Below are 57,671 nucleotides of genomic sequence, written 5' to 3' on the forward strand. Positions count from 1 at the left end.
GGGTCGAAATGGCATGTCTGGCTGACTGTTTAACCAGCGGCTTGGCACGGAATGCGACACCCAGCCCGGCAATTGCCAGCATTGGCAAGTCGTTGGCGCCATCACCGACCGCAATGGTCTGCTCCAGTACCAACCCTTCCTTTATTGTCAGCTCTCGCAGCAAATCGGCTTTGCGCTGTGCATCGACAATCGGCTCAACCGCCACCCCGGTGACTTTTCCATCCACTACTTGCAGCTCGTTGGCGAACACGTAGTCGATACCCAGCTTTTCCTGCAATTGCTTGGCGAAGTAGGTAAAGCCGCCGGACAGAATGGCGGTTTTGTAGCCCAGGCGCTTGAGCTCTGCGAACAGCACTTCGGTGCCCTCGGTCAACCGCAGCGAGGCGCCGATGGAGTCCAGCACGCTGACGTCCAAACCTTTAAGCAGCGCCATGCGCTCCTTGAAACTGGCCTTGAAATCCAGCTCACCGGCCATGGCCCGCTCGGTAATGGCCGATACCTGCTCGCCCACACCCGCAGCCTTTGCCAGCTCGTCGATGACTTCGGCCTGGATCAGGGTCGAGTCCATATCAAATACGGCAAGGCGGCGATGGCGACGGAACAGGGTGTCCTCCTGCAAGGCAATGTCGACATTGAGTTCTTGCGCCAGGTTAAAGAATGCTTCACGCAACGCCTGGAGGTCGGTCGGCTCACCGCAGACGCGCAACTCGATGCAGCTCTTGCTCAACTGCGTCGGCGCATCCAGCGGCACACGACCGGACAGACGATCCGTCTGCTCGATGTTCAGCCCGTGCTGGCTGATTACCGATGTCACCTGTTGCAGTTCATGGGCCGTGACCTGGCGGCTCATCAATGTCACCACATGACGCTGGCGGCTCTGCTCGTTGACCCAGCGCTGGTAGTGCTCCTCGGAGATCGGGTCGAAGCGCAGTTGCAGGCCTTCTTTGGCGATCAGGGGCTGCAGGTCTTTAAGTACCGCCGACACCTGCTCCGCTTGCGGAATTTCAACCAGAAAACCCAACGACAAAACGCCATGAATGACGGCCTGACCGATGTCGAGAATGTTCACCCCATTGCTGGCCAGTACGCCGGTAATGGCCGCAGTGAGACCCGGACGGTCCTCACCCGTGATGTTTATCAGGACGATTTCGCGCAAGGCACACCCCCATTCACTAAAAAAACCGCATTCTACCTACTTTCAGTGACCATCGGGCATCGCCAAGGCTTTGCCGCCTCGAGGCCGCTCGTTATACTGCGCTCCAACTTAACGGACTAAGAGCCGCGCTCAGTGAACCGGCCATTGCCTGTCAAAAACGATAATTTCTTCCTGCTGATCTTCCGGGCCTTGCGCGATCGTCGCGTGCCGATTGCTCTGCGTATCGCCACCCACAACGTGATTCTGGTCGCGCTGGCGCTGGTCATATATGCCGTGGTGATGGGCCTGCAATTCAAACAGGCCATGCACGAACAAGCCGATGCACTGGGTCAGAGCCTGACCACCCAAACAGCCACCTCGGCCACCGAGTTGCTGGTGTCCAACGACATTCTCAGCCTCAACGTGCTGCTCAATAACCTGACCAAAAACCCCCTGGTTGCGCACGCCGCTATTTATAGCGTCGATAACCGCATCCTCGCCGAAGCCGGGCAACGTCCAAAAAACAGCCTGCTGGGCGAAACCGAGGGCGTGTACCAGACCAAAATCACCTTTCAGGATGTAACGGCCGGGCATCTGCGCATTAGCCTGGACATGAACCAGTTCGAGCAGCCGATGACCATCAGCCTGCAGAGCATGGGCATCTTGAGTGCAATTCTGCTCGCACTGGCGCTGGCTTTGAGCCTGCGTCTGGGCCGCCATATCACCACCCCCCTGTTGCAGCTGCGGGTCTGGCTGCGCGAACCGGACCCTTACACCCCGGCAACGACCCGCCAGGATGAAATCGGTGATCTGGCGCGCCAGCTTCACAGCCGACTGGCCCCCCCGGCTCCAGAGCCGGAACCAGAGCCAGAACCGGAAGACGACTACGACGACAGCGATTACGAAGCCGCCGAAGACAACGAGCCGACCTTCGAAGTACGCAACCTGAGCGATCCGGCTTTCGATGAAGCACCGGCTGCGCCTGCCCCTAAAGCGGCACCCCGGCAAGTGATCAGCACCGAAGAAGACGAGGGTGAAGAAGACCCGTTCGCGGACCTGCGCGACACCGGTACAACCGCGGTTGCTCCCAAAGCCGTGGCCAAAGCCGTGCCGACCTCACCGCAACCAAGCGCGGTACTGGCAGTCCAGCTGGGGGCGCAAGAACAGCTGCGGCGCCTGCCCCGTGCCCGCCTGATGGAATTGCTTGAACGCTATCGCGACTGCCTGAACCAGGCGGCGTCGCTGTACCAGAGCGAGCTGCACACGTTGAACGATGGCAGCACCCTGATGCTGTTCCATAGCGAAGACAGCGGCGACGACTACCTGACCAACGCCATCTGCTGTGGCGAATTGCTGCGGGCCCTGGGCCACGCTCTGCAGATCGAAGTTGCCGACAGCGGCATCACCCTGCAATTGCAGCTGGGTCTGGTGCTGGGCGAAGGGCTGAACGGCCTGAGCCAGATTGATCTGCTGCTGACCGAAACCGCCCAGGACGCCCTGGCATTGTCGCAACACAGCCGCAACCTGCTGCTGGTGGAGCGCAAAATCAGCGATGACCCGCTGATTCGTCAACGCGCCCGCATCCGCCCTATCGCCAGCCCCGAAGGCGCCTGCTGCGTTGAGCGGCTGATGGAGCCCTACCCGTCCATGCTCGAACGCCAGCTGGCCCGGATGCATGAGAACCGCGGCTAAAGGCCATACCCTGCAGGAGCGAGCCGGGCGCTGAAACAGCTCGCTAGCAAGCCGGCTCCTGCAAAGGCCGGGCAATAAAAAACGCCGCTTTCCCAGTGCTGGGCAAGCGGCGTTTTTTATTGTGTGAACTGACTCAGAAGCGGAACACTTCCATGTCCGTGCGTATCGGTGAAGCCATCGGAATTCTCGGCTTCTCCGTTTGCTTGGGGGCCGGCCTGGCTTCGGGCTTGCGCAACTCAACCAGCGGCGGCTGGTTGGCCAGCGGTTCCAGGGCCGCCGCCAATTGTTTGCTCAACTGTTGCAACAACTCGCCCTGAGCCTTGACCTGAGCGGCCGTGCTGCCGTCGTGCTGCTGTTCCAGATGAACCATGCGGTTATCCCGTACCTGGCCGCGCCGGTCGATCAAGCGCCATTGCGCGTCGAGAATTGCCGGCTGGCTCTCTCCGGAATCCAGGCGGGTGATCGACAGCAGCACTTGCACGTCCGGACTGAAGCCCGAAGGGGCCGGTGCCAGCACTACTCGCTGACTGTCCAGACGCCAGGCCACCTGACGCAGCAGCAACTGATCGATGTCTGACGACAGGCTGCCGGCCCAACGACCATCGGTGGCCGCACTCAGGCTGCCATCCGGCTGACGTTGCAGCAACGTTTCGCGTTGCAGGTAATCGGCCACAGTCACCGGGCCAAGTACCACAGCCATGCCCGCACTTTGCTTGGGCTGGCCGGGGGTGCCACTGTCCAGTTGGTACAAAGCCGCTGGCTGGTGCGTGCTGCACCCCGCCAGGCCGAGCACACCGGTCAGTAGCGCAATTAAAGGAAGACGTAGAACGTTCATCATTCCATCCAGGTGGCCGCCGTTTGGCGCGCCGCAGTGTGATTCTGAAGATTTCCAGGAAAAATCATACGCGCTATGTCGTAAGAGGCGCATATCATCCGCGAATATACGGCGTGACTCCAGCGCCGTTGCGCCGATCTACGCGATAAATCGCAGATCGGACGCACTAAACGGGCTTAATTGGGCACTTCTACCAGCAAAGCATCCACACGCTGGAAGCCTCGCGGCAATTTGTTCCCGCGCCGACCCCGTTCGCCTTTGTAATGTTCCAGGTCATCAGCCTTGAGCGACAGGGTGCGTTTGCCGGCCTGCAGCACCAATGTGGCGTTGTCCGGCAGCACGGCGATGTCCGTCACGTACTCTTCGCGATTGGCCACGCGATCACCGGGAATGCCGATAATCTTGTTGCCCTTGCCTTTACCCAGTTGCGGCAGGTCGCTGACTTTGAATATCAGCAGCCGGCCTTCGGTGGTAACGGCCGCCAGCCAATTGTGCTCGCGATCCGCCACAGGTCGCGGCAGCATCACTTGCGCGCCTTTGGGCAGACTGAGCAACGCCTTGCCGGCCTTGTTCTTGGCCTGCAGGTCTTCACCCTTGACCACAAACCCGTAACCGGCATCGGAGGCAATCACGTACAGCGAGTCGTCTTCGGGCAACAACACGCACTCGAAAGTCGCGCCCGGTGGCGGCGTGAGGCGGCCGGTCAACGGTTCGCCCTGGCCACGGGCCGACGGCAACGTGTGGGCGGGCACCGAGTAACTGCGCCCGGTGGAGTCAATAAATACCGCGAACTGGTTGGAGCGTCCGGCAGCAGCGGTTTTATAGCCGTCCCCTGCTTTATAGGACAGCCCGGTCGCATCCAGGTCGTGACCTTTACCGCAACGTACCCAGCCTTTTTCGGACAGAACCACCGTGACCGCTTCAGTGGGCACCAGCTCGTTTTCCGACAAGGCTTTGGCTTCAGCGCGGGACACAATCGGCGAGCGACGGTCATCGCCATAGGTTTCGGCGTCAGCCAGCAATTCGCTGCGTACCAGTTTTTTCAGCTTGGCTTCGCTGCCCAGCAAGGTTTGCAGCTTGGCCTGCTCTTTGCGCAACGCATCTTGCTCGGTGCGCAGCTTCATCTCTTCGAGGCGGGCCAATTGGCGCAGGCGCGTGTCGAGGATGTAGTCGGCCTGGGTTTCGCTCAGGGCAAAACGCGCAATCAGCTCGGCTTTGGGATGTTCCTCGGTACGAATGATATGAATCACTTCGTCGAGGTTCAGATAAGCAGTGAGCAAACCATCCAACAGGTGCAGGCGGCGCTCGACTTTATCAAGGCGGAACTGCAAGCGGCGGCGCACCGTGTGAACCCGGAACTCCAGCCACTCCACCAGCAGGGCCCGCAGATTTTTCAGCTGCGGCTTGCCGTCCAGGCCGATGATGTTGATGTTGACGCGAAAAGTGGACTCAAGATCGGTCACAGCAAACAGATGCTGCATCAATTCGTCGAGATCGACCTTGTTGTTGCGCGGAATGATCACGATGCGGCACGGGTTTTCGTGGTCCGATTCGTCGCGCAAGTCAGTAACCATCGCCAGCTTGGTCGGCTTGGCCTGCATCAGCGCAGCGATCTGCTCCAGCACCTTGGCGCCCGATACCTGGTGCGGCAATGCCGTGACCACGATGTCGCCATCTTCGATGTGGTACACCGCCCGCATGCGCACCGAACCACGACCGGTCTGGTAGATCTTCAGCAGATCGGCACGGGGGGTGATGATTTCGGCTTCGGTCGGGTAGTCCGGGCCCTGAATGTGTTCGCACAGTTGCTCTATCGTGGCCTTGGGCTCGTCGAGCAGCCGCACGCAGGCGGTCGCGACCTCACGCAGGTTGTGCGGCGGCACGTCAGTGGCCATGCCCACGGCAATGCCGGTGGTGCCATTGAGCAGGATGTTCGGCAAACGGGCCGGTAACACCGCAGGTTCGTCGAGGGTGCCGTCAAAGTTCGGGACCCAGTCCGCCGTGCCCTGGCCCAGTTCGCTGAGCAGCACTTCGGAGTAACGCGACAGGCGGGCTTCGGTGTAACGCATGGCGGCGAATGACTTGGGATCATCCGGCGCACCCCAGTTACCTTGCCCGTCGACCAGGGTGTAGCGATAGCTGAATGGCTGCGCCATCAGCACCATGGCTTCGTAGCACGCCGAATCACCGTGGGGGTGAAACTTGCCGAGTACGTCACCGACGGTACGCGCCGATTTCTTGTGCTTGGAATCTGCGTCCAGCCCCAACTCGCTCATGGCGTAGATAATGCGCCGCTGTACAGGCTTGAGGCCGTCGCCGATATGCGGCAGGGCCCGGTCCATGATTACGTACATGGAGTAGTTGAGGTAGGCCTGTTCGGTGAAGTCGGCCAGTGACCGGCGTTCTACGCCGTCCAGGCTGAGATCAAGGGAATCGCTCATGCGGACCTCATTCAGTTCGTTGTCTGGCGCAGCAGCATGGTGCCGCCGCGCTGGGTAAATTCAAGTTTTTTCAGCGCACTCATGCCCAATAGCACTTGTTCGCCTTCAAGCCCGGGAGCCGCCACCGCGCGTACGTCGCGCAGCACAATGGCGCCCAGTTGCAGGCGGTCGATGCGGGTCTGATAGCCCTGGGTACGGCCATTGGCGGTATTCAGGGTCACGGCCATGCCCCTGGGCAATGCCAACTGCCTGGCCAGCTCCAGCGGGACCGCGACATCGGTGGCCCCGGTATCCAGTAAAAATTCCACCGGCACGTTGTTGATACGGCCGCTGGCGACGAAGTGGCCCTGGGAATTGGCGAGCAGTTTGACTTCGATGTAGCCCGCGCCCTGCAGCGAGGCGACCTCAGTATTGGGGTTTTCCTGACGCTGTTCCCAGCGCCCGAAAAATTGCGTCGCCAGATACAGCCCAGCGCACCAGGCCACAATCATGAAGACCCGGCCCACACCCTTGCCCGGCGGTTGCTGGCTCATGATGCGGCACTCCAGCCACCTTGCGGTGCCGCGAAGCGCCAGACCACGGGACGCTTCTCGCCATCGGCGCGCACGTGATTGCCGTTGTCCACACCGATCCAGGCGCCTTCGGCATCCACACTCAGGGCCTCGGCATTGCCATAGGCGCTGTTGTAACGCCGGGGAGCGATCAACCCATCATCGGCAAATGACCAGCAGCGCTCAACGTCGCCCGTGCCCGGGGTGCGACGACAAATGCGATAGGCCATGCGCTCGAGGGTGAACAGCTTGCCCTCGAACAGCGCCAGGTCGGCGAAGTCCTTTTGTTGTGCCTTGACCTTGAGTTGAGGTGGGGCCGACTCGAGGCCACCCTCACTCATCAACACGCAACCGCCTTCGCAGTCCCACACGCTCTGTTTTTTGCCGATGGTCAGCAAACCGCGGCGCTCGCGCTCGGCCGCCAGCCAGATCTGGTTGCCCTGCGGGTTGACGGCGATACCTTCAAACAGCGCATTGAAATGCAGCAGCATGCCGCTGGCGCGCGCCTGGCGGACCAGTGACGGATCGATTTTCAACCATGCCGGCGCGCCCGTCTGCGGAATTTGCAGCACCGCGGCGTGGGTCTCGCTGACCACGAAGCGGTTGCCCGCCTCGTCGCAACTGATGCCTTCGAAATCCAGCTCACCACCACGCAACGGGCTAACGGCCTTGCTCATCATGCGCACGCCCCACGGCAAGCCGCTTTCAGGGGGCGGCGGGACATCAATATGCAGTGCCTCGGCGTGCCATTCGGGAGAGTGCTGATCCAGGCGGTAAATCTGATCATCATCGCGATCAGACACCGCCCACAGCTCACCCAGACACAGCGCCAGCCCGGACAGGTTGGCGCCGCGCATGCCTTCTACGGGATGCTCGGACTGCAGCACCAGCTCCGGCCAGGTATCGGCCATTACCGGTGCTGCAGTCACACAAAGCAACGCCATCAAGGCACTGCGCATCAGGCCAGCACCTGCGCCAGGTTGCCTTTGGATTCGAGCCAGGACTTGCGGTCACCGGCGCGTTTTTTCGCCAGCAACATGTCCATCATTTCCGACGTGGCGGCGTAATCTTCAAGCGTCAGCTGCACCAGACGCCGGGTGTTCGGGTCCATGGTGGTTTCACGCAGCTGCGGCGGGTTCATTTCACCCAGACCTTTGAATCGCGTGACCTGTGGTTTGCCGCGCTTCTTCTCGGCCACCAGACGGTCGATGATGCCATCACGCTCGGCTTCGTCCAGGGCGTAGAAAATCTCTTTGCCCAGGTCGATCCGGTACAGCGGCGGCATGGCCACATACACGTGACCGGCATCCACCAGCGGGCGGAAGTGCTGCACGAACAATGCACAGAGCAAGGTGGCAATGTGCAGGCCGTCCGAGTCGGCGTCGGCGAGGATGCAGATCTTGCCGTAGCGCAGCTGGCTGATGTCGGCCGCGCCCGGATCAACCCCGATGGCTACCGCGATGTTGTGCACTTCCTGGCTGGCCAGCACTTCGCTGCCGTCGACTTCCCAGGTGTTAAGGATCTTGCCGCGCAACGGCAGGATGGCCTGGAACTCTTTGTCCCGGGCCTGCTTGGCTGAACCGCCGGCGGAGTCACCCTCCACCAAAAACAGCTCGGAGCGCATCGGGTCCTGCCCGGCACAGTCCGCAAGCTTGCCCGGCAGGGCCGGCCCCTGGGTGATGCGTTTGCGCTCGACCTTTTTACTGGCCTTGAGCCTGCGCCCGGCGTTGTTGATTGCCAGCTCTGCCAGCTGCATGCCCAACTCGGGGTTGGCATTGAGCCACAGACTGAAGGAGTCCTTGATCACACCCGAGACGAAAGCGGCCGCCTCACGGGACGACAGACGCTCTTTGGTCTGGCCCGAGAATTGCGGTTCCTGCATTTTCATCGACAGCACGAACGCAATGCGTTCCCACACATCTTCGGGGGCCAGCTTGACGCCACGGGGCAGCAGGCTGCGGAATTCACAGAACTCGCGCATGGCATCGAGCAAGCCCTGGCGCAGTCCGTTGACGTGGGTCCCGCCCTGGGCCGTCGGGATCAGGTTGACGTAGCTTTCCTGAACACTGTCGCCGCCTTCGGGCAGCCACAACAGCGCCCAGTCGATGGCTTCTTTATTGCCCGCCAGGCTGCCACAGAACGGCTCGTCAGGCAGGCGCTCGAATTCGCTGACCGCATCCACCAGATAGGAGCGCAGGCCGTCTTCGTAGTGCCACTCGATCTTTTCGCCGGTGCCCTTGTCCTCGAAACTGACCAGCAGCCCCGGGCACAATACGGCCTTGGCCTTGAGCACGTGCTTGAGACGGCTGACCGAAAACTTGGGTGAATCGAAGTATTTAGGGTCCGGCGCAAAGAACACGCTGGTACCGGTATTGCGCTTGCCGACAGTGCCGACAACTTCCAGGTCGGTGGCTTTGTAGCCATCGGCAAAGGTCATCTGGTACTCGTTGCCGTCACGCTTGACCTTGACCCGCACCAGGGTCGACAGCGCGTTGACCACCGAAATCCCCACGCCGTGCAGGCCGCCGGAGAACTGGTAGTTCTTGTTGGAAAACTTGCCGCCGGCATGGAGCTTGGTGAGGATCAGTTCGACCCCTGACACACCTTCTTCGGGGTGAATGTCCACCGGCATGCCGCGCCCGTCATCACTGACTTCCAGCGAGTGATCGGCGTGCAGAATGACCTGCACCGATTTGGCGTGACCGGCCAGGGCTTCGTCGACACTGTTATCGATGACTTCCTGGGCCAGGTGGTTGGGCCGGCTGGTGTCGGTGTACATGCCGGGACGTTTGCGCACCGGGTCGAGGCCCGAGAGGACTTCGATGGCGTCGGCGTTATAAGAGCTAGCGCTGGGAGTGGCCATAGGGTCTCGTCGTTAGTCGTAAATGAAAAATAAGGGCCATTCGACGGGCGCCTTAAAGGGCCGCAAAATCGATGGTTTGATACTGTTGGGCGCCAATCCCGGCAAAATTCAGCAGCGCGGGCAGTTGCTGCGCGAACCCCTGGTAACTGTGATCGCCACCGGCCTCAATCCGCAAGACACACGCCTTGTAGTACTTTTCAGCATTACGGTAGTCCAGGGTTTCATCGCCTGTTTGCAGCCACACCTGATACCGCTGCGGGTCCTGGGGTGCCGCCACTTCAAGCTCGGCCAGGGCCTGCACATGATCCAGGGTCAGCTCCCAGGTTTCGCCACTGTAAAGATTGGTTTGGGTGCCCAGATAACCGTCGAACATCCGATGCGGGCTGACGGCCGGGTTGACCAGTAGTGCCTTGAGGCCATGCTGTTCGGCCAACCAGGTCGCATAGTAGCCGCCGAGTGAGCTGCCGACCAGCAACGGACGGTCCATCTCGCTGATTGCCGCAGTCAACTGCGCCATCGCTTCACGGGGGTGATGATGCAAGGCCGGCACCCGGAGCTGATCGCCAAGGCCCATGCCTTGCATTACCGAGATCAACTGCGTGGCCTTTTTGGACTCAGGGGCACTGTTGAAGCCATGGATATACAAGATGGAACCGGACATGCAATCACTCCCGAGTACAGATAAGGCTGAACACAACATCAATAAAGACGCGCAGTTTAGCCTGACTCAGGGGCAACTCAGTAATTGTTGGCGCTGTAATCGGGTTCAAAGACGAAGTCAGTGACGCGTGACACCCCGGTTTGCAAAGTGCCATCAGGCTGCAGGCGCAACCAGCGATAACCCGGCGCCTCACTGCTGACCTTGAAATCCGCGCTGCCGGGGGCGAACTGGATGCAGGTCGAGGGTGAGGCCAGCAACCTGACGCCGTTGCGCTGCTGATCGAAAGCCTGATGCACGTGCCCCCAAAGTACGCCACGGACCTGTGGATAACGATCGATGACCTTCCAGAACTCACCGGCGTTGCACAGCCCGATCGGTTCAATCCATTCACAGCCCACCGGCACCGGATGGTGGTGCAGGCAGATCAGATGATGACGGTCCGGCGCTTCGCTCAAGGATTGCGCCAGCAACTGCAGCTGACTGTCTTGCAGATAACCCTGGCTCTTTTGCTCCACGTTCGAATGCAGCAATGTGATGCGCCAATTGCCCAGATCAACCACCGGGTCCAGCAAACGGCTTTGCACGGCCGCTTCGCGCATATGGGGCAGATTGTCATGATTGCCGGGAATCCAGCGCGCTTTGGCGCACAGCGACCCGGTCAATTGCCGAAAACGCTGGTAAGCCGCAATGCTGCCGTCCTGGGCCAGATCACCGGTGCCCAGCAGTAAATCGACCTGCGGCTGTTCGCCGCGAACCAGATCGATGACCTGCTGCAGGCTGTCTGCGGTCCTGAGCCCCAGCAGTGAACCCTCGGCATCGGCAAACAAATGGCTGTCGGTCAACTGCACCAGCAGCACCGGGTCTTCGGTGGTCAGCGTGGATACACTCGGCAAGGTGAATCTCCCGGGAGAAAGGGTTGTGTGGCAGGAGCGCGCTTGCTCGCCAGCTGTCGTGGGGCAAAGATCGCGAGCCAGCCCGCTTCTACAAATTAGTACGTCTAACGGACTTCCGCGTATTCATGCCCGCATGCCAGACAATGGCTCAGCCACTCACCCAAAAATATATTGAGCTGGGCTTTCTCGTCGGGCTGGTGCATGGCCACGTTGGGGTACGGGTAAATACTGCGAAAACGCCGCGCATGCTCGGCCGCAATCACCTCAGCCATGCGCGCATCGTGGTACACCTGAACCTGCAGTTCGGGTACCGGCAGCCACGGCAGGCTGTGTTCCTGCCGTACCCGCAACGTGCTGGTGTAGGGGCAGTCCTGAATCACCTCAAGGGTCAGCACCCCGAGCATCTGGTCACCCTGGGTCACGGCGATCCGCCGTGCAACCGGTTGCTCACGCATATCGGGCAGCAACCGCATCAAACGTGCGTAGTTGGCTTCGCAGGCAGCCTGCAAGCCAATCAGGTCGACCCGGTATCGTTCACGACGCGCAATTACAACCATAACCCCCTCACTTCAGCGCGGTTAAGCGCCAGCCATTGCAGGGCAATAATGCTCGCTGCATTGGAAATACGGCCATCGCGTACGGCTTGCAAGGCATCTTCATAGGCCCAGACCGTTACTCGAATATCTTCAGCTTCTTCTTCCAGCCCGTGCAATCCGCCAACCCCTTCGGAGCTGCAACGGCCCAGATACAAATGCACAAACTCGGTACTGCCGCCCGGGGACGGAAAGTAACGGGTGATCGGCCACAAAGACGAGAACTTCAGCCCCGCTTCTTCTTCACCTTCGCGATGGGCGACTTCTTCAGGCACTTCGGCCTTGTCGATGAGCCCGGCGACCAGTTCTATCAGCCAGGGAGTCTCGGCCTTGCCCATGGCCCCGACCCGGAACTGCTCGATCAGCACCACTTCATCGCGCTGCGGATCATAGGGCAGCACACACACGGCATCGTGCCGGACAAATACTTCGCGACTGATCTCAGGGCTCATGCCGCCAGCAAACAATTCATGGCGCAGGTGTACGCGGTCAAGCTGGTAGAAACCCTTAAAACACTCTTCGCGTTTTATGATCTCTGTGGCGCTTGGCGTAGCCTTGGTGATATCAGTCATGGAAAACCTCTGCTGGCGAATTTCTCCGGGGTTGCCCCACGGCATCGGGCATCCTAACGCGCCTGCGGCCAAGGATGCAGCCCCTTTTATGACGCGGGGATAGACGGATCGCCTGCAAACCCTCTCTAATTGACACTGTTGAGCTTAGTGGCGAACCGACTCCCTTGTTGGCAGTCGAACCACCATAATTCCACCTTTCTTTCGTTGATGAAGGACGACCATGTCGCTTTTGAAATTTGCCTCCATGACTTGTATCGCCCTGACCCTGGGTGCCTGCCAGAGCGTATTCCAGCCGTCCGCACCAAAACCGCTGGCCTTTACTGTGGACGCTTCCGAGCAAGTCAAGGCCGGATGCAGCGGCGATGAGTGCCCACTGGTAAACATCGAGACCGCGCACTTTGCAGACGCCCCGAAACTCGATGCCCTGATCGAAAACCGCTTGTTGAAAATGACTGTGGATTCGCCCGATGCAAAACTGGCGCCTTCGCTCAATGCCTACCGCGAGCAGTTCTTGCGCACCGCGGACAGCCGCAACAGCACCTACTTGCAGGCAAAAGTACGCGAGCAGCATGACGGTCTGGTGATAGTTGAACTGTCCAGTTATCTGGACACCGGCGGCGCCCATGGCATGCCGGGACGCGGCTTTATCAACTACTCCACCAAACAGCAGAAGGAAGTCACCCTGCAGGACATGCTGCTGCCGGGACAGGAGCAAGCCTTTTGGGGCGCCGCCAAAGTGGCGCACAACAACTGGCTGATCAGCAGCCATTTCGGCAACGACCCGGAATACGTGAAGAACTGGCCGTTCCAGACAACGCCGAACGTGGCACTGCTCAAGGACAACGTCGTCCTCAAGTACGACGTGTACAGCATTGCGCCGTACTCCGAAGGGCATGTCGAGTTGAAGATCCCCTACTCGCGCCTGAACGGCATTCTGAAGCCTGAGTGGTTCCCGGCTCGCGGCTAAACCCCGTCCACTGCAGGAGCTAGCTTGCTCGCAAGCTGCAAGCTTATGGCTTGCAGCTTGCTGCTTCAGACTCTGTTACGTCCCAGCACCCACTGCAGCAGCCCGGCCAGCAACAAGGCCGGCAAGGTCGCCCCCACATCCGCAAACAGATTCGCCAGCAGATGATAGGTCAGCACCCCGCCGCCCCAGGCCAGCAATGTCGACCAGCGGAATAATGAGAGCGAAACCCGGGCACTGCGTTTGCGCAAAATGAAGTGATCCACCAGTACCACGCCAAACAGCGGCGCGAACACCGAGCCGATCAGCAGCAAGAAGTTCTGGTACTGCGCCAACGGCGCGAAACAGGCGATCAGGGTGCAGATCACACCAATGGTCAGCGCCAGATGCTCAACTTTGACCTGCGACAAAATCCCGCCGGAGACTGCCGCCGAATGAATATCGGCAAAGGCGTTTTCGGACTCGTCGAGCAAGATCAGCAACAACGGAATCCCCAGCCCCGCACCCGCCAGCGCCAATAGCAACGCATTGACTTCGCCACTCGGAGCGAACGCCAGCGTGTAGGCCACCCCCAGACTCATCAACCAGAAGTTGCCAATAAAAAAGCCCAGCGCGGTGCCGCCGAACACATTTCTGGCGCGCTTGCCAAAGCGCGAATAGTCGGCGATCAACGGCAGCCACGACAGCGGCATGGCGATGGCAATGTCAAAGCCCAGTGCGAACGGCAGCGACCCGTCACCCTTTTGCGCCCACAGGGCAGGCAGATCAGCTTTGGCGAACAGGTTCCAGGTCAGCCACAGACACGCCGCCAGCAGCAGCCAGATGCCCCATTTACGCAGCACCTTGCGCACAAAAGTCAGCGGTCCGCTAACCGCGAGCAAGGTGGCCAGGGCACCAAATAACAGGGTCCACAGCATCGGGCTGGTCAACAGGCTGCCTTCGCCGAAAGCGCGGGCGCCCAGCAAGCTTGCGGCATCGCGCATCACGATGATTTCAAACGAGCCCCAGCCGATCAGTTGCAACACGTTGAGCATGGCCGGGAGCATGGCACCCCGGGTGCCGAGGCTGAGTTTGAGGGCAGCCATGGAGGACAGTCCGGTATCGCTGCCGATCACCCCGACCGAAGCCAGCAGGGCCACGCCCACCAGGGTGCCGAGGAAAATCGCCAGCAATGACCCTGAAAGACCCAGGCCCGGCGCCAGTAACGCGCCGGTCTGCAACACCATCAGGCCAATGCCGAGGGAGAACCACAGGGAGAACAGATCACGGGCGCCGAACACGCGCTTGTCACCGGGTACCGCAATGTCAGGGGAATAGGTGCTGGGTGTGTTCAAGGAATGAATCTCGAAGGGACGTTGGTTTTTTACGCTCGCAATCGCCGGCAAACCGGCTCGCACAATATCGGCGCAATCATTGTGGGAGCCGGCTTGCCGGCGACTCGGGGTTTAGATCAGACTTTTTTGTACAGCTGGCTGCCTTCCTGCTTGAAGCGCTCGGCCTGCTCCGCCAGGCCCTGGGCGACTTCTGCATCCACCGTTTCAATGCGCTGATTGGCGGCGTAGATGCGCACTTCCTGGGTGATTTTCATCGAGCAGAATTTTGGCCCGCACATGGAACAGAAGTGCGCGACCTTGGCCGAATCCTTGGGCAGGGTTTCGTCGTGGTAAGAACGGGCCGTGTCCGGGTCCAGACCAAGGTTGAACTGATCCTCCCAACGGAATTCAAAGCGCGCCTTGCTCAAGGCGTTGTCGCGGATTTGCGCCCCCGGATGACCCTTGGCCAGGTCGGCAGCGTGGGCCGCGATCTTATAAGTGATGATCCCGGTCTTCACGTCATCCTTGTTCGGCAACCCCAGGTGTTCCTTGGGTGTGACGTAACAAAGCATGGCGCAACCGAACCAGCCGATCATGGCTGCGCCGATGCCCGAAGTGATGTGGTCGTAACCCGGCGCAATATCGGTGGTCAGCGGGCCCAGAGTGTAGAACGGCGCCTCGTCACAGCACTCCAGCTGCTTGTCCATGTTCTCCTTGATCAGTTGCATCGGCACGTGGCCCGGCCCTTCGATCATGCACTGCACGTCGTGTTTCCAGGCGATTTTGGTCAGTTCACCGAGGGTTTCCAGCTCACCGAACTGTGCTGCATCGTTGGCGTCGGCGATCGAGCCCGGACGCAGGCCATCGCCCAGCGAGAAGCTGACGTCGTAGGCCTTCATGATTTCGCAGATTTCGTCGAAATGGGTATAGAGGAAGTTTTCTTTGTGGTGCGCCAGGCACCACTTGGCCATGATCGAACCACCGCGCGAGACAATCCCGGTCACGCGCTTGGCGGTCAACGGCACATAGCGCAACAATACGCCGGCGTGAATGGTGAAGTAGTCGACACCCTGCTCGGCCTGTTCGATCAGGGTGTCGCGGAACAACTCCCAGGTCAGGTCTTCGGCCGCGCCGTTGACCTTCTCCAGCGCCTGATAAATCGGCACGGTACCGATCGGCACCGGCGAGTTGCGGATGATCCACTCGCGGGTTTCGTGAATATGTTTGCCGGTGGACAGGTCCATGACCGTGTCCGAACCCCAGCGAATGCCCCAGGTCAGCTTGGCCACTTCTTCTTCAATGGAGGAGCCCAGCGCACTGTTGCCGATGTTGCCGTTGATTTTCACCAGGAAATTACGCCCGATAATCATCGGTTCCAGCTCAACGTGGTTAATGTTGGCCGGGATGATGGCGCGCCCGCGGGCGATCTCTTCGCGCACGAACTCGGCAGTGATTTCTTTCGGGATGCTGGCGCCAAAACTGTGGCCCGGGTGCTGCTGATCCAGCAGACCGGCAGCCCGGGCTTCTTGCAACTTCATGTTTTCGCGGATGGCGACGTATTCCATCTCGGCGGTAATGATGCCCTGACGCGCATAGTGCATCTGGCTGACGTTGGCCCCGGCCCTGGCCCGACGCGGATTTTTCACGTGGGCGAAACGCAGCTTGGTCAGTTCTGCATCGTCGAGACGCATCTGCCCGAAATTGGAGCTCAGGCCCGCCAGGCGTTCAGTGTCGCCACGATCATCGATCCACGCCGAGCGCACGTCGCCCAGGCCTTTGCGCACGTCGATTTGCACAGACGGATCGGTATACGGGCCCGAGGTGTCGTAGATCAATACCGGCGCGTTGATTTCGCCGCCAAAATCAGTGGGCGTGACATCCAGGCTGACTTCACGCATCGGCACCAGAATGTCCGGGCGCGAGCCCTGTACGTAGACTTTTTGTGATCGGGTAAACGGCTTGACCGATTGTTCATCGACCTTGGCCGAATCACTGAGATTGATCGCGTTTTTTGGTTTTGTACTCATCACGGCTCTCCAGACTGCATCCAGGCGGATTGTCGGAGGTAGAACCTGAAAAAAGCACGGATGCACCCAAGGACTGGATGCTGAGTGGCGACCTCGAACGATTGATCATTTATTGAACAATCGATCCCGGACGGCACTCAAGAGGACTCGCCGGGAGACGAGAAATCTTGTTCCCTACGCAGGCGTTAACCTGATCAGGTTCAACGGGATCCGAAATTATTCGATCTCAGCCTCATAGCAAGGCACCCCGACAAGAACCCGGCCAGTCTATTGAAGAGTGACGCAGAACGCCAACCCGATATGAACCGCGTGATGAAAGGCGCTATAACGGCATTGTTGCAAGATGCCACCACCACTACACTCGCTACGTCTTGAAACCACGAGCGTCGGAGCACGGCCTCGGGCCTTTATTTTTCGCATTATTGAACTAGGGATCGCTCATGCTGCGCAAACTTTCACTGGCTATCGCCGTGTCCTGGGCGACCAACGCAATGGCGCTGGATACACAAGCCCCGCTATCCAGTCAGAACGGGCTGGTCAGCGTCTACCACGAAGCGGTCGACAACAACGCCGATCTGGCAGCTGCCCGCGCCGATTACGATGCCCGCAAGGAAGTCGTGCCCCAGGCCCGTGCCGGCTTGCTGCCCAACCTGTCGGGGGGTGCCGAGTCGAGCAACGTGCGCACTTCCATTGACCAGCCATCGCTGACCACCACCCGCAGTGCCGTGGTGTATCAGGCCACACTGGCGCAGCCGATTTTTCGCGCTGACCGCTGGTTCCAGTTAAAAGCCGCCGAATCGGTCAACGAACAGGCTGCCCTGCAACTGTCGGCCACCGAGCAGAACCTGATCCTGCAAACCGCCGAGTCGTACTTCTCGGTACTGCGCGCCCAGGACACGCTGGCCTCGACCAAGGCTGAAGAAGCCGCGTTCAAGCGCCAGCTGGATCAATCGCGCGAGCGCTTTGACGTGGGCCTGTCGGACAAGACCGACGTGCTGCAATCCCAGGCCAGCTATGACACAGCACGGGCCAACCGGCTCCTGGCACAGCGCCAGGTGGCGGATGCGTTTGAAGCCTTGATCACCCTGACCAACCGCCAGTACAACTCGATTGAAGGCATGCGCCACACCCTGCCGATCCTGCCGCCGACGCCAAATGACGCCAAGGCCTGGGTCGATACCGCAGCCCAGCAAAACCTCAATCTGCTGGCCAGCAACTTCGCGGTGGCAGCTGCCGAAGAAACCCTCAAGCAGCGCAAGGCCGGTCACGCGCCGACCCTGGATGCGGTAGCGCAATACAAAACCGGCGACAACGACGGTTTTGGCCTGAGCAACCCGAATGCGCTGCAGCAGCGCTACAGCGGGGATGTGTCGCAACGCAGCATCGGCTTGCAGCTCAACATCCCGATCTACAGCGGCGGCCTGACCAGCTCGCAAGTGCGCGAATCCTATTCGCGCTTGAACCAGACCGAACAGCAGCGTGAATCGATGCGCCGCCAGGTGGTCGAAAACACCCGCAACCTGCACCGCGCGGTCAATACCGATGTCGAGCAGGTACAAGCGCGCAAACAGTCGATCATCTCCAACCAGAGTGCGCTGGAAGCCACAGAAATCGGTTATCAGGTAGGCACGCGCAACATCGTCGACGTGCTCGATGCCCAGCGCCAGCTCTATACCTCGGTGCGCGATTACAACAATTCGCGCTATGACTACATCCTCGACAACCTGCGGCTCAAGCAGGCTGCGGGCACCTTGAACCCGGGGGATCTCGAAGCACTGTCGCGCTATCTGAAGCCTGACTACAACCCGGACAAGGACTTCCTGCCACCGGACCTGGCCCAGGCCGCCGAAGCCAATATGCGCTCACCGGGCAATTGAACAACCGCCTGCAACCGCAAGGTTGCAGGCCAGCCCCGGATCAAATCTTGAGAAGTCGTCCCAGGCCATCCAGCAGGCGCTGCAGCGCGCCCTGATTGGCCTGCATCACCTTCAATCCGGCTTCGCCCATGCGCTGCGCGTCCTGGGGCAGTTCAAACAGGCGCTGTAACGCAACCGCCAGTCCTTGCGCGTCATCCACCTCTTCCAGTGCCCCGGCCTCGCGCAACAGCACGGCGATTTCGAGGAAGTTGAACAGATGCGGACCGCTCAATACCGGTTTGGCCAGGGCCGCCGGCTCCAGCAGGTTGTGCCCGCCATTGGCGACCAGACTGCCGCCGACAAACGCACTGTCGGCCAGCGCATACAAAAACAGCAACTCGCCCATGGTGTCGCCCAACAGCACCTGCACCCCGGCACCGACCTGCTCGCCACTTGAGCGGCGCACGGTGGCGAAACCCTCGCGCCGGCACAGTTCGAACACCGAGTTGAAGCGCTCCGGGTGACGCGGTACCAGAATCAGCAGGGCATCGGGATGGCTGGACAGCAATTGACGATGGGCCGCGAGCACAATCGCGTCTTCGCCTTCATGGGTGCTGGCAGCAATCCATACCGGGCGGCTTTGTGCTTGCCAGTGTTCACGCAGTTCGCCGGCCTTGATCAGCAATTGCGGATCGATGCTCAGGTCAAACTTGATTGAACCTGTCACTTCCACACATTCAGGGCGGGCGCCCAATGCACGGAAACGCTCGGCTTCGGTCGCAGTCTGGACCGCGATCAGGCTCATTTCCTCGAGCATTGGCCGGGTCAGTTTGGCAAACCGTGCATAGCCCTTGGCCGAACGGGCTGAGAGCCGGGCATTGGCCAGCGCCACCGGAATGCCGCGCCGGGCGCACTGGTGTATGTGGTTGGGCCACAGTTCGGTTTCCATGATCACCGCCAGTACCGGCTGTACCCGATCCAGAAAGCGCGCCGCCGCCCAGGGCAAATCGTAAGGCAGGTAGCAATGCTGGATCCGCGGTTCGTCGGCGAACAAGGCTTTGATCCGCTCGGACCCGGTGGGGGTCATGCACGTCACGGTAATGGGCAACTGTGGATAACGCTTGAGCAACGCCCGGATCATCGGTGCGGCAGCGATACTCTCGCCCACAGACACGGCGTGCACCCAAATCCCGCCCGGCTGCAGCAGCGGAAAGTTCAGCGCGAAGCGCTCGCCCACACGCTTGGCATAGGCCGGCGCCTTGCGCGCCCGCAGCCACAAGCGAATCGCCACCAGAGGCAGCCCCAGATGAAACAGCAAGGTGTAGAGAGTTCTATTCATGGGCACAGAGTTTACTTGAAAAAGTATTACCCATGATGGCACCCGCCGACCCGGTCATGTCGAGATGTCTGGCGGATCTGTCGTAATCAAAACGCAATACACTTTTACACTCTCTAGAATGGCTTACTGTTAAATTGCCCCGCATTACTCCTCAGGACTCCACCATGAACGCCTACTACTACCTGGCCATCGCCATCTGCGCCGAAGTGATCGCCACCGTTTCCATGAAGGCGATCAAAGGTTTCAGCACGCCGTTGCCACTGATTCTGGTGATTGCCGGTTACGCCACCGCATTCTGGATGCTGACCCTGGTGGTGCGTACTATCCCAGTGGGTGTGGCCTATGCCGTATGGGCAGGCCTGGGAATCGTGCTGGTGAGCATCGCCGCGCTGTTTATCTATGGCCAGAAACTCGACGTGCCGGCCATGCTCGGCATGGGTCTGATCGTGCTCGGGGTGGTGGTGATCCAGCTGTTTTCGAAAACAGCGGGGCACTAATCCGCCCGTTACCCTGTAGTCGCCCGACAAGTCAGACCCAAGCCCCATAAATCCTCAACGCCCACTAAAAGTCAGAGTGCGGATCAGCCTGTATACTCCCGGCCTTGTCTTTGAACGCTGAGGTCGACCATGCCATCCGTTATTTCCACCGACGTACTGATTGTCGGCGCTGGTGTTGCTGGCCTCTGGCTCAATGCCCGCCTGCGCCGCCAGGGCTTTTCTACGGTACTGGTCGAGAGCCGGACCCTGGGCGGCGCACAGACCGTAAAGTCCCAGGGCATCATCCACGGCGGTGCCAAGTACGCGTTACATGGCGCGCTGACCGGCGCCTCTGAAGCCATTGCCGATATGCCCCGCCGCTGGCGCGAAGCCCTTGCCGGTAACGGCGAGCTGGATTTGACCGGAGTACGCTTGCTCTCCGAAGCCCACTACCTGTGGTCACCCGGCACCCTGGCCGGCAATCTCACCAGCTTCTTTGCCAGCAAAGCCGTGCGCGGCCGTGTTGATCAAGTCAAAGGCGATCAACTGCCGCCGGCCCTGCAAGACCCGCGATTCAAGGGCAAGGTTTACCGGTTGGCCGAACTGGTGGTCGATGTCCCCAGCCTGATTGAACGCCTGGCCGAACTGGCCGGCGACGGTTTGCTGTCTGGCCAGAATATTGAGCCTGTGTTTGCCAACGAAGAACTGATCGGACTACGGATCGACGGGCGCGAGATCCATGCCCAACGCATCGTTTTCAGTGCCGGAGCCGGCAATGCCGAACTGCTGGCCAGTGCCGGGATCAGCGTACCCGCGCAACAATTGCGGCCGCTGCACATGGTGCTGGTCAAGGGCCCGAGCCTCAAACCGCTGTACGCCCACTGCCTGGGCGGCGGTCCCAAGCCACGGATTACCGTGACCACCCATCCGGCAGCCAATGGCGAGTGGGTCTGGTACCTGGGCGGTGACATTGCCGAGGCCGACGGGGTGGCCCGCACACCGGCCGAACAAATCGCCGTGGCGCAAAAAGAACTGGGCAATTTGCTGCCGTGGGTCGATCTGAGCCAGGCGCAATGGGCCACGCTGCGGGTCAACCGGGCAGAGCCTGCACAGTCCGGACTGGTACGTCCGGACAACGCCTTCCTCGCCGACCAGGGTCGCTTGCTGGTTGGCTGGCCGACCAAGCTGGCACTGGCACCCGACTTCTCGGACCGGGTCATCACCGCACTGCACAACGACGGTATCCAGCCAGGCAATGCCCCTGTACTTCCCGAATTTGTGCGCCCGCCATTGGCTCAAACCCCATGGGAGCAACTGTTGCCATGAGCCAGCCAACCCTGCACCCGTTCCACCGCCCGCTGGGCAGTACCGGCCTGATGGTTTCACCGCTGGGGCTCGGCACTGTCAAACTGGGACGTGACCAAGGGGTGAAATACCCCAGCGGTTTCAAGATCCCGGATGATGGCGAAGCGAAAATGCTGCTCAAGCTGAGTCAGGACCTGGGTATCAACCTGATCGACACCGCCCCCGCCTATGGCCGCAGTGAAGAGCGTCTGGGCCCGTTGTTGCGGGGTCAGCGTCAAGACTGGGTGATTGTCAGCAAGGTCGGCGAAGAGTTCGATAACGGCGTATCACATCACGACTTCAGTGCCGCACATACCCGGCGCTCGGTTGAACGCAGCCTGCAACGTCTGGAAACGGATTTTATCGATCTGGTCCTCGTGCATTCGGATGGCAATGACCTTGCTATCCTCAACGAAGCCCAGGTCTACGAGACCCTGGCCGAGTTGAAGCGCGAAGGTAAGATCCGCGGTTTCGGCCTGTCGGGAAAAACCGTCGAGGGCGGGCTCAAAGCCCTGGAAACCGGCGACTGCGCGATGGTCACCTACAACCTCAACGAACAGGCCGAACGCCCGGTCATCGATTACGCAGCAGCCCACGGCAAAGCGATTCTGGTTAAAAAAGCCCTGGCCAGCGGTCATGTTTGCCTCAGTCCCGGGGTTGATCCGGTACGCGCCAGCTTCGAACTGGTATTTGGCCATCCCGGGGTTGCCAGTGCTATTGTCGGCACCATCAATCCGCTGCACTTGGCCCATAACGTGGCAACCGTTGCCCAGGTTCTGCGTAACCTCTAAAGCCGCCGACGCGGCCGACCCCGACGCAAGAAGGAGCCGACATGCCGCGTTCGCTGATTCGCAAAAACCCCAGCGACTTTAAGACCCTGCCGTTGTTTGTCGAAGCCACGCCCGAAGGCTTGAGCTACCAGACCATCGGCAGACCCCTGAACTTTGCGCAAACCTTGCAAAAACGCCGCCCGGTGAACGTCGCCGACAATCAGCGATTTTCCCTGGAACTGGCCAACCTCGGGGTCTCCGTCCGCCTGACGCTGAACTGGCAAGGCCGCGATTACTGGGTGCTGGTGCGCCAGCGGCGCCAGGATCGTGGCGACGTAGTGCTCAAACTGATCTCGGGCTACGTGCCTGCCCACGAGGTCAGCCTGCCCCTGCACACAGCCATCCAGGAGATTGCCGAAGAGTGCTTGCTGGAAACCCCGGAAGGCTGGCTCAGCGGGCGCTTCAACGAAACATGGTTGCCCGCGCCTTACGCCAGCGCCCTGCATTACCGAGAGGCCCTGCCCTTTCGTCTCACGCCCTTGTCCGGCGCGGCTCGCCCGGTTCGCTGTGGCAGTCAGCCATTGATCGAGCGTCCCAGGGCCTACGTGCACTTGCCGACGGCATCGCTGCAGCTGATTTACGACCTGCGCCTGGAAGTGCCCAAGGAAGCCAAGTCACTGAGCCTGTTCCACGTCGACGAACGGCTGGAGGGCGACCAGCTAGTGGCGCGACTCGACCGCAAACGTGCAGACCTGTACCTGATGCCGCTGACTGACGGCCAGCCCTGTGCCGAGCTCTACACCCTGCACAAGGATCGTCTGCACAGCGCCAGCACCCGCGGCCTGTATCTGGCCGAGAGTTTTGCCCGTCAAGAAGGCTGGGTGGTGAGTGATGAGCGCATTCGCTGGAAGGACTGGCTCGTGCAGCAAGGTTTGAGCGTGCCGGGCAAGGAGTCGAGACTAAAAAGCCTGACCGGCAAGGCACGGCAGATATTCAGAAAGGTGGTGAAGAGCAAGGCATGACACTGCAGGAGCAAGCTTTTTCAAGATCAAAAGATCGCGAACAAGCTCACTCCAGCAGAGACGGGATCATTACTGACCGCGGATTTTATCGACAATCGCCGTGGTCGAACTGTTTTCAACCAGCCCCAGCACTTTCACGGTGCCGCCATAAGACGTCACGATATCGGCACCCACGACCTGATCGATCCCGTAGTCACCGCCTTTTACCAGCACGTCCGGCTTGACCTGAGCCAGCAGGTTTTCAGGGGTCGCTTCAGGAAAGCTGATCACCCAGTCCACCGCGCCCAGACCGGCCAGTACCGCCATGCGCCGGTCAACGCTGTTGATCGGACGCCCCGGGCCTTTCAGGCGGCTCACCGAAGCATCGTCGTTGACTGCAACGATCAGACGATCGCCCTGCGCCCGCGCCTGCTCCAGATAGGTCACGTGGCCGGCATGCAAAATGTCGAAGCAGCCGTTGGTGAACACTATTTTCTCGTTGTGGGCCCGGGCATCGTCGATGGCCAGCAGCAACTGATCGAGTTTCAGCACACCGCGCTCGGAACCCTCTTCGCGCTGGATCGCGCGACGCAACTCCGGAGCACTGATGGCGGCCGTCCCCAGCTTGCCAACCACAATCCCGGCAGCCAGATTGGCCAGCGCCACAGCGTGGGGCAGTTCTTCACCCGCGGCAATGGCCGCCGCCAGGGTAGAGATAACCGTGTCACCGGCTCCCGTCACGTCGAACACTTCGCGAGCGCGGGCCGGCAGGTGCATGGCCGCAAAGCCCGGACGCAACAGGGTCATGCCGTGTTCGCCGCGGGTTACCAGCAAGGCGCCGAGGTCCAGGTCAGCCATCAATTTGGCGCCTTTGGCCACCAGATCGGCCTCATCGGCGCAACCGCCAACGATGGTTTCAAACTCGCTGAGGTTGGGCGTGATCAGGCTCGCACCCCGGTAGATCGAGAAGTCCTTGCCCTTGGGATCGGCCAGCACCGGGATGCCCCGGGCACGCGCGGCCTGGATCAATACCTGGTGGTTTTTCAATGCGCCTTTGCCGTAGTCGGACAGCACCAGCACCTTGATGCCTTCAAGGAGATTTTCCACCTCGGCCCCCAACGCCTGCGCGTCGGTGGCGAACGGTTCTTCGAAGTCGATACGCAGCAGTTGCTGGTGGCGGCTCATGACCCGCAGCTTGACGATGGTCGGCTGGTGCGCGATGCGCTGGAACAGTGCGCGTACGCCTGCGCCCTTGAGGCTATTGGCCAGGCTGTCGGCAGCTTCGTCATCGCCGGTCACACCGACCAGAGATGCCGGCGCGCCCAGAGCGGCAATGTTCAAGGCAACGTTGGCAGCACCGCCCGGACGGTCTTCGATTTGCTCAACCTTGACCACCGGCACTGGCGCCTCAGGGGAAATCCGCGAGGTTCCGCCATGCCAATAACGGTCGAGCATGACATCGCCTACCACCAAGACAGGGGCTTGATCGAATCGCGGCATGGACAACTTCATGGAGAACCCACATACAAAATGAACAGAGGCGCGATATTAACACAGGGTGAACCCAGGTCAGTTCACGGTATTAATGCAGCGAATGAGAATCAGGCGAGGGCTACAAACCCTGATCGCCCTTAGGCATATTTATGGGCGCCGGCTGGCCGGCGCCCATAAATCAGGATGACCCTAGGCGATATCGCCGGAGGTCTGCGGGGCATCGAGCCCCATCGAGTGCAGTCGGGCGTAGTAACCGTTTTGCGCCAGCAACTGTGTATGGGTACCACGTTCGACGATTTCGCCCTGATCCATGACCAGGATCATGTCGGCTTTTTCAATCGTTGACAGACGATGGGCAATCACCAGCGTGGTGCGGCCCTTCATGACGTGATCCAGTGCCGCCTGAATATGGCGCTCGGACTCGGTATCGAGGGCCGAGGTCGCTTCATCGAGAATCAGCACCGGGGCGTTTTTGAGCAGTGCCCGGGCAATTGCCAGACGCTGACGCTGACCGCCGGAAAGCAGCACGCCGTTTTCACCGACCTGGGTGTCCAGGCCTTGCGGCAGTTGCTCGATGAAGTCCATCGCGTAAGCATCGCGCGCGGCCTTTTCGATATCGGCCCGGGGTGCACCGGCCAGGTCGCCATAGGCAATATTGTTGGCAACGGTGTCGCTGAACAGGGTCACGTGCTGGGTTACCTGGGCGATATGGCGGCGCAGGTTGAGCAAGCGATATTGTTCAATCTCTACCCCGTCGAGCAGAATTTCGCCCGAGGAGTGGTGATAGAAGCGCGGAATCAGGTTCGCCAGTGTCGACTTGCCGCTACCGGAACGCCCGACCAGAGCCACCATCTGCCCGGGTTCGGCGATGAACGATACATTCTTGAGCACTTGGCGGTCAGTGTCCGGGTAAGTGAAGTTGAGGTTACGCACCTCTACACGCCCCGTAATCTGGTCACGCTCAACGGTTCCGGTGTCCACTTCCGGTTTTTCATCCAACTGCTCGAAAATGCTTTCAGCCCCGGCCACGCCTTTCTGGATGGTGGAGCTGACTTCCGACAACTGACGAATCGGCTTGGGCAACAAGCCGGCCAGGGTGATGTAGGCAATCATGTCGCCTGCGGAGGCATCGCCACGCAGGTAGAGCACCAGGAACATCAGGATGCCCATGGCGATATAAATGACCAGTTGCAGCATCGGCGTGTAAATCGCGCCGGTGCGGGTCATGCGCAGTTGCTTGTCCGTGTTGCTCTGGCTGGCTTGCAGAAAGCGCTTCTGCTCGTAGGTCTCGCCGCCGAAGCTGCGTACGACGCGATAACCCTGGATGGTCTCGGACGCTACGTGGGTTACATCACCCATTGCCACCTGGATTTTCTTGCTCTGTTTACGGAATTTTTTACTGGCGGTACTCACCATCACCGCAATCAGCGGCAAAATTGCGATCATCACCAGGGTCAGGCGCCAGTTCATCCACAGCAACGAGGCGAACAGGAACACCACCGTCATGCCTTCGCGGATAACCACCTTGATTGCATCAGTGGCGGCCCCGGTCACCATCGTCACGTTGAAGGTAATGCGCGAGATCAGATGGCCGGAGTTGTGCTTGTCGAAATAGCGGTTGGGCAGTACCAGCAGGTTGTTGAACAGCTGGACCCGCAAGTCATGCACCAGGCCGAGGGACACCTTGGCCAGAAAGTAGTTACCCAGAAACGAGCCCAGGCCTTGCCATGCTGCAATCAACACAATCAGTATCGGCACGGCCTGCAGCAGACGTAAATCACGCAGGTAAGGGACGCTGGGAAACAACACCGCATCCGGGTTCGACAGGCCGTCAACGAAATACTTGAGGATGTAACCAAGCATGGGTTGAGTCGAAGCGAAAATAAGGAACCCGACAATACTCAGCAGGAAAAGGCCGATGTAGGGTCGGACATAGCCTAAAAGACGCAGATAGATTCTTACGCTCGATTGGCTTTCGCTGGGGCTGGATTCAGTCATATCACGCGGCGGTTAGTAAAAAAGGATGCTGACTTTATCACAGCTTCTCTGGTGTACTGCGTGCCGGTTGGGGTGATGCCCCAAGGGGTAGCAAAAACGACATTAAATGGCCACTACGCTAGTATGGCTGTCCAAAATCTGGAATGAATTTTACCGCATGCAATTCAGCTACTTAAGTTATTCAAAACAACGGTTATTTGACTTTATTTGCCTATGGCTCCTGCCCATCGGCTTGTTATTGCTGTTATCCGACCTTTATTTTTTGCCTGGACGCAGCCTTCATCACAAACTTTATTACGCTTTTTTCAGTATCCCTACCCTGATCGCGATCGTTCTACGCCCCCGGGAACTGAAAGAAATCCTGCGCGAGCCCATCATTCTCGGTTTCATTGTGTTTTCAGCATGGGCACTGGTCAGCCTGATCTGGAGCGACACCAGCGACAGCTTCCTCGACGAGCTCAGGCCCCCCTTGCACCTGCTGATGCTGTTTCTGGGCTGCTCACTGCTGATCAAATACCGCAGTGAAAGCCTGCAGCCGGTGTTCTTCGGCGCCGCGCTGATTGCCTTGATCGCCACTGTTTATAACCTGTACATGTTTGCCCAGGCTTACGTCCCGCAAGCCCGGATGGTCGGCGCTGGTGCATTCGACAATCCACTGCTCAGCTCCCATGCCTTCGGGTTCTTTTGTATTTACTGGCTCTCGCTGGCCATGACCTGCAAACGCCCGCATGTCCTGTTAATCGCAATACCTGCCTTTGCCATCATGTTCGTGTCCCTGCTCGCTACGGGCTCAAGAACGCCTCTGGCAGCCATAGTCCTGGGCATGATCTGGCTGAGCTTCATTTGCTGGAACCGTCGCTCGCTGGCGCTGATCAGCATGCTGGCCGCGGGCGGCATTGTGGTTATGACACTGTTCTCCGAAATGATGCTAAACCGCGGCAGCTCGTTTCGCTTTGATCTGTGGCAATTGACCCTGGAGCAAATCAAGTTGAAGCCCTGGACCGGCCATGGCTTTGACGCCTCCCTGGCCCTGCAACTGCCAGACATCGGCTACGCCTTCAGCGAGCCGCACAACTTCGCTCTGGGGGTGATTTACTACGTGGGCATTCTGGGCTTCGTGCCCTGGCTGCTCATCCAGGCATGGGCGCTGTACAGCAGCTGGCGTCATCGCGTGCAACCGCTGTTCATCCTGGCTTCCGCCTGGCTGGTGTACGGCATTGGTGCCGGCCTGACCGAGGGCGGCGGCATTCTTTCAAGACCTAAAGAGCACTGGTATCTGCTGTGGATCCCTCTGGCCCTGATCGCTGCCCTGAGCATCAATCGGCGCCTGAAAACCCTGCGTGACCGGCCTGTCCACCGGCTACCTGACGCAGCTTTCAACACCTTGAAAGCCCATGCACAGATCATTGAGGAAGACGGTCTGGGGCCTAAAGTTCTGCGTCTGGACAACGGCAACTTCCTCAAGCTGTTCCGCGAGCGTCGCTGCTACACCTCTGGCAGCTTCAATCCGTACTCGGAACGCTTTGCCGTAAACAGCGAGCGTTTGCAGGCTATGGGCATTCCGGCGCCAACAATTCTCGACCTGTACCAACTCAACGACGGCAGCACAGCCGTGCTGTATCAGCCTTTGCCAGGCCAAACACTGCGCCAGGTCATGCAGTCCATGGGCTCACCCGCCGTGCGGCAAGCGCTGGTCGAACGTTTTGGCAAATTCCTGGCCCTGTTGCATGACAAGGGGGTGTACTTCCGGTCCTTGCACCTGGGCAATGTGTTGCTGATGGACGATGGCGAGTTCGCGCTGATCGATATCGCAGACATGCGTATTTTCCCCTCCCCCCTGAGAAATGCCTTGCGCCAAAGAAATCTGCGCCACATGCAACGTTACCCTGAAGACCGCCGCTGGCTGTTCGAAGAGCAACTCCCTGAGCTGCTGCAAGGCTACGCCACACTGGCATCCCCGAGCGCTGTGGAAGGTTTGCGCGTACAGGTTGCCGCGCTTTCCCGGGCGGTCAAAACTTGAGCCTGGCGAACGACAGCGTTCTCTGGGCGCTGATGGCGTATGCCCTGGCGATAGCCACCTCCGGGCTACTGCTGCGGTATTTCCCGGCACTCCAGCGCCTCCTCAGCCATCCAGGCCAAAGCCGCTATGCCAGCGTCGATGGCTTGCGCGGTTATCTGGCGTTCGGGGTGTTCGTTCACCACATGGCGATCATCTGGGTATTTCTGCATACCGGGGTGTTCGATGTGCCCAAGAGCAAGTTCTACGCCCAGATCGGACTGGCAAGTGTGGCCTTGTTCTTTATGATCACCGGCTTTCTGTTCTGGGGGCGCCTCATGGAAAAGAGGCGCGACTTCGACTGGCTGGCCTTCGCCGTGTCGCGGGTGTTTCGTCTCTACCCGCTGTACTTGCCATTGCTGGTGCTGGTGATTTTCAGCGTGTTTTATATCCAGGACTGGACGTTCAAGGACGCCCCGCTGCAAGTGGCCGGCCAGATCATGAGCTGGCTGATCTTCGACCGGCCCGACATCAACCAGTACCCGCAGACCGGCATTCTGATTTCGAACGTGACCTGGACCCTGAACTACGAAGTGTTCTTCTATATGTCACTGCCGCTGTTCGGGATGGTGTTTCTGTACCGCCGTAACTGGAGGCAGACCGTTTTATGCCTGCTGGGTATCTACGCCCTGTATCAGCTGGTCGGCTGGGAACACTCGCTGAAGAAGCACTTCCTCATGAGTTTCCTGGGAGGTGTGGCAGCAGCCTATTGGGTACGTCAGCCCAGGCTGGCGGCCTGGAGCAAGACGCCTCTTGCGGGGGGCATTGCGCTGATTGTGCTGCTGCTGGTGATTACCCAGTTTCAGAAAAGCTTCGCCTTCCTGCCTCTGGTGCTGCTGACACTGGTGTTCTCGATTATCGCCTCGGGCCACACGCTGTTCGGCGCACTGACCCTGCGCAGCATTCGCTGGATGGGCGAAATCAGCTACAGCACCTATCTGCTGCACGGTTTCCTGATTTGGCTGATGATCCAGCGTACGCCACTGATATTGCCGTTCGATACCACAGAACCACTGACCTTCGTGATGCTGGGGGCGCTGTGTTGTTGCCTGCTGATCATCGTCAGCAGCCTGACCTTCCTGTACATCGAGAAGCCCGGCATGAATGCCGGCAGAAAGGTCGTGGACTGGTTACGCCAGCGCGCGCAGGTCAGGGCCAAGGCCTGACCTGCTGAGCGAGCTTGTTCGCAAGATCCGGTCGTTGAAAAAGCTCGCGAGCCAGCTCATTCCTGCAGGCAGGTCCTAGTCTTTTTCCAGCGGCGAAAAATACAGCCGCCCCAGGCCCCGCCAGGTCTTGCCCGTCCAGTGCCGGAACGGGATTTGAGCCAGCAGTTCCCGGGCCAGGGCCCGGTTGCGATTGGCGGTTTTCAGGAACATGGAATTGAGAAACTTGTACCGCACCTGGTCATACAGCGGGTGATCGCTGAATAACGCGTAGGTTTTCAGAATGCTGTCGATCATGAACCGGTGGTTTTTGTACGAGTTGGTGGCGTGCTTGCGATAGCGCGCCATCACCACGTTCAAGCCATCAATGAAGTACCCGGCATGGGTGACCTTCAGCTCGATATACAGGTCTTCCAGGCGGATCTGCGGATCGAACCCCCCCACTTTGTCCAGCGCCTCACGACGAATCATCAGGGTCGGGGCCGGCGGATAAGGCTTGCGCTCAAGAAACATGTCTTCGAAATCGAGACGGCGAAACGGTACGTCACGGCGCTGGCGCTTCTCCGGGAACAGATTGCCCTCGGCATCAATCAGCTCGATGTTACCCGCGCAAATACCGACTTCGGGCTTGCCGTCCATGTAGGCGACCTGAACTGCAATGCGGTCCGGCATCATGATGTCATCCGAACCGAACGGCACAATCAGGCTGCCTTTGGCGCGGGCAATCGCGCCGTTGAGGGTGTTGGTCAGGCCCTGATTCTGCTGTACCCGAAAGTCGAAACCATGGGCTTGCTGCAGGCGCTGAATGCGCTCGACGCTGTCATCCGGCGAACCATCATCGATAACCAGCAACTCGATATTGGGATAGGTCTGATCCAGAACGCTCTGGATGCTTTGCTCGATATACGGAGCATGGTTGTAGGAAGCGATGATCACCGTTACCAGTGGCTGCGAGTCTGTCATGGGTGATCCTTACGTGCCTGGCTCAAGCCAGAGTCAATCAAGTCCAGATACTCCTGACGGAACACCTCAATGTCATGGTGCTCCTGCAGGTAACGATACGCCTGCTCGCCCTTGGCCTGCAGTGCTGCATCCGGCAATGCCAGATACTCATCCAGCGCAGCGGTCAGTGTCACCACGTCACTGGGTTTGACTGCCAGACCGCCTGCCCCCTCAATCAACGGCAGCATGGCCGGGACATTGGTAGCGATGACCGGCAAATGCCCGCTCATGCCTTCCAGCAGCGCCAGCCCCAGGCCTTCAGCGAGCGAAGGCATGGTCCAGATATCGAAGGCGCGAACGTACTGCAGTGCGTTCTCCTGAAAGCCCAGCAGGTGTGCCCGCCCCTCAAGCCCCAACTGCCCGATCTGCTCGCGCAAACGCGCCTCTTCGCGGCCAGCACCAATAATTGCCAGTTGCGCCTGGGGGTATTTGTCTTTCAGGGCGGCGAAAGCCTGCAGCAAAAAACGATGGCCCTTGATCGGCACCAGGCGACCCAGCGCGCCAATCATCCGCGCATCCTGATCCAGGCCGAGCTTTTCGCGCGCCTGCTGGCGTGGCAGCTGCAAAGCCTCGGCCTGCTCGATGTCGATGGCATTGGTAATGGCGTAGGTATTCTGCTCAGTGAAACCGCATTGGCAGTCGAGCAAGTACTGTTTGACCGCAGGCGATACGCCGACAAAACGCCAGGCTTTATCGATCAGGCGTTTGGCCTGACTGCGCCGGTAAAAGCGGTCGTACTCGCCAAAACCGTGGGAAATCCCCACACACAGCGGGATTTTCAGCCAGCGGTTGAGTTGCAGCATCATGTTCACCGGCTTGAAGCGGTTGCAAATCACTACATCGAACTGCTCTTTACGACAGAACTTGTATAACGCCCACATGGCACGGATACGCATGCCCTTGAGCGACTTGTCGCTGAACTCGAAATACACCGAATGATCGGCCTTGCTCACTGGTTCGCCCGGCCCCGGACGACCACGCAAAAATGCCGCCGTGATTTCATAGCGCTCGCTGGGCAGCGCGCGCACGATCTGCTCGGCAAGGTCGGCAAAGTCATGGGATTTGACGTTGTAATCGGGCTGCAACTGCAAAACCTTTGAACGCTTCATAACTCTCCCCGGTGGAATCCGGTGGCATCAATAACCCAGGAGGGCTCTGCAGCCAGACACTGGATTGAAGCTGGATCGGGCGTTGGCAACTTCGCCCACTCATTACGCTTCCAGCACACGAAGTGAAAGTACGGAAAGGTATGATCGCCGTCACGATCATTCTTCAATATGCCATTCTTCCAGAACCACTTGGCCGGGAAGTTTTCAGTGCCGTCATGCCACTTTATGCAGCCACCCGGCGTGCTGAAGGCCTCGGTAAAGTCACTGGTACGACGAAGCGGATTGAACTTGCCCACCAGTTCAAATAGTGGTTTGGGGAAATTCTTGCGCCACAGGAAGATACGACTGAAAGCCCCTTCGTCCAGCGCATGATGCTGATCGTCGGTAAACCGCTGCTGCCAGCCCTCTATTTTCTTGAACAGTTCGAGCTTGCAGCGTGTATTGCGCATCAAGCACAGATGCCCCGCCACTCGTCGCTCGTGGGTCGAAAACAGATCAAACCTGGCCAGACGCTCCGCCGTGAAATAACTGCGCAAATCGCCGTAGATCAGATCGATATCGCCAAAGGCCCAGAAGTCATAGCCTTCCAGGCAGTCTTCATGGATATAGCCCAGAGCGGGCTTGATATCGCACAATTTGTAGGCATTTTTGGGCGCGAAATTGATCTCCAGGCGCTGCGAGACCTTGCGGCAATAATCAGCAAAACTGATGGTCTGGACTGTCACGTTGGCAGGCAGGTTTTCAGGTACCCCACAGTCACTGAAAAACTGCCAGTCAATATCAGGGTTGTGCCGACAACTTTGCAAAAAAAACGGCATCCAGAACGGCCATTGGCCGAAGTACGGGATGATAAATAAAATACGTGGCGTTGGTTTTATCACTGGGAACTCAATGTAAAGGTCGAGATTAGAGCCAATGCTATGGCCCTGCTTACTGTGCTTTTATTATTGGAGCAGCCAGAAAAGCTCATGACGCCTGACTGCTTTGCGGAAAAACTCATTCTCACCATAAGGTGATGGCTTTCTGCCTGCAAGGAGCTGTTGTATAGAGCGACGAACCCGCCGCTTGAGCGCGGCACGGGGTTGCAGGTCGTGCATCATGCCCAGTGCCATGGCCTTGTCGTGCTGCTGCGCAAGGGTCAGCGACAAACTGCAAGGCTGCAACACCAGGGCCGGGTTGAATACAGGTGGCAATGCAATGCCATCACCGCTATCGCCCATTGGCCAGCGATCGTTATCGTGCAGATGGTTGGCATACCCCAGAATCGTCGTCGGTTGCCACTCCAGCCCTTGCAGCGCCTCAAGAACAGCGGCGTGGGCACAGATGTGATCCGGGTGCGGGTCGATTGCAGGATGCGGCAGCACCATGACTTCGGGGCGCGCCCGCAGGATCAAGGCGCGCAAGTCCGCCAGCAGGTTGTTCCAGGTCGGGGCGCCATCCAGATCACCGGGCAGCGCAAACGGATTGAGCTGACGAAACAGGCGGATATCGCTCAGGTCAGCTTCGCGAGAGGCAACGGGCTGATCGGGGGCCGCCTGCATCGCAGGGAGCTGCAGGCAAAAATACCCCAGCTGCGCGCAATGGGCTTCGGGTACGCCCGCCCAACGCGGTACCACCAGGCTGTCCCAGGCCCGCAGACGGCCCTTGAGTCGCGCCGCTTCGGCGCGTCCAAGGCCCATCTGCTGATAATGCCCGGCTTCAATTTCGCCAGCGGTCAGGGTCACGATCCAGGCCTCTGCGGCCTGACTGTACAACCCGAAAGCGGCCAGCTCGGCATCGTCGGCATGGGGAGCGATCACCATGACCCGCTGATCACGGTAGTCGGGCTGGCGGAACACCCACAGTTCGGGCTCGCCCGCCACTCGGCAAAAACGTCCTTGCAGGCGCAACGTGCCGCTGGCCAGCGATGACGCAAAGCCGCTCAGATTCAGATAGCGCAGGCCGTTGACCCCGCGCTCGAAGGTCTGTTTATCCGTCGTCTGGGCGGCGAACAGTTGCACGAACGGATCGACAAAACGTCCGAGTATCCCGGCCTTGATCCTGACCGCCAGAATCAGGGTTTCGTCGCCGGTCAGGCTCGGAGGCTGATCGACTAGCAGCCTTTCGCCCTCAAGACGTACCGCCACACGCTCGGTGTCCGGCGCAAAGCTGTACTGATAATCATCTTTTGGTGAATAGAACAGGTGGTCGGCAAACCAGGCTTCATGGGCCACCCAGCCCAGAACCGCCAACACCGGCGGCAGCCACCAGGCCAGCAGCACACCGCTGGCAATCAACAGCAGCAGGCCAATCAGCAGACCCACGCGTTTGTTGCGCCGATGGCGCTTGAGGAGTTGTTGTTTGCGGCTCATGGCTTTTGCTCTAAGGCTTTTATTTCCTGTAGGAGCGAGCTTGCTCGCGATCTTTTCACGCAATAACGGAAAGCTCGCGAGCAAGCTCGCGCCTGCAAGACCTTTACACTTTGAAGACCGGCACCGGGTTGCACCACCGCTCTTTGTACTCGCGGTCGGCGCGACCGAACGAAAAGCGCAAAGGTTTGTTCAGGCTACGGGCCTGCTCCCAGGCCGACTGGGTGTTGAGGAAGCTCAACACACTGCCAGGACTGAAGGCCCGGGTTTCGGGATCGACACCGCCATTGACATACTCAACGCTGATCCACTGCGGCGATTCAACGCGATACACCAACTGAATAGCAATCGGCAAATTGTTAAGGAAAATCACCGAGCCGATCAACAGCTCGCGCAACAGCTCGATCACCTCTGCCATGCGCTCGGCACCGGTGGCGACAAAACCCCAGCGGCGCAAAAACAGATCGCAGTAAATCGAGGCCAGTTCAACACTGGAAAACTCCGCCACCGGACGTACCACACCGCCCGCCTCTTCCAGCAAGCGCAGTTCGCGGCGCTGGTTATAGCGGAACTTCTTCGAGAGTTCTTCAGGGGTACGGGCCATGGCCAACTGCTCGGGCTGCAGCACCAGGTTGCTGAAACGACCTTCGTTGAGCTGCGACAGATAACGTGCACGATGGCGCAACGGCGCATTGGCGTCAGCGGCCGCGGGCAGGATCAACTCGGCATTGCCCAGATCAAACAGACCTTTTTTGCCGTGCCGCTTGAGCACGTCCTTGGACAGGGCCACATCACGACCCCAGGCAGGAATCGCCGCTTTGAGCTCGCCATTTTGCTCCCACGCCAGATAGCGCACCGGGATCCCGGCCAGTGCGGCCAGGCGCTCGACCACCAGCGGATGGGTCGCGACACTGCCGCCAAAACGCTGCCAGGCCTCAGCATAAGCGGGAGCATCGACAACGCTCCAGCCACGCTCGCGCCAGCCTTGAAATCGATTGAGCATCAGGACTCCGCAGTCAGGTCGGTAACTTGCGGCAAATGCCAGAAAGTGTCGCGCACGGCCTGATCACTGAAGCGCTCCTGCAAGCGCGCCAACATCAGCTCGGCACAGGCCAGACGCTGTTCGTCATCCAGCACGGCCAGATGTTGCAGGCCCTGGGCCAAATGCTCGGCATCACCCAGCGGGAACAGGATCCCGACGCCTTCGACCACTTCCCTGGCGCCGCCACAGGCCGTGGCCAGCAGCGGAACTCCAGCAGCCATGGCTTCCAGCAGCACCATGCCGAACGGTTCATGATCGGAACTGAGGGCAAACACATCAAACCCGCGGAAATAGCGACGGGCATCAGGCACCTGACCCAAAAACTTCACGTGCTCGGCAATTCCCAGCTCTGTCGCCAGCTCTTTGAGGTCCTGCTCCAGGCGGCCCTTGCCCAGAATTGCCAGCTGACTGTCGGCAGGCAAGCCCGGCAACGCCCTGGCAAAACCCCGGATCAACGTGGCCTGGTCTTTGTCCGGATGCAGGCGCCCGACGTTACCGACAATAAAGCCATCAACCGACAACCCCAGCGCTTCACGCGCCTGGGTGCCCGGCAACTGCCCGGCTTGTACGCCAGCAACATCGATGCGGTTGTACAGCATGCTGATGCGCCCGGTCGGCCACTTGGGCAGGCACTGGCGCATGTCATCACGCACCGCATCCGAAACACCCAGCAGGCTCAGGCGTTTACGGAACAGGTTGGCGAAAAGTTTACGACTGCGACGCTGATAATCGCCAAAGGCGTGATGCACGCCAATCACCGGCAAACCGGTGGCCAGCAAGGCCACATAAATCGGCTTGAAGCGATGGGCGATGCAAAAGCTGAAATTGCGCGACGCTGCGATTTTACGCAGCTCGCGGATGGCTCCCAGCTTCAGGCCACGAATGGCCTTTGAGCTGAATTCCATAAACAGCACTTCATCAGACGCACAACCTGCAGCCACCTCGGGATCGGCCGCCCCGGTCAAAAAGACCGTGGTAACGCGATAGCCAGTGCCGGCAAACAGGCTGGCGTACTGACGCGCGCAGTCCAGAAACGGCCCGTCATAGCCATGGCAGAACTGCAGTACATGGCGCTCAGTCGAGCGATTCATACGTTTGCGCACCTTCTTTAACAACCAGAATGTCTTCCATGATCAGGTACTGCAGGTCAGAGCCGAAGAACATGTTCAGCGCATCGGTCGGCGAGCAAACCATCGGTTCGCCACGACGGTTGAGCGAGGTGTTCAGCGACACACCGTTACCGGTCAGGACTTCGAGTGCTTTCATCATGTCGTAGTAGCGCGGGTTGTATTCGCGCTTGAGCACCTGGGCGCGGGAGGTGCCATCTTCATGGACAACCTCAGGCACACGGGACTTCCACTCATCCGACACTTCAAAGGTGAAGGTCATGAATGGCGCAGGGTGATCGACCTTGATCATCTGCGGGCCCACGGTATCGAGCATCGACGGGCAGAAAGGCCTCCAGCGCTCGCGGAACTTGATTTGTTCGTTGATGCGGTCAGCCACGCCTTCGCTGCTCGGGCAACCGATGATCGAACGACCGCCCAGGGCACGCGGGCCAAACTCCATGCGGCCCTGGAACCAGGCCACCGGGTTGCCGTCGACCATGATCTTGGCGATGCGCTCAGGGGTGTTGTCGATTTTGCGATACGCCGGCTTGCCCGGGTGACGGGCACAGGCCGCAATCACGTCTTCGTTGCTGTACGCAGGGCCGAGATAGACGTGTTCCATCTTCTCCACCGGCACGCCGCGAGCGTGGGACACATAGGCTGCTGCGCCCACTGCCGTACCGGCATCGCCGGACGCAGGTTGCACAAACAGCTCTTTGACTTCAGGGCGGGCAATGATCTTCTGGTTCAGCTTCACGTTCAACGCGCAGCCGCCCGCGAAGGCCATCTTGCCGGTCTCCTTGAGGATGTCGCCCAGGTAGTAATCGATCATTTGCAGCGACAGTTTTTCAAACAGCGCCTGCATGCTGGCCGCGTAGTGGATGTAAGGTTCGTCGGCGATATCGCCTTCACGCTTGGGCCCCAGCCACTCGATCAGTTTTGGCGAGAAGTAGAAACCCTTGCCGTTTTCTTTGTAGCGACGCAGACCGATGACGTTGGCGTATTCGGTGTTGATCACCAGTTCGCCGTTTTCAAACGAGGCCAGACGCGAGAAATCGTATTTGCTGGCGTCGCCATACGGCGCCATGCCCATTACCTTGAACTCGCCGTCGAGCATCTCGAAACCGAGGAACTCGGTAATCGCGCCGTACAGGCCGCCCAGGGAGTCCGGATCGAAGAATTCCTTGATCTTGGTGATCTTGCCGTTTTCGCCATAACCGAAGAAAGTCGTGGCGTACTCACCCTTGCCGTCGATGCCGAGGATCGCGGTTTTCTCTTTGAAACCCGAGCAGTGATAAGCGCTGGAGGCGTGGGCCAGGTGGTGCTCAACCGGTTCGATCTTGATTTTTTTCGGATCGAAGCCCAGTTGCTCAAGACAGAACACAATCTTGTTGCGATAGCGCTTGTAGCGACGGTTGCCCATCAGGATCGCGTCAAGGGCGCGGTCCGGGGCGTACCAGTAACGCTTGGCATAATGCCAGCGCGCCTTGCCGAACAGGCTGATCGGTGCGAAAGGGATCGCAACCACGTCAACGTCGCCAGGCTTGATACCGGCCTGTTCTAGACAGAATTTCGCCGATTCGTAGGGCATGCGGTTCTTGGCATGCTTATCACGTACAAATCGCTCTTCTTCCGCCGCTGCGACCAGCTTGCCGTCGATATACAGGGCTGCGGAGGGGTCATGGCTCAGGGCGCCGGACAGGCCAAGAATCGTCAATGCCACAGGTTGTGCCTCTTTGGAATGCAGGCAGGCGGCAGGCGCCTGAAAAAATGGTGTGCTGCGCCCAAGGCGCAGAAACAACTAAAGGGCGGGATTATAGCGTAAAGCGCGAGGGAATGACCCAGCGCGATTTGCCGCGCTCCCCGGCCCTGGAACAGGCCTCCCGAGTCGCCACCCATGCCCTGGCCAAGCAATCCGGCGCGGCACCCGCTAAACTGCGCGCCCTCTGCTAGCCTGATACCCGTCGCCCAGACAGGTCGCTTCACACGGAATCCCTGAACCGCCCATGAAATTTTTTGCACCTGCACGCCTTGCCATGCTGCTGCCCGGCCTGAGCCTGGCCTCCACCGGTTTCGCCGCCCAAACCCTGGAACTGGACCCGAGCGTCATCACCGGCTCGCGCAGCGCCAGCCCGAGTTTTGATCTGCCGTACTCGGTAGACAGCATCAGCCAACAGCAAATCAGCGACGGCCAACTGGGGATTAATGCCTCGGAGGTTTTATCCCGGGTGCCGGGGCTGGTGGTGCAAAACCGTCAGAACTACGCCCAGGACCTGCAAATTTCCTCCCGTGGCTTTGGCGCGCGCTCGGCATTCGGCGTGCGTGGCATCAAGTTGATTGCAGACGGTATCCCGGCCAGCACTCCCGACGGTCAGGGGCAAGCCGCCACCTTCAACCTCGATACCGCCGAGCGCATTGAAGTGTTGCGTGGCCCGGCGGCCACCTTGTACGGCAGCAACGCCGGCGGGGTTATTCAAATGTTCTCCCGTGATGGCGAAGGCCCGCCGCGCATTGGTGCCGAAACCCTGATCGGCAGCGACGGCATGAGCAAAAACCACCTCACTGCCGAAGGCGCCACCGATGATGTCGGCTTTGTACTCGATGCCTCGCGCATGGACACCGACGGCTACCGCGACCACAGCGCTGCACGTCGTGACCAGACCTTTGCCAAGCTCAACCTGCACCCCGATGAAGACAGCAAGCTGGCGCTGATTTACAGCAGCCTTGAGCAAAACGGCACCCAAGACCCGCTGGGACAAAGCTGGGATGCCTACAAGGCCGACCCGCGCTCGGTGACCCCCGCAGCCCTGACCTACAACACCCGCAAGAGCATCGACCACCAGCAACTGGGGATGAACTACGAGCGTTATATCGGCGACGCCACCCTGCAGGTCAATGCCTACACCGGCACCCGCAGCGTTATTCAGTACCTGGCGATTCCCAAGGGAACCCCCAGCAACAACCAGGGGGGCGGTGTGGTTCAGTTCGACCGCAAGTTCTACGGTGGCAGCCTGCGCTGGCTGCAACCTGTGGCTGGCGTGCCGGGCGAACTGACCCTGATTGGTGGCCTGGACTTTGACCAGAGCCAGGACAGTCGCCACGGTTACAACAACTACATAGGTGACCAACTGGGGGTCAAAGGCGCGCTGGTACGCGACGAGGTCGATACCGCCCGCAGTCTCGATCCGTATGTACAGGCCAACTGGGCCATCGACGACTGGACCCTGCAGGCCGGCTTGCGCTACAGCACCATGGAAATGGATGTCGATGATCAATTTTTGAGCAATGGCGACGACAGCGGCACCAAGCGCTATGAAAAAGCCACGCCGTCGGTCAGCGTGATGTATGCCTTCACCCCTGAGCTGCATGGTTATGTCAGCGCAGGCAAAGGCTTTGAAACGCCGACCCAGGCCGAGCTGGCCTATTCACCCAGCGGCACTGGCTTTAACTTCGGCCTCAAGCCTTCCGAAAGCACGCAGTACGAAATGGGCCTCAAGGCGCAGATCGACAACACCCGGATCAACGCGGCCGTGTTCCAGATCACCACCGAAGATGAGCTGGTGGTTTTGGGCAATAGCGGCGGGCGCACGACCTACCAGAACGCCGGCCGCACCCTGCGCCGCGGGTTTGAACTGGGGATCGAAAGCCAGCTCAGCGAGCACTGGACCACTACCCTGGCCTACACCCGCCTGCAAGCGACCTACGACAGCGACTTCGCCAGCACCAAAGGTACTGTCGACAAAGGCAACTACCTGCCTGGCGTACCGCAGACCACCTTGTTTGCCGAAGTGAACTGGAAGCCGGCCGACTGGGTCAGCACCGCCATCGAAGGCATGTACCGCAGCAAGGTCTACGTTGAAGACACCAACACCGCAAAAGCTGCACCGGCTTACAGCGTATTCAACTGGCGGGCCAGGTTTGAACAGAAGGTCGAGCACTGGACCTTCCACCAGACCTTGCGCCTGGACAACCTGCTGGACCGTCAGTACGTGGGTTCGGTGATTGTGGCCGACGGCAATAGCCGCTTCTACGAAGCCGCGCCGGGCCGTTCGTGGTATGCCGGCGCCGGGGCCGAATACCGCTTTTAAACGACCCCCCGCCCCTGTAGGAGCGAGCTTGCTCGCGAGCTCTTCCAGCGCCGCAACGAAACGCTCGCGAGCAAGCTCGCTCCTACAGAGGGTTGGGGGATCAGGGCTACCGGGGGCCGCCGGGGCCAGATACAAACAGCGAATCCCCCCGCAGGAGCGAGCTTGTCTCGCGAGCTCTTCCAGCGCCGCAACGAAACGCTCGCGAGCAAGCTCGCTCCTACAGAGGGTTGGGGTCAGGGCTGTCTGGGCAGGCGGCCGTCGATCACTTGATACAAGGCACTGTCCACCGGCCAGTTACGCATGAAGCGTGCACGGTCGCGGACATAGGCCGGGGCGAAACTACTCAGGGAGCGGTGCTGACACATTGAATCCAGATCAATCAGTGCCCAGCGCCCTTCGTCCCAGAACACGTTGTGACCCTTGAGGTCTCCGTGGCTGATGCGCTCGCGGATCAAATCGGCAAACAGGCCATCCAGCGCCTGCAACTCGACTTCTGGCGCATTACCCTGCTCAACATAGGGCGCAAAGCGCTCGATGATGTCCGCACCCGGCAAGTACTCGGTCACCAGATACGCTTTACCGCGCAGCCAGCAAAAACGTGTTTCCAGCAGCGCCAGCGGCCTGGGCGTAGCAATGCCGAGAAACCCCAGGCGGTTGCCCTCGCGCCACGAATGCCAGGCCCGGCTCGGACGCCAGAAGCGCTTGAGCCAGTGGGCAAAGCCCTTGATGTTGTAGCGCTTGACCACCAGCGTGCGGCCCGCCATTTCGACCTTGCCAACACTCGCCGCGCCACCGGTCTTGTACAGGTGCCCCCGATCGAGCAAGGCATCGGCTTGAGCCAGTACCGGCAGCATCGCCGCCTCCTGGTCGCGGCGAATGGCGCGCAGGGCAAAAGCCCCGCGCTGCACGCTAAACAAGGTGCAGTCGCGCCCGACCTTGGTCAAAAAGTCGTTCAGCCGCCAGGCACGGACTTTCTCCACCTGCTTGAGCAACGCTTCCAGCGGCAGTGCGTGTTCACCATTGCTGAGCAGGTAATGCACCAGCAATTCTTCGATAAAAGGCTCCAGGCTTTTCGGCAACTGGGCGAAGAACACGCCGAGATTTTCCAGTACTTTTTGTCGCGACAGCGGCTTGCCCGCCTCTTCGACGCAAATCCCCGCACCGTCGATCAAATACAGTTTGCCGTTGTGACGCAGCAGGTTGTCCAGGTGCAGGTCTTGCTGCCAGAGCCCCTTGAGGTGCATCTGCCCGATCGCACCCAGGGCCTCTGCCAGAACAGCTTGTTGCTCATCGGCCAGTACCGGCAGAGCCTGCACGGCTTTCCAGGCCATATCGAGGCTTTGGGCGTCTTCCAGAAATTCGAACAACAACCAGCCGCCCTCGCCTTCCTGCAAACCGTCGGCCAGCAGCAAAGGGGTGGTCAGGCCTTGATCGGCCAGCAGACGCACGCCATTGAGTTCACGCTGAAAATTGCGCGCGGCTTTAGGGCCGACCATCAACTTGGCCAGTACCGCACGCCCGCGCCAGACACCGGCGCCGACATAGCGCTGGCCCGGCAATACACGCAGCAAGGTCAATAGTTGCAACCGCGCCGGCCCGGCGGCGTCCGCCAGTTCAATGCTGAGCGGCAAACCCGGCGCACGCCCGGCTTTTTGCAATTCGGACAGGCGCATCAACGTTCCCCTTTGCGGCTACGGCGCAGGTTAAGGCGCTGATACCACGCATCCACCAGGCCGCTGTCAGCCGGTTGTTCCAGATAGGCGGCGAGCAAGGCGCGCACCCCGGCTTCAGTCCAGGCATCTGCCCGGCGCAGCAACGGCTCGATGTCCTTGACCCGATCACGCTGCCCCAGCAGCAACGGGCGGGTTTTCTCCAGATCGATCAGTTGCGCGCGATAGGCCGCACCGTCAGGCTGCAGGAATATGTGTTTGGGATAAAAGCAGCCGTGAACCTGGCGCACCGCGTGCAGCCGGCGGGCCAGTTGACCACATGCCTGCAAGATCGCCTGCTGTTGCCCGGCTGTCAGCTGCGGCCACTGTTCGAGCAAAGAATCCAGGTCATTCCAGCCATCCAGAGCGCGGGTCATCAGGATCGCCCGACGTTCGCCCGGCACTTTGCGCTCGCCGAAGAACACGGCCTCCAGCGCCGGAATACCCAGCGTTTTGTAGCGCTCGATATTGCGAAACTCGCGGGCAAAACTCGGCTCGCCCAGGGGGCTATGCAGGGTGCGGGTCAGGTAATTACTCTGGCGCTTGAGGTAAAAGCCCTGGCCTTCCAGATCCATACGAAACACGCTGCTCCAGCCACCACCACTGGTGTTGGGTTCGTCCACCGCGTCCAGTTGCACGGCCCACAATGCATCAAAGTCGGCCAGCCCGTTACGCTCAAGCAAGGCGCGGTCAGTGCCTGCAATAAAATCAGTCATTCCCGGCCCTCAAAGAAACGCACGATATGACGAACCCGCTCTTTGTCCGCCGCATTGAGTGTATTACGCCCCGTGTACTGGAAATAAAAACGCAGGCGCTGGGTGGCAGACAGGTGGTATTTGGCCACTTTGTCGAGGCAGGCCAGGTCTTTGGTGATGCGGTACTTGAGCCAGAAACCGCGCCAGAAGTCGCCATTGGGGCAGTCGATCAAATACAGTTTTGCCTGATCGTCGATCAGCAAGTTGCGCCACTTGAGGTCGTTATGGGTGAAGCGGTGGTCGTGCATGATCCGCGTATAGCGAGCCAGTTGACGACTCACACCGTCGACCCAGAGCCGATCCTTGAGCAACGGATCGTGGTTGTCGGCCAGTTCTGACAAGTCGCGGGTATTGGGCAGTTCGCGAGTAATCAGGGCGCCACGGGCATAGGCCGCACCGCTGCGCTCAAGGCCCCAGGCCACGACCTCTGCCGTGGGAATGCCCCACTTGGCGAAACGCTTGAGGTTTTGCCATTCGGATTTGACCCGCGGCCGCCCCAGATAACGGCGCAAGCCTTTACCGGCTCCGGTGTAGCGCTTGACGTAATAATTGACCCCGGCGCGCTCGACGCGAATCACTTCGGACAGCGGATCACGGGTCAGGTGCTCTCCCTGCAAGGCGAAGACCGCGTCCAGAGTGCCAAAATCCGCTGCCAGAGCGCTGTAAGCCGGTTCCAGATTCCAACCCGCCATTACAGTGCATCCCCATAACGCAGTTTGCGTTCATAGAGTTTGCTTGCCTTGCCTTCCAGCCACGCCAGCAGGCGGGCTTCTTCGCGCAGGATCTGGCGTAGCGGCAACTGGAAATAACCGCGCAGGAAGCGCAGTTTGTCGCGTTGGGTCAGACCGATGTCCAGCGCCGAGAAGTACAGCGCCGCCAGGTCTTTATTGCGCCAGCGCTTGCTGATCACAGTGCGGGTCTGGGCACGGTGCAGGTCGATGATGGACAGGCGGAAATTGTCCGCCGTGACCGGCTTGTCGGTGTGCAGCAGGAAGTGGCAGATGTAGCAGTCGCGATGGTTGACCCCGGCGCGGTGCATCATGCCGGTCATGCGTGCCACTTCGGCGATCAGCGCGTGCTTGAGTTTGGGCTGCGGTGGCTGCTTGACCCAGTTGAGGCTGAAGTCTTCGAGGCTGACGGTGGGCGCCAGCTCTTCAGTGATGATGAACGAGTGCTGCGCGGCCGGGTTGCTGCCCTTTTCGCCATAGGCGACGGCCGTCATGGTCGGTACGCCGACTTCATGCAGGCGCTTGATCGCACGCCATTCCTGGCCCGCCCCGAGTACTGGCAGCTTGGCGGTCAGCAGGTTTTTGAAGACTTCACCCCAGCCAATGCCACGGTGAATTTTCACAAAGAAACCACGCCCGTCGAGTTCAGTACGCAAGGTACGTCGACCTTCCAGCTCGCGGTATACCTCGCCTTCCAGACGCTCGACTTCGGTGAACGCATCGCGTCCGGCCCACAAGCTTTTGAACGGTTCGGCAAGAATCAGTTTCATCGGTGTTGCTCCGCCAGAATCACATCCGCAGCGTGCTGCGGCATGCTATAGAGGTCGGCCGTCTGCGCGTAGGCCAGGCCGTTTCGGCTCCAGGCCGCACGCGCAGCATCGTCGGACAACATGTGTGTCAGGTATTCATTGAGCTGGTTCTGCTCGAACGGCTCGTCCAGCACCCGCCCGCAATCGGCGTCGCTGATGTAGTGGGCATAGCCGCACACTGCGCTGACCAGCACCGGCAGCCCGGCCACCAGTGCTTCCAGCAGTACCGTGCCGGTGTTTTCGTTATAGGCCGGGTGGATCAGCAAATCGGCGCCCAGCAGGAAACGCGGGATATCACTGCGCCCTTTAAGGAACTGCACATGGTCGCCCAGCCCCAGGGTGGCGCTTTGCAGCTGGAAGACCTTGGGGTCGTCCTGGCCGATCACGAACAGTCTGGTGCGCTTTTTAAGCTCAGGGGGCAAAGCGGCCAGAGCTTTCAAGCTGCGGTCCACACCCTTGGTCTTGAACCCGGAGCCAATCTGCACCAGCAACAGGTCGTCATCGGCCAGCTGGAATTCGCGGCGGAACTCGGCGCGGATCTCGGCCGCGTTGGCCGGTGCCCGACGGTCCAGCGCGATACCCGGTGGCAGCAAATGGAAGCGCTGCAACGGGGTCTGGTAATGCTTGATAAACAGCGGTTGCTGGACCTCGGAAATCATCAGGATTTCGGTCGCGGCATCCTTGTCGAATACCGCACGCTCATATTCGGCAAAGTGCTTGTAGCGCTTGAAATGGCGATACATCGCGTGCCGCAGGTTCTGCGCCTTGTCTTCAAAACAGCCGTCCGCCGCGTAGTACACGTCCAGACCCGGCATTTTGTTGAAGCCAATCACCCGATCGACCGGGCGCTTGGCCAGATCGGCCTGCATCCAGGCGAGCATTTTTTCATTGCGGGTGTGGTTGAAGAACGCCTTGACCGGCGCCACCAGCACTTCGAAGCCCGGCGGAATATCGCCTTCCCAAATCATGGTATAGACCCGGATCTGGTGCCCGCGCTTCTGGCACTCCAGGGCAATGCGCATGAAATCGCGTTGCAGGCCGCCAAACGGGAAGTATTTGTACAACACAAAAGCCAGTTGCATCAGCGCAGTTCCTCAGCCAGTAACAACGTGCTTAATCGACTTGCGACACGCTCGGGGTTCAGGCGAGTGAAGCACAAAGGCCACTCGCTCTTCAGATCAAACCGCTGCTGGTCCTGTGCAGTCGGCTGGTAAGTACATTTTTTCTGCAGGCACGGGGCACACGGAAAATCGCTGGCCAGGTGAATCTGCACCTTGCCATAGGCACCCGTGAGGCCGGGATTGGTCGGGCCGAACAGGGAGATGGTGGGCACATCCAGTGCCGCTGCCAGATGCCCAAGGCCGGTATCGACCGCCACACAGGCACTGGCGCTGGCCAGCACCCTGGCAACACCCGCCAGGTTCAGCCTGGGCAGTACCACGGCGTTGCCCAAGCCACTGGCAATGCGCTCTGCCCTGGCCTTTTCCGCTGGGTTGCCCCAGGGCAAGCGAACTTCAATGCCCTTGTGTCCCATGCGTAGCGCCAGATCGCGCCAATACACTTCAGGCCAGTGTTTGGTGTCCCAGGTGGTGCCATGCAAAAACAGTACGTATGGCTTGTTGCGCGGTAATTCAATCAGCCGCTCAACATCGAGCCCGTAATCGCCCAGCCCCTTGGGCAGGTCGTAGCCCAAGGCAACGGCAAACAACTGGCGCAGGCGCTCAACTGCATGCTGCCCCCTGGCTACGGCCAGGCGGCGTTGATAAAAGCGGCTGGCCAGCGGTTCGCGGGCAGAGTTCTGGTCCAGGCCGGCCACCGGAGCTTTGACATAGCGCGTCAGCCAGGCACTTTTGAGCAGGCCCTGGGCATCGAGCACCAGGTCGTATTTCTCGGCGCGCAGACTTTGCTTGAAGCGCCGCCATTCACCGCTCTTGATGGTTTGCCAGATATTCTTGCGCCAGCGGCGAATGGCCACCGGAATGACTTTCCCCACTGCCGGGTGCCAGGTCGGAATCTCGGCAAAACCTTCTTCCACCACCCAGTCGAAGGTGATCCCCGGAATGGCCCGCGCCGCATCGGTCAATGCCGGCAGGGCATGAATGATATCCCCCAGGGATGAGGTTTTTACCAACAGGACGCGCACCTATTTGACCTCGACCACAGAGCCGTGCAAACGCTGCAAGGCTTCAACCACCGGCTGCGGCATCAACTCACGCAGACAGTTGTAGTGGCCGAAACGGCAGGTACGATCAAAGCAGGGGCTGCAATCGAGACCCAGGCGCACGATCTCGACCTTGTCGGCCAGGGGCGGGGTGAAGCCCGGCGACGTGGAGCCATACACCGCCACCAACGGGCGATTAAGCGCCGCTGCCACATGCATCAGCCCGGAATCGTTGGACACCACCGCATCGGCGCACGACAGCAGGTCAATGGCTTCCGCCAGGGAAGTCTCGCCGCTGAGGTTGACCGATTCTTCGCGCAGCCCCGGAATCAGCCGCGCGCGGATGTCTTCGCCCACCCCGTGATCGTTTTTGGAACCGAACAGCCAGACTTGCCAGCCTTCGCGAATTTTTTGCTCGGCCACCGCCGCGTAGTGCTCCGACGGCCAGCGCTTGGACTCGCCAAACTCGGCACCCGGGCACAGCGCCAGCACCGGACGGTCCAGCGCCAGACCGAATTTGCCCAGTGCCGCAGCGCGACTCACCGGGTCGATTTGCAACGCAGGACGCGGGTACGGCCGGGGCAGGTCTGCCCCGGGCTCATAGGCCAGGGCCATAAAGCGCTCGATCATCAACGGATAGCGGTCTTTATCGAGCTTGCGCACATCGTTGAGCAGGCCGTAGCGGAACTCGCCGCGCCAGCCGGTGCGTTTGGGGATACCGGCGAAAAACGGCACCAGTGCCGATTTCAGCGAGTTGGGCAGCAGGATTGCCTGATCGTATTGACCCTTGAGGGACTTGCCGATCTTGCGTCGCGTGGCCAGTTCGAGTGCGCCGTGGCCGAGCGGAAAGCTCAAGGCCTGACGAACTTCAGGCATGCGCTCAAGGATGGGCCGGCTCCACTCGGGGGCCAGCACATCGATTGCGCAATCCGGATGACGCTGTTTCAGGCACTGGAACAGTGTCTGTGCCATCACCATGTCACCGACCCAGCTGGGCCCAACGATCAAAATATTCATAAGTTTCCATAAACGAGCAAGGGAGGCATTCGCCTGATACCTGTCTGTTAAAAGCCCTGTTACCTCAACCGCAGGAGCGGGCTTGTCTCGCGATGATCTCGATAGCGCCGCGTTTATCCAGTAAACACGCGTTAGCGTTAACGACCATCGCGAGCAAGCTCGCTCCTACAGAAACAGCGTTCATTTAACTGACGGGAATCAGGCATTCGCCTCCCCGCTGTAGTGCCATATCGCTTTATTTGACCAGTGTACGCCACTCTGGGTGAGCAGTAGTCTTGCCGGTTACCAGATCAAAGTAGGCTTTTTGCAGTTTTTCGGTAATCGGACCGCGACGGCCAATACCGATCAGTCGCCCGTCAACTTCGCGAATCGGCGTCACTTCAGCGGCAGTGCCGGTAAAGAAGGCTTCGTCGGCGATGTAAACCTCGTCCCGGGTAATGCGTTTTTCTACAAATTTGTACCCAAGCTCGGTGGCCAGGGTCAGGATCGTGCTGCGGGTGATGCCGTTCAGGCAAGCCGTCACGTCCGGGGTGTAAATCACGCCGTCCTTGATCAGGAATACGTTTTCGCCCGAGCCTTCAGCCACGAAGCCTTCCGGGTCCAGCAGCAACGCTTCGTCAGCACCGCCGGAAATCGCTTCCTGCAGGGCCAGCATCGAGTTGATGTAGTGACCGTTGGCCTTGGCCCGGGTCATGGAGATGTTCACGTGGTGACGGGTGAAGGAGCTGGTACGCACCTTGATCCCGACTTCCAGGGCTTCGGCGCCCATATAGGCACCCCAGCTCCACGGGGCGATGATCACATGGACTTTAAGGCCGGTGGCACGCAGGCCCATGGCTTCAGATCCGTAGAACACCATCGGCCGGATGTAGGCGCTGTCGAGGTTGTTTTCACGCACCGCCAGGCGGGTCGCTTCGTTGATTTCGTCTTTGCTGAACGGGATCTTCATGCCCATGATGTGGGCCGAATCGAACAGGCGGTCAGTGTGCGCCTGCAGGCGGAAAATCGCCGGGCCTTGCGGGGTTTCATACGCGCGCACACCTTCAAACACGCCCATGCCGTAGTGCAGGGTATGGGTCAGCACGTGGGTTGTCGCATCGCGCCACGGCACCAGCTTGCCGTCATACCAGATCACACCATCACGATCAGCCATCGACATCATTACGCTCCTCAAAGAATCCAGCACCTGCGCATGACACGTCAGGCAAATTGGACGGGCCTTATGAACCCGCCGGATACGTTTTCTAGCTCAATCCTAGCTCAGACCAAATGCGCCGTACGTGTTGACGTTCGACCACAAATTGATCCCCCGTGACCACCCCGGCCTCCTTCTGCAAGGCTTGCCGGTGGGCTACGGCGCGAAAGGCCTTGTAAGCCTCGCGCAACAGGGCAGCATCAGCGGCGGGTATCAGCCCGTCCTGCTCCAGCCCTTCCAGAATGCGGATGTTATCGGTGTAGCGCAGTACCGCAGGGTGTTCCCTGGACCAGGCCAGAGCCGCGTATTGCACCATAAATTCAATATCGACGATACCACCGGCGTCCTGCTTGAGGTCGAACGGCACCGTGGCCTGGAAGGCATTTTCCGCGGTGCCTGCAGCAGTGATCCGGGTACCGAGGTTGCCACGCATTTTGGCCCGCATCTCGCTGACTTCCTGGCGCAGGGTCGGCAAATCGCGCTCCCGGCACAGAATGCTCGCACGCACTTGCTCGAATGCTGCGCCCACTTGCTTGCAACCGACCAGGACCCGGGCCCGCACCAGCGCCTGGTGTTCCCAGGTCCAGGCTTCGCTTTGCTGGTAGCGCTCGAAAGCGCCGAGCGAACTGACCAACAGCCCTGAAGCGCCTGACGGGCGCAAGCGCATGTCAACTTCATACAGCTGCCCGGAGTTGGTCTGGGCCGTCAGCAAGTGGATGATGCGCTGGCCCAGACGGGTGAAAAACTGCGCGCTGTCGATGGGCTTGGGACCATCGGTGTCAGCGTTGGGGTCGCCATCGTGAATAAACACCAGATCCAGATCCGAGCCGTGCCCCAGCTCGATCCCGCCCACTTTGCCATAGCCCACGATAATGAAACCGGGATCGCACAGACTGCCGTCGGCCCGCTGCGGCGTGCCGTACTTGGCCACTGTCTGGCGCCAGGCCAGCGCCAGCACTTGTTGCAGAATGGCTTCGGCCAGCCAGGTGAGGTAGTCGCTGACCTTCATTAAAGGCAGGCTGCCGGCAATTTCCGAGGCCGCAACCCGCAGGCGGTGGGCCAGTTTGAAGTTACGCAAGGCCTCCATTTGCTGCTCAAGGTCGTCCTCGGGGATCCGCGTCAGGCGTTCGCGCAGTTCAGCGGCCAGCTCCGGGGCCAGGGGCGGCTTGAACAGACGACTTTCATTGAGCAACTCATCGAGCAACAGCGGGAAGCGGGTGATCTGTTCGGCAATCCATGGACTGGCCGCACACAGGGTCAGCAGGCGCCGCAGGGCGTCAGGGTTTTCGGTCAGCAACACTAGATACGCGGAACGCCGGGCCACCGCCTCCACCAGCGGCAACACCCGTTCCAGCACCAGATCGGGGTTGGCATGTTCGACCGCCTGAGCCAGCAAACGCGGAATAAAGGCATCCAGCCGCTCGCGTCCCAAACGCTGCATGGCACGCAGTTGCGGGCTGGAGCGCAGGCTGGCCAGTTGCTTCAAGGCATTGGGAGCATCGACAAACCCGGCTTCCTGCAGTTGCGCGCAGGCCGCGGCGTCATCCTGGACTTCTTCCCACAACGGCAACCACTCACCGCCGACGATCAGCTCACCTTCGTCGATGTCCTCTTCTTCGTCCGGGTCGGCAATCACCTGACGGAAATGCCAGTCGATACGGCCGCGCCACATCATCAACTGTTCATGGAACGCGGCCCAGCTGTCGAACCCCATCATGAATGCGATGCGCGCCTGATCCTGCTCGGTGTCCGGCAGCATTTGGGTCTGGCGATCGGCAATGGCCTGAATGGCGTGTTCGGTGTAACGCAGAAATTCGTAACCTTCACGCAACTCGCTGACCACCTGCGCGGGCAGGTAGCCCTGGCCTTCGAGAATGCCCAGCACTGTCAGCAGCGGACGCTGCTGCAGGCTGAGGTCGCGGCCGCCGTGGATCAGCTGGAAGGCCTGGGCGATAAACTCGACTTCACGAATCCCGCCGGCACCCAGCTTGATGTTGTCGGCCATGCCCTTGCGCCGCACTTCCTGCTGGATCAGCTGTTTCATGGTGCGCAGGGCTTCTATCGCCGAAAAATCGAGGTAGCGCCGGTACACGAACGGGCGCAGCAAACTGAGCAACTGTGCCCCCATCGCCTGATCACCGGCCACGACCCGGGCCTTGATCATGGCGTAGCGCTCCCAGTCGCGCCCCTGGTCCTGGTAGTACTGCTCCAGAGCGTTGAAACTCAGCACCAGGGCCCCCGAGGAACCATAAGGGCGCAGGCGCATGTCGACACGGAATACAAAACCGTCAACGGTCATCGGGTCCAGGGCCTTGATCAGGCGCTGGCCCAGACGGATAAAGAACTCCTGATTGTCCAGCGCACGCTTTGCCCCGACGGTTTCGCCGCCCTCGGGGTAGGCGAAAATCAGGTCGATGTCCGATGACAGGTTGAGCTCCACGGCGCCCAGCTTGCCCATCCCCAGAATCACCATTGGCTGCGGTTCGCCACTGCGATGCCCGGTAGGCGTACCGAATTGCTGGCAATGGCGCTGATACAACCAGCGATAGGCCTGATCGATGCTGGCATCGGCCATGTCCGACAGGTCGCGGCAGGTTTCAACCAGATCGGCCTGGCGGTTGAGGTCACGCCAGATAATCCGGATTTGCTGACGGGTGCGCTGACGCCGCAGCACGCGCCCCAATTCATCATCGGTGGCGGCCGTCTCGACAGCTTCTGCGATTTGCCCGCACAACTCACCAGGTTTGAAGCTGCGGTCCAGCTCCCCACTGCGCACCAGATCAAGCAACATCACAGGATCACGCAATGACTGTTCAATAAAGAAGTCGCTCGCCGCACTCACCCGCTCAAAGGCAGCCCAGCGCTCTGGCGACCAGTCATCAAGCCCGTGCTCGCCGGCAAGTTGCGCAACAGCAGCGCGCCATGACTGCTCGCTACGGCTGACAAGTGGCAATAAAAGGCTCGGAATTGCGGCAAGCGAGGGAAGGCTCATGGTCTATCCTTGATCGGCGAAGGTGTTGCCGAGTACGGTGACAGGAAGAAACAGCGGTTAAATCCGACTGTCGAACAAAGGTTACAAATAGCTGAAATTTCTATTTAATTGGCAGCCAACCTGCAATCTGAAGATCAAATTGCAAATCAAGCACTAACAATATCGATTTTTCACACAACGCAACAGGCAAGCACCCTATGCTTTCCTGTAGTTTTACTACTGAGCAACATACTCGAAAGGCTGAAATGGCCGACGATTTGTAGTAAAACTACACAACGCCGGAATCAACCCTCCGGTCATCCAAGAATTTATGTCGTCTGCCCACAAGGCCAGTCGCAAACTCAGGCAACCGATTCTGGAAGCCTTTCCGCCCTGGAGCAAGCCATGCAAGACCTCGATCCCGTCGAAACCCAGGAATGGCTGGACGCCCTGGAATCGGTTCTCGACAAAGAAGGCGAAGAACGCGCTCACTATCTGATGACCCGTATGGGTGAGCTCGCTACACGCACCGGTTCGCAACTGCCGTACGCCATCACCACGCCATACCGCAACACGATTCCCGTTACCCACGAAGCACGCATGCCTGGCGACCTGTTCATGGAACGCCGCATTCGCTCGCTGGTACGCTGGAACGCGATGGCGATGGTCATGCGCACGAACTTGAAAGATTCTGACCTGGGCGGTCACATCTCCAGTTTCGCTTCCAGCGCAACGCTGTATGACATCGGTTTCAACTACTTCTTCCAGGCTCCGACCGAAGAACATGGCGGCGACCTGATCTACTTCCAGGGTCACACCTCGCCAGGCGTTTACGCCCGCGCGTTCATGGAAGGCCGCATCACCGAAGATCAAATGAACAACTTCCGCCAGGAAGTCGACGGTCAGGGCCTGTCGTCCTACCCGCACCCTTGGCTGATGCCCGACTTCTGGCAGTTCCCGACTGTATCCATGGGCCTTGGCCCGATCCAGGCGATCTACCAGGCACGCTTCATGAAGTACCTGGAAGCCCGTGGCTACATTCCTGCCGGCAAGCAAAAAGTCTGGTGCTTCCTGGGTGACGGCGAGTGTGACGAGCCGGAATCCCTGGGCGCCATCTCCCTGGCAGGCCGCGAAAACCTCGACAACCTGATCTTCGTCATCAACTGCAACCTGCAGCGCCTTGATGGCCCGGTTCGCGGCAACGGCAAGATCATCCAGGAACTCGAAGGCGTGTTCCGCGGCGCTCACTGGAACGTGACCAAAGTCATCTGGGGCCGTTTCTGGGACCCGCTGCTGGCCAAGGACGTCGACGGTATCCTGCAACGTCGCATGGACGAAGTCATCGACGGCGAGTACCAGAACTACAAAGCCAAAGACGGCGCGTTCGTGCGCGAGCACTTCTTCAACACGCCAGAACTCAAGGCGATGGTTGCCGATCTGTCCGACGACGAGATCTGGAAGCTCAACCGTGGCGGCCACGACCCGTACAAGGTCTATGCGGCGTACCACGAAGCGGTCAACCACAAAAACCAGCCAACCGTCATCCTGGCCAAGACCATCAAGGGTTATGGCACCGGTGCCGGCGAAGCGAAGAACACTGCGCACAACACCAAGAAAGTTGATGTTGAAAGCCTGAAGCTGTTCCGCGACCGTTTCGACATTCCGGTCAAAGACGACGAAATCGAAAGCCTGCCATTCTTCAAACCCGAAGAAGGCAGCGCCGAAGCCCGCTACCTGAGCGAACGTCGCACTGCACTGGGCGGCTTCGTCCCTCAGCGCCGCGCCAAGAGCCTGAGCATCCCTACCCCGCCACTGGACACGCTCAAGGCCATCCTTGACGGTTCCGGCGACCGTGAAATTTCCACCACCATGGCGTTCGTGCGCATCCTGGCACAGCTGGTGAAGGACAAGGACATCGGTCAGCGCATCGTTCCGATCATCCCGGACGAAGCCCGTACCTTCGGTATGGAAGGCATGTTCCGCCAACTGGGCATCTACTCGTCCGTCGGCCAGCTCTACGAGCCGGTTGATAAAGACCAGGTGATGTTCTACCGCGAAGACAAGAAAGGTCAGATTCTCGAAGAAGGCATCAACGAAGCAGGCGCCATGAGCTCCTTCATCGCCGCCGGTACTTCGTACTCCAACCACAACCAGCCAATGCTGCCGTTCTACATCTTCTACTCGATGTTCGGTTTCCAGCGTATTGGCGACCTGGCCTGGGCCGCCGGCGACAGCCGCACCCGTGGCTTCCTGATCGGCGGCACCGCCGGGCGTACCACGCTCAACGGTGAAGGCCTGCAGCACGAAGACGGTCACAGCCACATTCTGGCCAGCACTATCCCGAACTGCCGCACCTTTGATCCGACCTACGGCTACGAGCTGGCGGTGATCATTCAGGACGGCATGAAGAAGATGACCGAAGAGCAACAGGACGTCTTCTACTACATCACCGTGATGAACGAGTCGTACCAGCAGCCAGCCATGCCGGCCGGTGTTGAGGAAGGCATCGTCAAGGGCATGTACCTGCTTGAAGAAGACACCAAGGAAGCAGCTCACCACGTTCAGCTGATGGGCTCCGGCACCATCCTGCGCGAAGTGCGTGAAGCGGCGAAAATCCTGCGTGAAGACTTCAACATCGGTGCTGACGTATGGAGCGTTACCAGCTTCAACGAACTGCGTCGCGACGGCCTGGCCGTTGAGCGCAGCAACCGTCTGCACCCGGGCCAGAAGCCTCAGCTGAGCTATGTCGAAGAGTGCCTGACTGGCCGTAAAGGTCCGGTCATTGCCTCCACCGACTACATGAAGCTGTTCGCCGAGCAGATTCGTCAGTGGGTACCGGTCAAGGAATTCAAAGTGCTGGGCACTGATGGTTTCGGCCGCAGCGACAGCCGCAAAAAACTGCGTCACTTCTTTGAAGTAGACCGTCACTTCGTGGTGTTGGCAGCCCTTGAAGCATTGGCTGACCGTGGCGATATCGAACCGAAAGTGGTGGCTGAAGCCATCGTCAAGTTCGGCATCAACCCGGAAAAACGCAACCCACTGGACTGCTGAGGAGAATTTTTGTGAGCGAACTCATTCGAGTACCTGACATCGGCAGCGGTGACGGCGAAGTCATCGAACTGTTTGTAAAGGTCGGCGACCGTATCGAAGCCGATCAAAGCATCCTGACCCTGGAGTCGGACAAGGCGAGCATGGAAATCCCTGCTCCCAAGGCCGGCGTCGTCAAGAGCCTGAAGGTCAAGCTGGGCGACCGCCTGAAAGAAGGCGACGAACTGCTGGAGCTGGAAGTTGAAGGTGGTGCTGCAGCCCCTGAAGCACCAGCCCCTGCAGCGGCACCTGCCGCTGCAGAAAAACCGGCTGCCGCCCCTGCTGCCGAGGCCCCTGCGGCCCCGGCTGCAGCACCTGCACAATCCACCGTCCAGGACATTCACGTCCCGGACATCGGCTCGTCGGGCAAAGCCAAGATCATCGAGATCCTGGTCAAGGCCGGCGATACCGTTGAGGCTGATCAATCGCTGATCACCCTCGAATCCGACAAAGCCAGCATGGAAATTCCATCGCCGGCCGCCGGTGTGGTTGAAAGCATTTCGGTCAAGCTGGATGACGAAGTCGGCACTGGCGACTTCATCCTCAAGCTCAAGGTCGCGGGCGCTGCTGCGCCAGCGGCACCGGCCCAGGCTGCAGCTCCTGCTGCGGCCAAAGCTGAAGCGCCTGCTGCGGCACCTGTTGCACCGGCTGCCAAAGCTGCGGCACCAGCCCCAGCCCCGGCCGCTGCACCAGCAGCAAGCGGTGCCAAAGTTCACGCCGGCCCCGCCGTGCGTCAACTGGCCCGCGAGTTCGGCGTCGAGCTGAGCGCGGTCAGCCCAAGCGGCCCCCATGGTCGTGTGATCAAAGAAGACGTGCAGGCTTACGTCAAAACCATGATGCAGAAGGCCAAGGAAGCTCCGGCAGCCGGTGCAACCGGCGGCGCGGGCATTCCTCCGATCCCGGTAGTGGACTTCAGCCGCTTCGGCGAAGTTGAAGAAGTGGCCATGACCCGCCTGATGCAAATCGGCGCGTCGAGCCTGCACCGCAGCTGGCTGAACATCCCGCACGTGACCCAGTTCGACCAGGCTGACATCACCGAGCTGGAAGCCTTCCGCGTCGCGCAAAAAGCCGTCGCAGAAAAAGCCGGCGTCAAGCTGACCGTACTGCCTCTGCTGCTCAAGTCCTGCGCCCACCTGCTCAAGGAAATGCCGGACTTCAACAGCTCGCTGGCGCCAAGCGGCAAAGCGATCATCCGCAAGAAGTACGTCAACATCGGCTTTGCCGTAGACACCCCGGATGGCCTGCTGGTCCCTGTGATCAAAAACGTCGACCAGAAAAGCCTGTTGCAGCTTGCTGCCGAGGCCGCCGCACTGGCTGCCAAGGCCCGCGACAAGAAGCTCACCGCTGACGACATGCAGGGCGCCTGCTTCACCATTTCCAGCCTCGGGCACATTGGCGGCACCGGCTTCACGCCGATCGTCAACGCACCGGAAGTGGCGATCCTCGGCGTTTCCAAGGCAACCATCCAGCCAGTCTGGGACGGCAAAGCCTTCCAGCCGAAACTGATGCTGCCGCTGTCGCTGTCCTACGATCACCGTGTGATCAACGGCGCAGCAGCTGCACGCTTCACCAAGCGCCTGAGCGACTTGCTGGGCGACATCCGCACCATCCTGTTGTAAGCCACGCCCCGGCCTTCCCCAGGGAAGGCCGGAGTAGCGCACAGTTTTCCGAGCGCCACGCTCGTACCTCAACCCCGCCCGTTTGGCGGGGCTTTTTTTGCCCGCATTTTTTGCTGGCCAGCCGCTTCCCCCATAAACCTGCGGGAGCCGGCTTGCCAGGGATGATTACAGCCTGCCGGCCCCTGAAGCCGGCGAGTCATAAAAGCGTAACAGCCGACGGACAACCTGCAGCTATCGGCAAGCCTGCCGATAGCGACCTGAGCCTGCATGCTCACTTGTCAGCGTCGTGAGCTTGATGCAACCTTGCCGCAGACCACAGACCGCAGGAACAGGGCGCCAGCCCGTGTGCAATCAGCATTTGTAAAGCGAGTGTCTTAATGAAAAGCCAACCCGATGCTGCCCTGCGTATGGCAGCCGAGGTCGTGACCCAGTTACCCGTGCCCTCCAGGCTCGGCATGCTGCGTTTCGAACGGCTTAATGAAGCCAGCTGGGCACTGCTCTACCTGGACCCCCACTGCGAACGCCAGTTTGGCCTGCCAGCGGCAGAGCTGTGCGCGCTCACCGGCTCGCCCTATGCCAGCCTGATGGAGCCCAAGGCCCGCTACCAGCTGCATGACGCGATTGAACTGCAACTCAGGACCAGCCCCCACTACGTGGTGCATTACACCCTGCACACCCCCCAGGGCGCGCTGAACCTGATGGAGCTGGGCGAAGCTTACAAACAGCACAATCGGCACTTGCTGCGCGGCTACCTGCTGGTGGTCGAAAGCGCGGTCAACAGCGCACTGCCTGCTGCGCCGCCAGCCGGGCCCGAAACCCAGCACAGCCGCCTGCACATCGCCCTGGAGCTCAACCAGCGGGCCCAGCAAGAGCAACTCCAGCATC

44 protein-coding genes and 1 riboswitch (2 of these 45 only partly in view) are annotated in these 57,671 nt (G+C 59.9%); of the genes, 13 read left to right on the forward strand and 31 right to left on the reverse strand.

The annotated features are described in order from the left end of the window. Positions 1-1,156 carry the 5' portion of a phosphoserine phosphatase SerB gene (gene serB / locus FEZ21_RS01530; RefSeq protein WP_003438982.1) on the reverse strand. Its footprint begins 59 nt before the window's first position, so 1,156 of the gene's 1,215 nt are visible here — the first part of the coding sequence; the start codon lies at positions 1,154-1,156; its stop codon lies off the left edge, out of view. 132 nt (positions 1,157-1,288) lie between these two features. Between serB and FEZ21_RS01535 the strand changes: the two genes are divergently transcribed. After that, positions 1,289-2,827, forward strand: coding sequence for an AhpA/YtjB family protein (locus tag FEZ21_RS01535; RefSeq protein ID WP_003438981.1), 1,539 nt, complete (start codon positions 1,289-1,291; stop codon positions 2,825-2,827). A gap of 133 nt (positions 2,828-2,960) precedes the next feature. Here the strand turns inward: FEZ21_RS01535 and FEZ21_RS01540 are convergent, their stop codons facing one another. From FEZ21_RS01540 to FEZ21_RS01580, 9 genes are all read right to left on the reverse strand, one after another. Then, on the reverse strand, positions 2,961-3,665 hold the full coding sequence (locus FEZ21_RS01540) for a membrane integrity-associated transporter subunit PqiC (protein WP_003438979.1): 705 nt from the start codon (positions 3,663-3,665) through the stop codon (positions 2,961-2,963). 173 nt (positions 3,666-3,838) lie between these two features. After that, entirely contained in the window at positions 3,839-6,103 is a 2,265-nt protein-coding gene (gene parC / locus FEZ21_RS01545; protein ID WP_003438977.1) for a DNA topoisomerase IV subunit A, read from the reverse strand. Positions 6,104-6,114: 11 nt separating this feature from the next. Continuing rightward, positions 6,115-6,636, reverse strand: a complete 522-nt coding sequence (locus FEZ21_RS01550) for a TIGR02281 family clan AA aspartic protease (RefSeq protein WP_160626291.1) — start codon at positions 6,634-6,636, stop codon at positions 6,115-6,117. Next, positions 6,633-7,613 carry an esterase-like activity of phytase family protein gene (locus FEZ21_RS01555; RefSeq protein WP_003438975.1) on the reverse strand — a complete coding sequence of 327 codons (981 nt, stop codon included), beginning with the start codon at positions 7,611-7,613 and terminating at the stop codon, positions 6,633-6,635. The genes FEZ21_RS01550 and FEZ21_RS01555 overlap by 4 nt, the downstream gene beginning before the upstream one ends. Continuing rightward, on the reverse strand, positions 7,613-9,517 hold the full coding sequence (gene parE / locus FEZ21_RS01560; protein ID WP_010656257.1) for a DNA topoisomerase IV subunit B: 1,905 nt from the start codon (positions 9,515-9,517) through the stop codon (positions 7,613-7,615). The genes FEZ21_RS01555 and parE overlap by 1 nt, the downstream gene beginning before the upstream one ends. A 52-nt stretch (positions 9,518-9,569) precedes the next feature. Beyond that, the gene (locus FEZ21_RS01565; RefSeq protein ID WP_160626293.1) at positions 9,570-10,178 is read right to left on the reverse strand and encodes a YqiA/YcfP family alpha/beta fold hydrolase; all 609 of its coding nucleotides are present in this window, start codon (positions 10,176-10,178) and stop codon (positions 9,570-9,572) included. A gap of 77 nt (positions 10,179-10,255) precedes the next feature. Next, on the reverse strand, positions 10,256-11,071 hold the full coding sequence (gene cpdA / locus FEZ21_RS01570) for a 3',5'-cyclic-AMP phosphodiesterase (RefSeq protein ID WP_003438971.1): 816 nt from the start codon (positions 11,069-11,071) through the stop codon (positions 10,256-10,258). A gap of 104 nt (positions 11,072-11,175) precedes the next feature. After that, on the reverse strand, positions 11,176-11,628 hold the full coding sequence (locus FEZ21_RS01575) for a DUF1249 domain-containing protein (RefSeq protein WP_003438969.1): 453 nt from the start codon (positions 11,626-11,628) through the stop codon (positions 11,176-11,178). Then, complete coding sequence (locus FEZ21_RS01580; RefSeq protein WP_003438967.1) at positions 11,619-12,236, reverse strand: NUDIX domain-containing protein; 618 nt, start codon at positions 12,234-12,236, stop codon at positions 11,619-11,621. The genes FEZ21_RS01575 and FEZ21_RS01580 overlap by 10 nt, the downstream gene beginning before the upstream one ends. A 220-nt stretch (positions 12,237-12,456) precedes the next feature. On the opposite strand from FEZ21_RS01580, the gene FEZ21_RS01585 reads away from it, so the two are divergent. Continuing rightward, complete coding sequence (locus FEZ21_RS01585) at positions 12,457-13,203, forward strand: RsiV family protein (RefSeq protein ID WP_003438965.1); 747 nt, start codon at positions 12,457-12,459, stop codon at positions 13,201-13,203. Between the two features lie 65 nt (positions 13,204-13,268). On the opposite strand, the gene cytX is transcribed toward FEZ21_RS01585, so the two are convergent. After that, the gene (cytX, locus tag FEZ21_RS01590) at positions 13,269-14,534 is read right to left on the reverse strand and encodes a putative hydroxymethylpyrimidine transporter CytX (RefSeq protein WP_178092356.1); all 1,266 of its coding nucleotides are present in this window, start codon (positions 14,532-14,534) and stop codon (positions 13,269-13,271) included. Positions 14,535-14,650: 116 nt separating this feature from the next. Further along, positions 14,651-16,540: a phosphomethylpyrimidine synthase ThiC gene (gene thiC / locus FEZ21_RS01595; RefSeq protein ID WP_003438961.1), complete on the reverse strand. Its 1,890-nt coding sequence runs from the start codon at positions 16,538-16,540 to the stop codon at positions 14,651-14,653. A gap of 154 nt (positions 16,541-16,694) precedes the next feature. Beyond that, positions 16,695-16,800: riboswitch (TPP riboswitch) on the reverse strand. A 180-nt stretch (positions 16,801-16,980) separates the two neighbouring features. On the opposite strand from thiC, the gene FEZ21_RS01600 reads away from it, so the two are divergent. Continuing rightward, complete coding sequence (locus tag FEZ21_RS01600) at positions 16,981-18,417, forward strand: TolC family outer membrane protein (RefSeq protein ID WP_003438959.1); 1,437 nt, start codon at positions 16,981-16,983, stop codon at positions 18,415-18,417. Positions 18,418-18,457: 40 nt separating this feature from the next. Here the strand turns inward: FEZ21_RS01600 and waaA are convergent, their stop codons facing one another. Continuing rightward, entirely contained in the window at positions 18,458-19,735 is a 1,278-nt protein-coding gene (waaA, locus tag FEZ21_RS01605; RefSeq protein ID WP_003438958.1) for a lipid IV(A) 3-deoxy-D-manno-octulosonic acid transferase, read from the reverse strand. Positions 19,736-19,899: 164 nt separating this feature from the next. Between waaA and FEZ21_RS01610 the strand changes: the two genes are divergently transcribed. The 4 genes from FEZ21_RS01610 (at position 19,900) to FEZ21_RS01625 (ending at position 23,347) form a co-directional block, all read left to right on the forward strand. Then, positions 19,900-20,232, forward strand: a complete 333-nt coding sequence (locus FEZ21_RS01610) for a multidrug efflux SMR transporter (protein ID WP_003438955.1) — start codon at positions 19,900-19,902, stop codon at positions 20,230-20,232. Between the two features lie 129 nt (positions 20,233-20,361). After that, positions 20,362-21,537, forward strand: coding sequence for an FAD-binding oxidoreductase (locus FEZ21_RS01615; RefSeq protein WP_160626296.1), 1,176 nt, complete (start codon positions 20,362-20,364; stop codon positions 21,535-21,537). Further along, entirely contained in the window at positions 21,534-22,346 is an 813-nt protein-coding gene (locus FEZ21_RS01620) for an aldo/keto reductase (protein WP_003438950.1), read from the forward strand. Before FEZ21_RS01615 ends, FEZ21_RS01620 begins: the two co-directional genes overlap by 4 nt. A 41-nt stretch (positions 22,347-22,387) precedes the next feature. Next, the gene (locus FEZ21_RS01625; protein ID WP_003438949.1) at positions 22,388-23,347 is read left to right on the forward strand and encodes a hypothetical protein; all 960 of its coding nucleotides are present in this window, start codon (positions 22,388-22,390) and stop codon (positions 23,345-23,347) included. A 69-nt stretch (positions 23,348-23,416) separates the two neighbouring features. Here the strand turns inward: FEZ21_RS01625 and hldE are convergent, their stop codons facing one another. Together hldE and msbA are read right to left on the reverse strand one after the other, a co-directional pair. Further along, positions 23,417-24,838, reverse strand: coding sequence for a bifunctional D-glycero-beta-D-manno-heptose-7-phosphate kinase/D-glycero-beta-D-manno-heptose 1-phosphate adenylyltransferase HldE (gene hldE / locus FEZ21_RS01630; RefSeq protein ID WP_003438946.1), 1,422 nt, complete (start codon positions 24,836-24,838; stop codon positions 23,417-23,419). A 171-nt stretch (positions 24,839-25,009) separates the two neighbouring features. Beyond that, positions 25,010-26,818, reverse strand: a complete 1,809-nt coding sequence (msbA, locus tag FEZ21_RS01635) for a lipid A export permease/ATP-binding protein MsbA (RefSeq protein WP_003438945.1) — start codon at positions 26,816-26,818, stop codon at positions 25,010-25,012. A gap of 157 nt (positions 26,819-26,975) precedes the next feature. Between msbA and FEZ21_RS01640 the strand changes: the two genes are divergently transcribed. Next, positions 26,976-28,838 (forward strand): bifunctional O-antigen ligase/aminoglycoside phosphotransferase family protein, encoded by a 1,863-nt coding sequence (locus tag FEZ21_RS01640; protein ID WP_178092358.1) that lies wholly within the window; start codon positions 26,976-26,978, stop codon positions 28,836-28,838. Beyond that, complete coding sequence (locus tag FEZ21_RS01645; protein WP_160626300.1) at positions 28,835-30,040, forward strand: acyltransferase; 1,206 nt, start codon at positions 28,835-28,837, stop codon at positions 30,038-30,040. Before FEZ21_RS01640 ends, FEZ21_RS01645 begins: the two co-directional genes overlap by 4 nt. Positions 30,041-30,115: 75 nt before the next feature. Here the strand turns inward: FEZ21_RS01645 and FEZ21_RS01650 are convergent, their stop codons facing one another. The 7 genes from FEZ21_RS01650 to FEZ21_RS01680 all read right to left on the reverse strand — a co-directional run bounded on the left by FEZ21_RS01650 (position 30,116) and on the right by FEZ21_RS01680 (position 38,370). Beyond that, the gene (locus FEZ21_RS01650) at positions 30,116-31,000 is read right to left on the reverse strand and encodes a glycosyltransferase (protein ID WP_127195728.1); all 885 of its coding nucleotides are present in this window, start codon (positions 30,998-31,000) and stop codon (positions 30,116-30,118) included. After that, positions 30,997-32,148 carry a glycosyltransferase gene (locus FEZ21_RS01655; protein ID WP_127195727.1) on the reverse strand — a complete coding sequence of 384 codons (1,152 nt, stop codon included), beginning with the start codon at positions 32,146-32,148 and terminating at the stop codon, positions 30,997-30,999. Before FEZ21_RS01655 ends, FEZ21_RS01650 begins: the two co-directional genes overlap by 4 nt. Further along, positions 32,145-33,029: a DUF6625 family protein gene (locus FEZ21_RS01660; RefSeq protein WP_029612535.1), complete on the reverse strand. Its 885-nt coding sequence runs from the start codon at positions 33,027-33,029 to the stop codon at positions 32,145-32,147. The genes FEZ21_RS01655 and FEZ21_RS01660 overlap by 4 nt, the downstream gene beginning before the upstream one ends. 63 nt (positions 33,030-33,092) lie before the next feature. Beyond that, on the reverse strand, positions 33,093-34,499 hold the full coding sequence (locus tag FEZ21_RS01665) for a PIG-L deacetylase family protein (RefSeq protein ID WP_160626302.1): 1,407 nt from the start codon (positions 34,497-34,499) through the stop codon (positions 33,093-33,095). A 103-nt stretch (positions 34,500-34,602) separates the two neighbouring features. Next, entirely contained in the window at positions 34,603-35,499 is an 897-nt protein-coding gene (locus tag FEZ21_RS01670) for an antimicrobial resistance protein Mig-14 (RefSeq protein WP_003438932.1), read from the reverse strand. After that, positions 35,499-36,629: a glycosyltransferase gene (locus FEZ21_RS01675; protein WP_160626303.1), complete on the reverse strand. Its 1,131-nt coding sequence runs from the start codon at positions 36,627-36,629 to the stop codon at positions 35,499-35,501. Before FEZ21_RS01675 ends, FEZ21_RS01670 begins: the two co-directional genes overlap by 1 nt. Then, a complete protein-coding gene (locus FEZ21_RS01680; protein WP_003438928.1) occupies positions 36,613-38,370 on the reverse strand; it encodes a carbamoyltransferase in 1,758 nt (585 codons plus the stop codon). The genes FEZ21_RS01675 and FEZ21_RS01680 overlap by 17 nt, the downstream gene beginning before the upstream one ends. A 283-nt stretch (positions 38,371-38,653) precedes the next feature. Here FEZ21_RS01680 and FEZ21_RS01685 point away from each other — a divergent pair, with 283 nt between their 5' ends. Beyond that, positions 38,654-40,735 carry a TonB-dependent receptor gene (locus FEZ21_RS01685; RefSeq protein WP_160626305.1) on the forward strand — a complete coding sequence of 694 codons (2,082 nt, stop codon included), beginning with the start codon at positions 38,654-38,656 and terminating at the stop codon, positions 40,733-40,735. A gap of 233 nt (positions 40,736-40,968) precedes the next feature. Here FEZ21_RS01685 and FEZ21_RS01690 read toward each other — a convergent pair whose 3' ends face one another. The 9 genes from FEZ21_RS01690 to glnE form a co-directional block, all read right to left on the reverse strand. Then, a complete protein-coding gene (locus tag FEZ21_RS01690; protein WP_160626307.1) occupies positions 40,969-42,408 on the reverse strand; it encodes a lipopolysaccharide kinase InaA family protein in 1,440 nt (479 codons plus the stop codon). Continuing rightward, positions 42,408-43,160, reverse strand: coding sequence for a lipopolysaccharide kinase InaA family protein (locus tag FEZ21_RS01695; protein WP_003438921.1), 753 nt, complete (start codon positions 43,158-43,160; stop codon positions 42,408-42,410). Before FEZ21_RS01695 ends, FEZ21_RS01690 begins: the two co-directional genes overlap by 1 nt. Continuing rightward, the gene (locus tag FEZ21_RS01700; RefSeq protein ID WP_127195722.1) at positions 43,157-43,891 is read right to left on the reverse strand and encodes a lipopolysaccharide kinase InaA family protein; all 735 of its coding nucleotides are present in this window, start codon (positions 43,889-43,891) and stop codon (positions 43,157-43,159) included. The genes FEZ21_RS01695 and FEZ21_RS01700 overlap by 4 nt, the downstream gene beginning before the upstream one ends. After that, positions 43,891-44,697, reverse strand: coding sequence for a lipopolysaccharide core heptose(I) kinase RfaP (rfaP, locus tag FEZ21_RS01705; protein WP_003438916.1), 807 nt, complete (start codon positions 44,695-44,697; stop codon positions 43,891-43,893). The genes FEZ21_RS01700 and rfaP overlap by 1 nt, the downstream gene beginning before the upstream one ends. After that, positions 44,694-45,818 carry a glycosyltransferase family 4 protein gene (locus FEZ21_RS01710; protein WP_003438913.1) on the reverse strand — a complete coding sequence of 375 codons (1,125 nt, stop codon included), beginning with the start codon at positions 45,816-45,818 and terminating at the stop codon, positions 44,694-44,696. The genes rfaP and FEZ21_RS01710 overlap by 4 nt, the downstream gene beginning before the upstream one ends. Continuing rightward, positions 45,818-46,879 (reverse strand): lipopolysaccharide heptosyltransferase I, encoded by a 1,062-nt coding sequence (gene waaC, locus FEZ21_RS01715; protein ID WP_003438909.1) that lies wholly within the window; start codon positions 46,877-46,879, stop codon positions 45,818-45,820. Before waaC ends, FEZ21_RS01710 begins: the two co-directional genes overlap by 1 nt. Continuing rightward, positions 46,880-47,914, reverse strand: a complete 1,035-nt coding sequence (gene waaF / locus FEZ21_RS01720; protein ID WP_003438906.1) for a lipopolysaccharide heptosyltransferase II — start codon at positions 47,912-47,914, stop codon at positions 46,880-46,882. It abuts the gene before it with no gap. A gap of 235 nt (positions 47,915-48,149) precedes the next feature. Then, positions 48,150-49,073, reverse strand: a complete 924-nt coding sequence (locus FEZ21_RS01725; RefSeq protein ID WP_003438904.1) for a branched-chain amino acid transaminase — start codon at positions 49,071-49,073, stop codon at positions 48,150-48,152. Positions 49,074-49,158: 85 nt separating this feature from the next. Further along, a complete protein-coding gene (glnE, locus tag FEZ21_RS01730; protein ID WP_160626309.1) occupies positions 49,159-52,101 on the reverse strand; it encodes a bifunctional [glutamate--ammonia ligase]-adenylyl-L-tyrosine phosphorylase/[glutamate--ammonia-ligase] adenylyltransferase in 2,943 nt (980 codons plus the stop codon). A gap of 384 nt (positions 52,102-52,485) precedes the next feature. Here glnE and aceE point away from each other — a divergent pair, with 384 nt between their 5' ends. From aceE to FEZ21_RS01745, 3 genes are all read left to right on the forward strand, one after another. Further along, positions 52,486-55,131: a pyruvate dehydrogenase (acetyl-transferring), homodimeric type gene (aceE, locus tag FEZ21_RS01735; RefSeq protein ID WP_003438900.1), complete on the forward strand. Its 2,646-nt coding sequence runs from the start codon at positions 52,486-52,488 to the stop codon at positions 55,129-55,131. 11 nt (positions 55,132-55,142) lie between these two features. Further along, positions 55,143-56,786 (forward strand): dihydrolipoyllysine-residue acetyltransferase, encoded by a 1,644-nt coding sequence (aceF, locus tag FEZ21_RS01740; RefSeq protein WP_160626311.1) that lies wholly within the window; start codon positions 55,143-55,145, stop codon positions 56,784-56,786. A 377-nt stretch (positions 56,787-57,163) separates the two neighbouring features. Continuing rightward, on the forward strand, positions 57,164-57,671 hold the start of the coding sequence (locus FEZ21_RS01745; protein WP_003438895.1) for a GGDEF and EAL domain-containing protein. 2,189 nt of this gene lie beyond the right edge of the window; the window shows 508 of its 2,697 coding nt (coding positions 1-508); it begins with the start codon at positions 57,164-57,166; its stop codon lies beyond the right edge, outside the window.

Source organism: Pseudomonas sp. 9.1(2019) (assembly GCF_009910445.1).
Taxonomy (GTDB): Bacteria; Pseudomonadota; Gammaproteobacteria; order Pseudomonadales; family Pseudomonadaceae; genus Aquipseudomonas; species Aquipseudomonas paraversuta.

What these genes read in the sequence shown, in the direction of transcription:
- FEZ21_RS01540 (WP_003438979.1), bottom strand. Translation starts at nt 3,665, where the DNA reads ATGATGAACGTTCTACGTCTTCCTTTAATTGCGCTACTGACCGGTGTG.
- parC (WP_003438977.1), bottom strand. Translation starts at nt 6,103, where the DNA reads ATGAGCGATTCCCTTGATCTCAGCCTGGACGGCGTAGAACGCCGGTCA.
- FEZ21_RS01550 (WP_160626291.1), bottom strand. Translation starts at nt 6,636, where the DNA reads ATGAGCCAGCAACCGCCGGGCAAGGGTGTGGGCCGGGTCTTCATGATT.
- FEZ21_RS01555 (WP_003438975.1), bottom strand. Translation starts at nt 7,613, where the DNA reads ATGCGCAGTGCCTTGATGGCGTTGCTTTGTGTGACTGCAGCACCGGTA.
- parE (WP_010656257.1), bottom strand. Translation starts at nt 9,517, where the DNA reads ATGGCCACTCCCAGCGCTAGCTCTTATAACGCCGACGCCATCGAAGTC.
- FEZ21_RS01565 (WP_160626293.1), bottom strand. Translation starts at nt 10,178, where the DNA reads ATGTCCGGTTCCATCTTGTATATCCATGGCTTCAACAGTGCCCCTGAG.
- FEZ21_RS01575 (WP_003438969.1), bottom strand. Translation starts at nt 11,628, where the DNA reads ATGGTTGTAATTGCGCGTCGTGAACGATACCGGGTCGACCTGATTGGC.
- FEZ21_RS01580 (WP_003438967.1), bottom strand. Translation starts at nt 12,236, where the DNA reads ATGACTGATATCACCAAGGCTACGCCAAGCGCCACAGAGATCATAAAA.
- FEZ21_RS01585 (WP_003438965.1), top strand. Translation starts at nt 12,457, where the DNA reads ATGTCGCTTTTGAAATTTGCCTCCATGACTTGTATCGCCCTGACCCTG.
- thiC (WP_003438961.1), bottom strand. Translation starts at nt 16,540, where the DNA reads ATGAGTACAAAACCAAAAAACGCGATCAATCTCAGTGATTCGGCCAAG.
- FEZ21_RS01600 (WP_003438959.1), top strand. Translation starts at nt 16,981, where the DNA reads ATGCTGCGCAAACTTTCACTGGCTATCGCCGTGTCCTGGGCGACCAAC.
- waaA (WP_003438958.1), bottom strand. Translation starts at nt 19,735, where the DNA reads ATGAATAGAACTCTCTACACCTTGCTGTTTCATCTGGGGCTGCCTCTG.
- FEZ21_RS01610 (WP_003438955.1), top strand. Translation starts at nt 19,900, where the DNA reads ATGAACGCCTACTACTACCTGGCCATCGCCATCTGCGCCGAAGTGATC.
- FEZ21_RS01615 (WP_160626296.1), top strand. Translation starts at nt 20,362, where the DNA reads ATGCCATCCGTTATTTCCACCGACGTACTGATTGTCGGCGCTGGTGTT.
- FEZ21_RS01620 (WP_003438950.1), top strand. Translation starts at nt 21,534, where the DNA reads ATGAGCCAGCCAACCCTGCACCCGTTCCACCGCCCGCTGGGCAGTACC.
- FEZ21_RS01625 (WP_003438949.1), top strand. Translation starts at nt 22,388, where the DNA reads ATGCCGCGTTCGCTGATTCGCAAAAACCCCAGCGACTTTAAGACCCTG.
- hldE (WP_003438946.1), bottom strand. Translation starts at nt 24,838, where the DNA reads ATGAAGTTGTCCATGCCGCGATTCGATCAAGCCCCTGTCTTGGTGGTA.
- msbA (WP_003438945.1), bottom strand. Translation starts at nt 26,818, where the DNA reads ATGACTGAATCCAGCCCCAGCGAAAGCCAATCGAGCGTAAGAATCTAT.
- FEZ21_RS01640 (WP_178092358.1), top strand. Translation starts at nt 26,976, where the DNA reads ATGCAATTCAGCTACTTAAGTTATTCAAAACAACGGTTATTTGACTTT.
- FEZ21_RS01650 (WP_127195728.1), bottom strand. Translation starts at nt 31,000, where the DNA reads ATGACAGACTCGCAGCCACTGGTAACGGTGATCATCGCTTCCTACAAC.
- FEZ21_RS01655 (WP_127195727.1), bottom strand. Translation starts at nt 32,148, where the DNA reads ATGAAGCGTTCAAAGGTTTTGCAGTTGCAGCCCGATTACAACGTCAAA.
- FEZ21_RS01665 (WP_160626302.1), bottom strand. Translation starts at nt 34,499, where the DNA reads ATGAGCCGCAAACAACAACTCCTCAAGCGCCATCGGCGCAACAAACGC.
- FEZ21_RS01670 (WP_003438932.1), bottom strand. Translation starts at nt 35,499, where the DNA reads ATGCTCAATCGATTTCAAGGCTGGCGCGAGCGTGGCTGGAGCGTTGTC.
- FEZ21_RS01675 (WP_160626303.1), bottom strand. Translation starts at nt 36,629, where the DNA reads ATGAATCGCTCGACTGAGCGCCATGTACTGCAGTTCTGCCATGGCTAT.
- FEZ21_RS01685 (WP_160626305.1), top strand. Translation starts at nt 38,654, where the DNA reads ATGAAATTTTTTGCACCTGCACGCCTTGCCATGCTGCTGCCCGGCCTG.
- FEZ21_RS01690 (WP_160626307.1), bottom strand. Translation starts at nt 42,408, where the DNA reads ATGCGCCTGTCCGAATTGCAAAAAGCCGGGCGTGCGCCGGGTTTGCCG.
- FEZ21_RS01695 (WP_003438921.1), bottom strand. Translation starts at nt 43,160, where the DNA reads ATGACTGATTTTATTGCAGGCACTGACCGCGCCTTGCTTGAGCGTAAC.
- FEZ21_RS01700 (WP_127195722.1), bottom strand. Translation starts at nt 43,891, where the DNA reads ATGGCGGGTTGGAATCTGGAACCGGCTTACAGCGCTCTGGCAGCGGAT.
- rfaP (WP_003438916.1), bottom strand. Translation starts at nt 44,697, where the DNA reads ATGAAACTGATTCTTGCCGAACCGTTCAAAAGCTTGTGGGCCGGACGC.
- FEZ21_RS01710 (WP_003438913.1), bottom strand. Translation starts at nt 45,818, where the DNA reads ATGCAACTGGCTTTTGTGTTGTACAAATACTTCCCGTTTGGCGGCCTG.
- waaF (WP_003438906.1), bottom strand. Translation starts at nt 47,914, where the DNA reads ATGAATATTTTGATCGTTGGGCCCAGCTGGGTCGGTGACATGGTGATG.
- FEZ21_RS01725 (WP_003438904.1), bottom strand. Translation starts at nt 49,073, where the DNA reads ATGTCGATGGCTGATCGTGATGGTGTGATCTGGTATGACGGCAAGCTG.
- glnE (WP_160626309.1), bottom strand. Translation starts at nt 52,101, where the DNA reads ATGAGCCTTCCCTCGCTTGCCGCAATTCCGAGCCTTTTATTGCCACTT.
- aceE (WP_003438900.1), top strand. Translation starts at nt 52,486, where the DNA reads ATGCAAGACCTCGATCCCGTCGAAACCCAGGAATGGCTGGACGCCCTG.